Genomic DNA, 57,671 nt, shown 5'->3' on the forward strand with positions numbered 1-57,671 from the left:
CTAAAAATATACGAGCAGTACAGTTACTACTTGGCCACGTTAAGTTAGATAATACCATCCGCTATTTGGGTGTAGAGTTAGAAGACGCTTTAAATATTTCAGAGGATACTGATTCATAAAAGTAACTTGTGTAAATTTGTAAAAACAAGTATTTTAATTTCGTAAAAACAAGTTTTTAATGTATCAAATAAAACTATTTATAAGAAGTATTCAGGCATGGCAAAGACTGGTAATGAAAAATTAGTGGATGCACTTAGAGAAGCGGCGACGATAAGAGCTGGAAATATCGTCAATAGTCGGAACCTTAAACCAACGTCGCGAACGCTTTTGGTCAGCGAAGGTTATCTAAAACCAATTATTCGTGGATGGTACCTGTTCGACGCCGACGTCTCAGTGGTGAAAACAGGAGAATCCGCTTTATGGTATCAATCAATTTGGCAGTTTATTGGACAATATTTAAATGAGTCATACGGTGATGACTACTGGCTAAATCCCGAGGCTTCTATAGATATCCACACTGCCAACAATTCTTTGCCAAGACAATTGGTCGTGTTTACTAGTCAAGGAAAGACAAGGAACATTCTTTTACCGAATGATATGAGTTTGATGGTCATTAAAACCTCAGAAAAGCCGACTGAAATTATGGAACTTAATGGCGTGCAGGTTCTAAAGCTAGAGTTTGCACTCGCAGGTCTAGCACCAAGTATATATCGTTCAAACCCGCTGGCCGTACAAATTGCACTCGGTCAATCTGATGTTAATACTGTGGCAAGTAGTTTGCTTATTACTAAAAATGTTCAATCGGCTAACCGCTTGGTTGGAGCCTACCTAGAAATTGGGCGTAAAGCTGATTCTCGAAATCTGACAAGTATGATTGATGCTGTTGGTTTAGGTCCGCTTAAAGGTGAGAATCCATTTGAAATACCAGTGGTTAAGATTGGTAATAAACGTCAAGAATCAGCGGCAGCAGTACGTGTAAAATTACTTTGGCAAAAGCTCCGTGGCGATGTTGAAGCAATATTTAACGACCATGTTGTTTTTGATTTTTTTCAACGATCACTTGATGATTTACTTGATTCTGTGGATAAGGTATACGTTTCTGATGCTTATCACTCTCTATCAATTGAAGGGTATGTTGTTACGGAAGATCTGATTAATCGTGTCGCGAGCGGAAAGTGGGATGTCAATCAAATTGAATCGGACAAACAACAAAAGGACGCACTGGCAGCAAGAGGCTACTATGAAGCGTTTCAAGCGCTACGTGGGTTGATTAAAGAGGCGCATAATGAAGGTGCCACTAATTTGGATCTTGCCTATTTGCTTGATGTCAGCATCACGCAGATATATACATCGTTATTTAAGCCTTGTGTTAGTGCCGGTATCATTAAAGATCAAGATTTAGCTGGCTATCGTAAAGGCCCAATCATGATCAGAACATCAAGGCATATGCCACCACAGAGCGAGCAGCTTATGGACTGCATGGCAGCCTTAAAAGATCTCATTGTGAATGAACCTAATTTTGCAATTAAAGCTGTACTTGGGCATTTCTTTTTGGGTTATATTCATCCCTTCCCGGATGGAAATGGCAGGACGAGTCGATTTTTGATGAATTTTATGTTTCTGCTAGGTGGTTATAATTGGGTAGTAGTACCCGTTACAGAACGCACAACCTACCTTGATGGATTAGAACAAGCATCGATTGATGGAAACGTTATTCCATTTGCTAAGTTCATACATAAAATCATGCCAGTTTAAGCATATTTAAATTAGAGTCGGTAAAGAATAACAGGCTCGGCGCTGTCCACCGTTAAGTCAGTTGTTCATAATTGGCTCAACGTTGCCCCAAACGTTTTTAGAGTAATGGCATCGCAACAATCTTAATGCTTATTGTTTGCCTTAATTTTTCTTCTACCTCGTAAGGTATTTCGATGTATAAGTAAGTGCGAGCAGTATTGGGGCGTCAAGTTCGTAGCAAGATCACTTGCTAGTCGGGTGTAATCCATGCGTTAAGTGGGAGGACACTTGCCATCACGCCAAACGCATAGCTCTCTTGGTGGTAATATGCTCCTTGATAAAGAATAAAATCACAGGACTTAACAAGTTCTTTATAAATGTCATTTCCAGTAGCACATGTATAGAGCAAAGAGATTTTAATCTCACGATCGCCTTTAGATGCTTTTACTGTAATGTATTCACCTTCCTTGACTGGGTCAGTGAACGAATGGCACTGCCACCCCTTGTCTCTTAAGTTAGGGATGATTTCTAAATTCATTTTTTCCGATAACTTAGAAGCACGTAGTAGCCAACCATCATCCGATGCCGTTGGATTGAATGGGAGATTATTGTCGATCTGCAATTGGTTAAGGATACGCTTCTTAAATAGTTGGGTGTTCATGCAAGCGAAAACTTCAAGTCTGAAAGATTCTGCTCTTTCATCAGGTTCTGGAGGAAATATACTGACCTTGCTTTCCGCTACAGCAAAACATTCGATGAAAGCCAGTGCTTGAATCAATCCCATTGCACGAAAAAAATTGTGTTCATTTTGCCAAATGTCGGATTTAGCATGAGCGAAAAAGTGACGATTGAAACCTGAGTGTTTGTCATAGTTATCAGTTTTTTCATAAAAACTGTTAAGCAACCAATAACGAATTGTTTCTAAAGTAAAAATTTTTGTATTCATTACCTTTAGCACTGAATTTTCAATGTACTCAGGGGGAATCCAGTCGCTATGGTTAATATGTAGTTTTGTAACGCCATCACAAGCTAGGTCAATGCTCTTGTTGACCTTAGTCATTATATCAAGACCAGAACTATCTTCTCCGATAATTGAGCCTAGAATATCTTCAATAATTGGTATTAGAGCTGCAACAGCCACTACTTTCATTCCACTATAGAAAGCTAGAATTGACTCTTTAATTATTGGTAAGTGTTTCGATATAGCCTCTGACTCGGTAAGGGTTTGTACTGTGATAGGGATAATATTACCAAGTGTATAAATCGAAGATAGGTGCGGCTCAAATCGACTCTGTAACCCCCTTTTATTCCAGTGACTATGCTCTCGTGCATTTATACCGGCATTATTGATTGCATCGCTAATTGCTCCATTCGTTATATAAGGTGGACTAAACCAATCAACCGACTTCCAAAAGTTTGCGTAGTTTTGGTTTGGCTCTATGTTGTGATTGTAAATTTCAATTTCATTGAGTTTTTTTCGAGGGTAGAGCGCTGTACCTAAATCCGTCTTTAATTGAATCGCTTTAATCCGAGGATTCGAACCAAATTCGACCTCTTCAACACTTTCGATAACCAATCCACGTTGTTCCGCAAAATTTTTTACTTCGTCAATGGTTACGGTCGACATCTGACCTGAACCATTGAATCGATCCCACGTCGCACGGATATGTTTATTTGTTCTCGTTTCTACAGACATTCAGTTGCCTTGTTGACTTGATGTTCATTCTTCGAATACTGGTAACATATGGGATCATTTTGAAAACTAATTGTCATTATGCTGGCTAACCCGAGCATTATAACTTAAAAGTCAATGACCTAGCCCACATTCTGTGCGTTTATAGTTTATATTAAAGTTTGATCATTTATATAATGGTTTGATATTTTGGCGTTTTTGGTGAAGAAACGGGCTAAGGGCTAGTGCGTTTCTGCCCCAAAGTAGCTTAGAGTAGCAGCTCAATAACAATATGCTCATCTCGGTTTGCCATATATTTTCTCAAGTGATGAAAGGGATATACACCAAGATAGTGCAAGAGTATCTTGGTGCGACGTGGAGTATTTAAGAGATTAAACTGTAAAAAATATTTGAATTAACACGCTTAATCAGACTTAATGACAAGTAAATTCTGTTTCATAAAATCAATAAAAACGCGGTTTTTATTCGGCATGTATTTACTTTGCACATACTGCAAACAAATATCACCGTGATAATTACCCTGTAACTGCCAATCTTCCAATAGCGGAATGAGTGTCCCCGCTTCAATACCCTGCTGTGCGATATAATCCGGCAAACCACCAACACCAAAACCCTGTTCAATGGCATCACAACGCATTTCACTGTGATTAATCAAGTATGCTCCAGTTACGTGCACAGTCGCTTGTTGATTTTCATTGCTAAATCGCCAACGGTTGTCGGCCGTGTTTTCGCCTAAACAAAGGCATGATAGATATTTTAAGTCATCGGGGTGTGTTGGCAAATCATGGTTGGCGAGGAAATCAGGGCTGGCACATAATACCTGTTCAACGCGACCAATTTTAACATTGACCAATGCTTCAATGGGATTGTCATTAATATGAATCAAAAAATCAACACCATCATGAATGGGATCTAAAACACGGTCGGTCACTTTTAAATGCAACTGAATATCTGGATAGCATTTTAAAAATTCAATAAAGAGCGGTCGTAATACTCTACTCGCTAGCGATTTTGGTGCTGCGACTCTCAATAATCCACTCACCGTCGATGTTGTAGAGGTACTGGCATTAACCGCTTGCTCTGCAGACTCAACCATCTGTTTACAATAATCAAAAGTGATTTTCCCTGACTCCGTCAAAGCCAGTTGTCGCGTAGTGCGCTGTAATAGTTTGATGCCTAATGCATCTTCTAACCTGCTTATCTGACGGCTCACAGCTGAGGGTGTCACCCCCAGTTTTCTGGCTGCTTTACTAAAGTTCCCCTGCTCAACCACAGTGACAAAAATCGCCATGTCGGGCAACAAAGGGATTATTTTATTTGTGTCCACTAAGCACAAGTCCTTTTACAAATTGGTGTATTGTTTTAAATCTCTCACAAATTAACATGACTGCAGAGTAATAAATACGTTGCTGTAAGCATATTTTAAATAATGAGAGGTAAATATGGAGCTGTTAATAAATACTTATATGGCAGAAATTATTACGGTGAGCACCATTGCTATTTTTATGGCGGTGTTACCCGGGGCTGATTTTGTGATGGTGACCCGTACGAGTATTTACAATGGTCGTTTGGCAGGTTTATATACTAGTTTAGGTATGGCTTTATCTGTTTGTATACACGCCAGTTATTCAATTGCAGGATTAGCCGTCGTGATTGCAAATTCGGCATGGTTATTCAATTTAATTAAATACTTAGGAGCCGCTTATCTTATTTATATTGCTTGGCAGTTATTAACAACACGCGCGCTTTTAAATGCAGATCAAAACAATAAAACGGTTAATATTTCACCCTTTGCAGCGGTACGTTTAGGCTTTACCTGCAATATATTAAACCCTAAAACATCGATCTTTTTCTTAAGTATTTTTACTCAAGTGGTGTCACTAGATACTCCACTAATAATGCAGATAGGTTATGGCTTGATCATTATGTTGGCACATTTTATCTGGTACATCGGGGTTGTTTTACTGTTATCACACCCAAATATACTGCCTCTATTCAATCAGCATAAACAAAAAATTGATAAAGTTGCAGGATTTATATTGATGCTTATTGCGATAAAACTCATCTTAGTGAGTTCTATTTAAGTATGATTAGCTTTACCCGATGAGTGGTGATCGGGCGTTTTAGGCACTTCCCCAAATAGGCTGAGGGTCAGTTCTTTCTTTTTGCCTTTCTCAATAATTAGCGCCTGTTCTAAGGCGATATATGGACTCTGTAGAGATATACTGAATTTAACCACAGACTTAGAGGTTAATATAACTGCGCATAACGCATGTTATGCGCAATAGGGTGAGGGTATCAGCTAGATCCCTTCACTACCCCTAAACAATCTAATGTGTATTACTATCGACTAAAACAATAACCCTATCAAGGATCTGTCCATAAATGAGTTAGATGTCTTGATTAAAAATGCCTAAATGCAACTCTGAACTTGAGAACGTTGAAGAAAATAGCGTGAAGCTCACATGGATGTGAGCTTAGCTTTCGCGGTACAGGATGTACCATCGAAAGCGTTAGCATTTTCGAGTAAGGCCGAGGCAGGTTTTATACGCGGTTAAAGGCTAGAACAATTTCCGTTGCTACCTTTTCGCTTCTCAGAAAATGTTGCCGGAACGGCAGGGGTGATCCAAGAGGGGATTGCTGTTGATCCCCTTTTGGCCCGTGCAGGGCGGAGCCTTGCGATCTTAATTCAAACGAAGTTTGACAATCTGGTTTGGGTGAAGCGCCACGACGTTAGTGGCCGCAGGCCATATTTGTAAAAGGATGCATATAAGCAACATAGTTTACACATCAATCCATTCAGGCCGTTTACAGTTAGTAATGATTACTGAACAACACTTACCTACACAACACCGAAAAACCTTAAACCGTTTTATATCCAACGATTTGGACAACAGCACTATCACCTTGATGATACTTTCCTTCGGAAATATGCCTTTCTATTTCATGACCAATAACAAACTCTAACCCTTTCAATTCAGTTTCTAACTCTTGCAGCGACATAAATAATGCTTTGTTAGACGGTGGCGGCCCGCCAATGCCAGTCATATGAATATGACGTTCAGTAAATGCTTCTAAAATAAACACCCCATCATGTTTCAAAGCACTAACAGCTTGTCGATGGAGATCTTTACGTAATAAAGGGGGAACATGCGCAGATATTGATACTATGCCATCCCAAACGTTTTCACCTAAATCATAATGACTCAAATCTGCTACAACAGTTGAAATTTCTACACCACATTCAGCAGCGAGGCTTTCCGCCTTTTTAAGGCCCACAGATGACTGATCGACAGCGGTAACTTTGTATCCTTGTTTAGCCAAAAATACAGCATTACGCCCTTCACCTTCCGCCAAACAAAGGACTCGACCGCCCTTTGGTATTCGAAAAAACTCAGACTTTAAGAAATCATTAGGCTCGATTCCATATACAAAGCCTGCTTCGTTATATCTTTGATCCCACATCAAGACTCCTAATGCTTTAACTGGTTAACAAAATTGCTAAATGTCTAATAATTAACTTACTGTCCATACATGCATTAAAAAATTCGCATCAATACTTAATTAATAAACTTCACTCCCAACAATGTCTAAGTACTTAATAATAAACTTCACTCCCAACAATGTCTAAGTACTTAATAATAAACTTCACTCCCAACAATGTCTAAGTACTTAATAATAAAAAGGAAAATATAATGGATAATATTGGATATCGATAAATAAATATGGGGACGCGAACCCTAATATTCCAGCGACACGTCCCTCAGTAATCCTTAGCTAAACCAGATTACTTCTTAGTTTGACAACTTGATATACCAAAAGGCACGTAAGCAGGACACCATCCAATTGCGGCGGTAAGGAGTGGAATAACCCCCACGGCGCCCCACCAAGACTGATAGTAAACGCCAACTGCAATAATACATGCTCCGAGTATTACCCTAATGATTTTATCTGTTTTACCTATATTACATTTCATATCAACCTCCATTTCACAGTTCATGATTGTTACTAAAAATAATCCACGTAATTAACTGCCTTATTTCAACAACTCAGTTTCAATAATTCCTTGTTAATAATTCTTTACTGATAAGCCTTTACTAATATTTTTATTGATAAACCCTTGTTAATAATAAAGATTCATACTGCAACGTTAACCATGCCATCCATTTATCTCGATAACGGATTTAATCATCGACTAATGGCTTTAAGTGCCTCAAGTAAATATTTAGGGTTGTGGGTCGACTCGTACATTGGATGCACTTCCATGACGGTATCAAACAAGCCATAAACTGCCATTTGAGCAGTTCTGACAGAATATTCAACGGTAAAAACACAATCTTTAGGGGCTTCTGCAAATTGGCCTAAAAAGGCAAAGTTTGTAGCCCCTTTGGGTATCACATCTGGTCTGTCACCCACATTTCTCGGCATAAACAAACTATCGACAAACGGCATAGCAACAGGGATACAATTTACCTTTCTGGCGTTTGTTACTGGCTTCATCAACTCTTGAATATTCAAATGATAATAAAGCTCTTCTAACATTTCTGCGCCAGTACACTCCGCCATTGTTTTATTAATATAATTGCCTTTTCTATCAGGATAGAGCCCATAGCCCCAAAATATCTTCACATCATCAGGTTGATTTGGAAAGTGAGGCTGGCGTGCTATTACAATTGACATCAGCCAGTTAGAATCAGTCATGGTAACCAGTCCACCGGTTCCATCTACATTACCCGAGAAGTTCTCCATGTAATCGAGAAAGGTGCTGTCTTTCATTGTTGCCGTAAATGAGTACCATTTTTGCAAATCAATGTTGTCGCAAAATGGGCTTGGATTACCAAAAGATGGATCTTTTTTGGCTATTTTTTTCCACAACATCCAAGAACCAGACTCTTCCAAGCCCTTCAATTTTGCGGGAGCATCCCAGCTGCCATTATCGGTACTTTCTGTTATTGACCCATTGGTGAAAAACACAAAATCATTTTCTCCAAGAACAATTTGAGTATTGTCTTTAAAATGAAGCAACGTAGCCGTTTTTTTGTCTGCAGATAAGTCGAAATCAATATCTACGACCTCTTTGCCCATTTCAAATTTGATCCCTTTTGCTTCGAGGTATGTTTTCATCGGCCTAACCACTGAGTCATATTGGTTATATTTAGTCCGCATTACCCCACCCAAACGTGGCAAGCCATCCACAAGGTGCATGAAGCGTTTCATATAACGCCTCATTTCAGCAAGACTGCTCCATTTTTGGAATGCAAACATGGAAGACCAGATAAACCAAAATGTAGTATCGAAGAAGCTTTGATCAAACCAATCTTCTATTCGTTTATCTCCTAAGGAGTTTTCTGAAACATAGGTTAGCTTGATAAAATCCATTTGTTGCTCAAAGGACAATCCATATGATGACACATCCAATTTTTTGCCTTGTTTTAATAAACGGGCTTGTCCATTTGACACAAACCGTTGATTAAACTCATACGACTCATCTCTTACTGAAACATTTGGGTCTTCCAGCGAAGGGATATACGAAAGCAGTTCCCAATAGCACTCATAATGCATTTCGTGCATTCTGCCACCACGAACGACATATCCGCGTTCAGGATCGCCAGCACCATCTGTAGCGCCACCAGCAATGGAGTCTTTTTCTAAAATATGAATATTCTCGCCAGCAATACCAGCATCTTTTTCTAGGTATACTGCACTCGCGAGTCCCGCTATTCCACTACCAATAATGTACACTTTTGCATCTTTTTGGTTTTGCCAATTGTGCTCGTTCATGTCTTTACCCCTTTCGAATATTTCTTTGAAAACAGCCTCTATATTCACGTTAAGTAATTTTTAGTGGTGGGACATTGCGGGATATCAGAGTCAATTTAAGTCGTTGGTAGGCAGCGATTTAAGCTACACGTATCAAATATACCAACAGCACTTCAAATCCTGCTATCAACTATCAGCGATTCTCTGGTTAATAAACATAATGTTTCCCTACTTAGTTAACTTTATGCCCTTATGATTAAAAAAACAGCAAAAATATTCGCTTCGAGCAATAAAAGTTCACCCTAGGTTGAACCGTGGATATAAGGCAATAGAAAGCTACGATATCAACTAGGTAGAAGATGAATGAACAGAGGAAGGACAGCGAATAATATTCGATTTTGAATGATATCTAAGTGCGTACGGTGGAACGTTACCATTTAATATACCCTCCGATCTTGCTCAATACCCAAAACACATTAGCGACGGCAAAAATCAGAAACAAAAAAGCGGATCCGAAGATCTAATGCTATTCGGATAAGCACTATTGTTTATATCTAAGTGGATAGCGACTGGGTATGTAGAGCACTGAGCGTGGATACGTTCGGTGCTTTCTTTTATCTGGCAGGATAAAGTGTTTTATATCGGCTCGCATTTGCTTCAGTTTCGCTGGCAGCTTTCCATCTGGTGATAAAGCAAGCCACCTTAATTGTGTATCTATCAAGCTTATTGCAGCGGTAAAACTGATACGGGTTGGCGCGACCTTAGCTTCCTTTGCTATCGCTGTCATTTCTAAACGAACCAGATTATAAGCGATAAGCACTCCCCACAATTCTTGCTTAACACCTTCAACAAATTTGCTCCGTAACGTCACCTTGCTTTGCAGCTGGGTTTGCTTAAGTTCGCCATATCCTTCTTCTATTTCCCAGCGTTGCCAGTAGATATTTAGCAGCTTGTCCAGCGGATACTGAACAGGGTCAATCAATGAGGTGACAAATCCTTTTATTTCACCTTTTGGCTCTTGATAAGCGATAAAACGGGCGCGCCATGTTTCAGGGAGCTCCGGATTTTTCTTTCTCGCCTGTGGGGAGACGGGCATATCAATGAGCAAGTCATTATTCGCAAACTCTTCGACTACCTCGTAGCGCATCTTTGACTTTACGGGTGTCAGCCAATGTCGCTGTACTCCAGAGCTTTGCCAGTTTACTAATAAGTCAGCAGAGAAATAACAACGGTCAAATAGGGTTAAGGAATTATCAGGGGTATCTTGAACTAAACGCTGTGCGAGCGTGACCTCTCCTACGTGGCAGCCATCAAAGGCAGCACCTAATACCATTCTGGTTTCAGTCGATATAAGGCTGACTAATCGAAGTTGAGGATAGGGTTTGTGTGTGTTTGAAATAAAACCAAACTCATTGGCATTTTCTTCAGAATCTTGGCAACGAAACACGGTTCCATCAACGGCAAGGGTGGTAAGCCCTAGCGCGTTATTCTCCCCCAACGCTTGCTCAAGCCAAGCTGAGACAGTGGATTTAAATAAGTACGACATAGGCGCTTCACCTAAGCGTCGTCGGCAATCCGTCAATACACTCGGCGCTACGCGAGACCAAGTTGAGTCTCCAGATTGAAGTGCAATATCCATCGAGCTACAGACTTCTTTGATGGACTGGTTACGAATTAACCCCATCCAGAGTACTAGCCAGACTGCCTGCTGGGCAGGCAGACGGCGATTACGGATACTCGCCTTGTTAGCTGAAAGGAGTGATTGTTCGATCCAATCTGAATCAATCGCCTCCATTACAGAACCGTAAGACCCGCTTTCTTCAACAGACTCATGAACTAACTCAAGCTCTTGCACAAACATAAAAAATCCCCACCAGAATACTGGTAGGGATTATCTTTCATCTGCAGGATCGGTCAAGTGCTCTTAAACGATCGGCATTGGATCCGAAGATCCGCTTTTGTTAGCCAATACCACTGAATTACTTGTGGTATTTACCAGACAACTCATGCACAGAATTGATAAATGCACCGGCATGATCTGGATCGACATGCTGGTGAATACCATGGCCTAAGTTAAATACATGGCCATTACCTTCGCCGTAGCTGGCTAGAATTTGGTCCACTTCTTGGTGAATACGTTCAGGTGTGGCATATAACATCGATGGATCCATGTTGCCTTGTAGTGCCACTTTATGGCCAACACGACGACGGGCATCACCAATATCAACAGTCCAATCTAAACCTAATGCATCACAACCTGTTTCAGCCATAGACTCTAACCATAATCCGCCACCTTTAGTAAATAAGGTAACAGGTACTTTACGGCCGTCAGCAAAGCGAGTTAAGCCATCAATGATTTTTTGCATGTAACGCAATGAGAACTCGCGATAAGCATGGTGAGATAATGCGCCACCCCAAGAATCGAAAATCATTAACGATTGTGCACCGTTTGCAACTTGCGCATTAAGGTATAACACCACTGAGTCTGCCAACTTGTCTAATAACATGTGCAATGCAGCGGGCTCGGCATAGGCCATACGCTTAATTTTTTCGAATGTTTTGCTTGAACCGCCTTCAACCATGTAAGTGGCCAGTGTCCAAGGCGATCCCGAAAAACCAATTAACGGCACTGAGCCATTTAGTTCGCGACGAATAGTGCTTACGGCACGCATCACGTAGCCTAATTCATCTTCAGGATCAGGAATACATAACTTTTTAATCGCATCTATGGTGTCAGTCGGACGCTCAAAACGTGGACCTTCACCGGCTTCAAAATACAAACCTAGGCCCATAGCATCTGGCACAGTCAGGATATCTGAGAATAAAATCGCAGCATCTAAATCATAACGACGTAATGGTTGTAAAGTGACTTCGCAAGCCAATTCAGCATTACGGCATAAAGACATAAAGTCACCTGCTTGAGCACGAACTTCTTTATACTCAGGTAAATAACGTCCCGCTTGACGCATCATCCATACTGGAGTGACATCAACAGGTTGCTTCAGTAACGCACGTAAATAACGATCATTCTTTAATTCTGCCATGTGGGCTTTCTTCCTAGACTGTTATGATTTCTATGATTTCTGCTGGGCGCTAGTTTAGCACTTACCTGATTAATGTAACCACCCATGCAGAATTTATGTGAGCTATTCCTAAATCTAGTGTCGATTTTATTAACATAACCGCCTTATCCGCTCACAAAACACACAATACTGATGTGTAAATCGCAATTTATAGGATTAAAAGTTGCGCCAAGGAATGGGGTTTGGTATAAAAAGTATGCGCTAGCAAGAACAATCAAGAAGCACGACAAATCGAGCCTTTGAAAACTTAGTTACCCCGTGATGGCATGCCTATCATGGGGTTTTTTATTATCCACGTTATGCCGTTTCTTTTTTCATCCTAAAGGGTCGGTCCACTGCAAATATAAATAAAACAGTTGATCATAATACACGTTGTCCAATACATTAGTGGTTACATAAAGACTGCCAATTAGAGAGAAGACATGCTAACAAAACTAGAAAAAGCAGAAAGACGCTGGGGCGGTGCTCATAATTTAATCGATCAATGGATAAGTAATCGCCGCAAATTATTGATCCAATATTTTATTGTTGCAGGATTAGCACCCTATTCTCGCAGCGAAAAATCACTTCCAAAAATGGATCAAGTGAAACAGTTTTGTGCCCAATTAGTTGATTATGTTTCTGAAGGCCACTTTGAGGTATACAACAACGTTGTTAAAGCTTGTGAAAGGTTTGGTGAGTCGAGCATAGAAACAGCCAATGGCTTATTACCGCGCATTAGTGAAAGCACAGATACTGCGTTGGATTTTTATGATAAATATACCGATGCATCTGACGAACAAGTGCTGTATCAGCTCGACAACGATTTATCTCATTTAGCACAAGCCATGGAGTCGCGTTTCGAATTAGAAGATGAGCTTCTAGAACTCCTTTACCAACGTCTTCCTTAATTGAGGCAGCCCATTAAAAGTGCGATTTGTTACGCACTTTTTAATGCGGATCCCTTGATTACACCTAAGGTTATTGCCGTTTATGCCAGTTTTCAGGCAGCTCAACTTGTGACCATAAATGTTGACATAAATCTTGCGGCTGATGCCAATCGCCCATTTTTAACCAGGCCACCAATGCATCGCCCACCTGTGGATACGCAATCGGCTTAGGTGATGGGCTTTTTAACCAACGCTTAAGCACGGTTGGATCTAAAGTTTGCATACTCTCTGCCACCGCAAGTAATTGTAACGCAGCAAGGTTAGCCGATTGTTCAAATTGCCCCAGTAAAGGTTTCACCAATAATTTTTTACCTAAGGTCATCGCCTCACTGGCTAACTCAAAGCCAGCATTGCCGATCACCCCACCACATTGGGCCATGTGTTGTTTAAAACCCTCACGATCAAAGCCATGCCAATGAATATGCTCGGCTAATTCTTGCAAAGGTTGCATGCTGTGGTAAACAAAAAAGTGATATTGATCAAATGGAGCTAAAAATGCCGCAATACGATCGGCATCTTCAAACGGTAAATACACTAAAATTTGATGGCTATGATCACCACCATTGGGCGACACCTCAACAAAAGGAGGTAAAATAGGAAAACCAAAGTGATGCCAATGACAACCTAAAGCAATATCGACAGGCGCAAAATGATTCAGTAAAAACTCGTTAAACCAATTGTTACCCTGTTTAGGCACAGGATATTGTAATGCAGCCTGATGACTAATGGCTATCGAAGGCACATGTTGTTGTTTCGCAGCCCAGGCGCTCACGGGTTCAAAATCATTTAACACTAAATCGTAACCCGTTAAATCTAAGTGCTTAATCTCAGAAAAAATGGCCGTCGTTAAATTGCATCTGGCAGTTTTCATTGTATTAACGCGACCATTTTCGGTCACGAATGTCATGCCATTACGGGTCTGATAATCGCCAAAACATTGCATATCAAAGTAATATTGCGGTGTACGGCCTGAAAATAGAAAATCGACATCGATATTATGTTGCTTAAGCGCTTTAGACATCACGCGCGCGCGGCTGATATGACCATTCCCGGTGCCTTGAACTCCATACAAAATTTTCATTTCGGCTTACAATCCTCAACGGCTGAATTATCAAGATGGAAACATGCTGCACTCATTACTGCATGAGCGATGAAAACATGAGTTATCAAAACATGAGTTGCTCAACAAGTAATACGGATCCCATACCCAGCCCTGCGCCAGCAATAATATCCAAAGGATAATGTACCCCTAGGGCGATTCGCGATGAGCCGACAAAACAAGCCCAAGCAAACGCTATTGGTGCTAAGGCAGGAAACACCAGCTCCACCACGCTAGCCAATACAAAGGCACCAGCAGTGTGCCCTGAAGGTAAGCTAAATTTATCCGACGGCTCAAAACCTGACTCAAAGCCCACTAAAGCGTGACAAGGACGATGACGCCGAATACTGTTTTTTAGCAGTAAATACAACGGAAACTCAACCACAAAACTGCCCAACACTAAATTAAAGAAGTACTGACCGTTAGGATGAAAAAACAATAGCGCAACAGATAAGTAAACATAATAGTGGCCATCACCTGTTGCAGATACGCGCTTAGCGGCCTGATTTAGGCCGTTATCTCGGCTAAATTGCACGATCCAATAAAACCAATATTTATCTAACTGGCTGATATTCATCTTCATGCTTAACTCCATGCCAAACGTCAGGAATATCAATTACTCTATCTTTACCCGGTCATAATTGCCCGACTAACGTTATTAATTTGTTAACAGTTTAGATAATAGACAGGGATAATGAACACGAGGTGACAGTTAGTCTAAAGTTTTATGACAGCTAAGTGAGTCGAGAAGTGATGATATAAACCAAGTGTATTGCGAAGACGCGGATGGGTGATATAAAAAATGCCCCCTCTTATTCATATTAAGAGGAGACATAAACAGCATTTGTTTATCGTAAACGATACAGAAACACTTTCTGTGCCATTTATGCAGTTTGCGACTTTGCGCTTTTATTACGATAAATCTTAATTAAGTGAAAAATGTTAATACATGCTACAAAAGCATTCATGCCCGCAACTGGCCAAGCTTCGATTGCATATCCGTAGGCGACAAAAAAAGAACAACCGACAAAATTTAACCATCTGAGTAAAACGATGTCTTTCATCATTAGTGAAATGGCCACCATAACGGATGCAGCATAACCTAAGATTTCAATAATATTGATATTTTCCATAAGAACCTCTATTTCAGGCCCTCTGCCTTCCGTAAGCGTAACGAGGATTCCGTGCCCCTAAAGCTAGCATTATTTTGTAAACTTACATTAATTAATTTATCAATATGCTAACAAACTGGCGAGCATAAATGTAATTAAAAAACGTATTATGATGACTTATATCAACATATATCGGCTAATCTGTTCAATTTGAAAGAAAATTACTTCCAAATCTGATCCCCGTTCTCTATTTAGGTCAATGTGTCATCTGCGCATAAGTAACACCATAAGTTGATTTATAACAATCCAGTGATTAATAAGACTTTTATTTTCATAAAAAGCTCATATAATTCATTTAACTTTGCTTTACCCAGCAATTTACCTTTGCTGTCTTACAGGAGTGAAATATGGAATACAACACCTCAGAACTCTGCGACACGTATATAGATGTAGTCGATGTCGTCGAACCAATGTTCAGTAACTATGGTGGTTGCAGCTCCTTCGGTGGCTCAATCAGTACGATTAAGTGTTTTGAAGACAATGGCCTTATTGCTGATGCTCTACAAGATGACGGTGAAGGTAAAGTATTATTAGTTGATGGTGGTGGCTCATTACGACGCGCGCTCCTTGACGCTAGAATTGCTGAAATAGCGGTTGCCAATAACTGGGAAGGTATTCTCATTTACGGTTCAGTGCGTAATGTTGACGCCCTTGAAGAACTTGATATTGGTATTCAAGCGCTTGCTTCGATCCCTGTCGGTGCTGAAAGTAACGGTGTGGGTGAAATCGAAATTCCAGTTAATTTTGGTGGAGTGACCTTCTTACCTGGTGACCATATTTACGCTGATAATACCGGTGTTATTCTATCTCCAGAACCATTAGATATTGAATAACAACGTCATAGCCAACTTCGCTTTGTAAAAGCTGGCAGACTATTTCTTTAAAAACCAGCTATGCTGGTTTTTTTATGGCTGTAATTTGGAAAACAATCATGTTTAGCGCATTTACTCAACAGCACTGCGATACATTATTAAACTTACGCCCTAATGAAACAAAAATAGGCCAACAGGTTTATCTGGCATCCGCAGAACTGTCATTAGGGCAAAATGCGCTCGATGCTAAGTCTTCTGGCGCACAGTTTGCCATTATTGCCATTGCAGAAGATGTAGGACCACGGGCCAATCTAGGCCGAGGTGGAGCAGATGATGCCTTTGTCACCAGCATGAAGCAGTTGCTTAATTTACAGTCCAATCGATTTCTTAATGGCAACGAATGTGCCATTTTGGGCCAAATCAGTCTCGACACGCCATTGCCTGCAACAGCGACTATCGAACAATTACGTCAAGCAACAGCGCAATTAGATAGCATCGTCATTGCTGCGATCAGTCAAATCATGCAAGCAGGGTTAGAACCCATCGTCATTGGCGGCGGGCATAATAACGCTTACGGTTTATTAATGGCCACAAAAGCCACCACAGGGTTACCTGTCGCAGCGGTCAATCTGGATCCGCACAGTGACTTTAGACCACGAGAAGGTCGCCACAGCGGTAATGGATTTAGTTATGCAGCCGCCAATGGCGCCCTCGATCATTATCATATTCTCGGATTACATGAATTAAAAAACAGCGAAGTCACCCTTGAACAACTAAGTCTTTTTGGCGCCACATGGCATAGCTTTCAACAAATTTGGGTTCGTCGTGAACTGCCGCTCGAGACGGTATTAAAGCAAATAGCGATATCGTTAAATCAAACACAACTGCCAGTGGCACTAGAACTCGATGTCGATGTCATCACCAATATGCCCAGCAGCGCGGCCACATTTGCCGGTATTCCACTACTCGATGCATGCCATTATGTGCATTATATTGCTAGGCATTGTCCATGCTATTACGCTCATTTTGCAGAAACCGCCCCAGCATGCCATCACGCGGGGGTAGAAGCGGGTTATCGTGATGCAGGTCAAGCTCTTAGTGAGCTAATTTATGCTTATATTCAGGGAAGATTAACTTATTTGAATTAGGATCTGTGGACGCTATTCATTAAATGCTAATTATATGCTCTAATGCAGGGCAATTTTTTAGCCTTAACTGCTGATGTATACTGGGGCTAATCGACACGAAGATCATTGCTGCGTTCAAGTTGATGTGAAATGTACATCGGGTGTAAAGTGAGACCGCTAATTGATAGTTGTCACACTATCACACTAGAGCATTTCAGCAATCATTAGCAATGGCATACACTTACTATTAATTATCGCTCATTATAGGAATATACCGATGTCTGAAGGCGAACCAAAAAATACTCATTTTGGATATAAAACTGTCGAAGCCGATAAAAAAGCAGAGTTAGTCGCTGACGTGTTTCATTCCGTCGCGGCAAAATACGACATTATGAATGACGTGATGTCTTTTGGTATTCACCGTTTTTGGAAACGTCACACCATTGAAGTCGCTGCTGCTCGACCAGGTATGAAAGTACTTGATTTAGCCGGTGGAACGGGTGACCTTACTGCTAAGTTTTCCCATTTAGTAGGCGATCGAGGTCAAGTCGTTCTTGCCGATATTAATGATTCTATGCTCAAAGTCGGTCGAACCAAATTACGTGACAAAGGCATCGTCAACAACGTCAGTTATGTGCAAGCAAATGCTGAAGCATTACCGTTTCCAGATAACCATTTTGATATTATTACTATCGCTTTTGGTTTACGTAATGTAACCGATAAAGATGCCGCATTACGCTCCATGCAACGAGTATTAAAGCCTGGCGGAAAACTATTAGTGCTTGAATTCTCTACGCCTAAACATGAATTAATGCGTAAAGTTTATGACATGTATAGCTTTAAGGTATTGCCAAAAATGGGCGCTCTAATCACTAAAGATGCCGACAGCTACGAATACCTTGCCGAATCCATCCGTATGCACCCTGATCAAGAAACACTTAAACAAATGATGATAGATGCTGGGTTTGAACAAGTTGACTACACCAATATGACAGACGGTGTTGTCGCATTACATAGAGGTTATAAGTTTTAATGATGCCTAATCACTTTGCTTTGTTAACTTGTGCAGCCATTGAAACCGCTTTTAACCAGCTGCCAGCACAGGCTAAAAATGACTATGCTCGCCAGAAATCATTGCACGGCAAAGTTTTTTGTATCCAGTTGAGCCAGCTAGATTGGCCGCTTTATTTAGTATTTGCTAAGCAAATTCAAGTCCTCAACCATTATGAAGGTGACGTAGCCGTGACGGTGCGGGCTGATGTATCCACCTTATATCAGCTCACTGAAGGCGCTAACTTAACTGAGCTCATCAAACAAGATAAACTCAGTTTAGAAGGTGATATTCAATTACTTCAATCGTTAAGCCACTATTTACAGAACATTCATATTGATTTTGCCGAACCATTATCACGCTACATAGGTGATGCTCCGACCCATAGAATTGTCACTAGCGCCAAACAATTTAGCCATGATATAAAGCAGGTTATACAAAAAACACGGTCGCACATCAGCCAGTTAACAACCGAAGAATATCGTCTGGCACCGCATAAAATTGAATGGCTGCATTTTCGTGATAATCTGGATGAACTGGTAAGCCAAACCGAACGTATCGAAGCAAAGATAGCCAAATTAAGAGATCAAATCATTCAATGACAACTGCAAGTATCAGGCGTGGTTACCATGTCATTAAGACCATTCTGCATTTTGGCTTAGATGATTTAATTCCTCGACACAAAAAGCCATGGTATTTCTCAATGCTGCGCAACGGTTTATTTTGGATCCGTAATAAACATAAAAATAAATCACCTGCCGAACGCTTAAAGCTGGCGATGCAAGATTTAGGTCCGGTATACATCAAACTAGGGCAAATGCTGTCGACTCGCCGTGATTTGCTTGACGACGAATGGGCTTACCAATTGGCCATGTTGCAAGACCGAGTGCCACCATTTGATTCAGCGTTAGCACGTCAAGCCATCGAAGCGGAGCTTGGAGCACCAATAAGCACTTATTTTGATGATTTTGACGACACACCATTGGCGTCAGCCTCTATTTCACAAGTCCATACCGCGACGTTAAAATCCAACGGCAAAGACGTAGTGCTTAAAGTCTTACGTCCAAATGTTGAGCAGCAAATTCTAGCTGACTTACAGTTAATGATCCAAACAGCTAACATACTGGAGACATTACTAGGTGATGGTAATCGCTTACGTCCTGCTGAAGTGATTGAAGATTACCGCACCACCATTTTAGGCGAGCTTAATCTTAAACTCGAAGCTCTTAACGCCATAAAACTGCGCAATAATTTCATTGATTCAAACTCCTTATACGTGCCTTTTGTTTACGAAGAACATAGCTACAAACGATTAATGGTCATGGAACGTATTTACGGTATTCCTGTCTCTGACACAGAAGCGCTACGCGCCCAAGGCACCAACTTTAAACTGCTAGCCGAGCGCGGTGTTGAATTGTTTTTCACTCAAGTGTTTCGGGATAATTTTTTCCATGCCGATATGCACCCTGGTAATATATTTATCAGCCGCGAACATCCTGACGACCCATTTTATATTGGTCTAGATTGCGGCATTATGGGCACCTTAACCGAGGTTGATAAACGCTACCTTGCGGAAAACTTTTTAGCCTTTTTTAATCGCGATTATCACCGTATTGCCCAGTTGTATATTGAATCCGGATGGGTCTCTGAACACACAGACATCATCGCCTTCGAACAAGCTGTTAAAGTGGTATGCGAACCTATGTTCAACAAGCCACTAGATGAAATATCATTTGGCCATGTATTGCTGGAACTTTTTAAAACCGCGCGCCACTTTGACATTGTAGTGCAACCACAACTGGTGTTGCTGGAAAAAACCTTACTTTATATTGAAGGCTTAGGCCGTCAGTTATATCCACAATTAGATTTATGGCAAACCGCAAAACCGTTCCTCGAAAACTGGATGTCTGAACAGGTTGGTCCTAAAGCTCTGTTCAACAAAGTAAAATCAAATGCACCGTTTTGGGCGGACAAACTCCCCGAGTTTCCTGAATTGATTTACGACAACTTAAAGTTAGGTCGTAAATTACTCGGAACTCAGCAACAAATGCTAGATAAATACCTGAAATACCAGCATAAATCACACAAAAGCAACTACCTGTTAATCACGTCCGCAGTTTTGTTGATCTGCGGCACAATATTATTTACTCAAAACGCTACACTGTGGCTAGCATACACCTGCATTGCTTCTGGCTGCCTATTTTGGGCGATAGGATGGCGATCTATGCCAAAGAATCGTAAATTTTAGCTAGCACTATATAATTAGAGGTTCATAATACTTAAAGAATTGGGTGGTATTGTGAACCTTGAAATAACTTTTATACAAAAACTATTTTTTATTTAAAGAGGATAATCTTCATGGGCGGCATCAGTATTTGGCAGCTTCTAATTGTAGCGTTAATTGTCATTTTATTATTTGGTACTAAGAAATTGCGTTCTTTGGGCGGTGATTTAGGTGGAGCAGTAAAAGGCTTTAAAAACGCCATGACTCCAGAAGATGAAAATAAATCATTAGACGATGATAAGAAATCATTAGAAGATGAAAATAAATCATTAGAAGGCAATGATCAGACTGCAGCGACTTCGCAACAGGCTGCAGAAAAGCAACCTGAATCTAAAGATAAACAGGCGTAATTTATTATGTTTGACGGTATCGGCTTTATGGAGCTGCTGCTGATCGGTATTTTGGGGCTAGTAGTACTTGGCCCCGAAAGACTCCCGGTTGCAGTACGTTCAATAACAGGTTGGATCCGCGCGCTTAAGCGCATGGCTAACTCTGTCAAAGATGAACTTGAACAAGAGCTTAAAATTGATCAGTTACATGCTGATTTAAAAAAAGCTGAAAGCAAAGGTTTAGCCAATTTGTCTCCCGAGTTACAAGAGTCAATTGATCAGTTGAAGAAAGCCGCTGAGTCTGTGAATCGACCGTACAAAGTTGAAGACACATCCCCTGTGGCGCCAAAATCATCACCTGACAAGTCTCCTTCTGTCGCAGAAGCTAAGTCATCCGAAATGACCAGCGAAAGCAGTTCAACTCCTAAATCTAACGGGTAATTCATGTCGCAACAGAAACCGCTTATTAGCCATTTGCTTGAATTACGCAACAAATTGCTCAAAGCCATTGGCAGTGTGTTAATCGTCTTTATTACTATGGTTTATTGGGCTAATGATATTTATCACTATATCGCCCTACCATTGATGCGATCTCTACCTGAAACGGGCAGTATGATTGCAACTGATGTTGCAGCTCCCTTTTTTGCACCGTTCAAGCTAACACTCGTGTTGGCATTCTTCATTGCAATTCCCTATGTACTTTACCAAGTGTGGTCTTTTGTTGCACCTGGGTTATACAAACATGAAAAACGTTTGGTTTTTCCCTTATTAGCCAGCAGTACCCTGCTGTTTTATCTTGGAATTGCCTTCGCATACTATATTGTTTTCCCTGTTGTTTTTGGGTTTTTTACCAGCGTAGTCCCTGACGGTGTTGAAGTCGCTACTGATATCAGCAGTTATTTAAGTTTTATTCTAAAACTGTTTTTTGCTTTTGGTTTAGCCTTTGAAATCCCCGTAGCCGTGGTTTTACTCTGCTGGGCGGGTGTCACCACACCAGATGAGTTACGCCAGAAACGTCCGTATATTGTTGTAGGAGCTTTTGTTGTTGGCATGATACTGACGCCACCCGATATCATCTCGCAAACTATGCTAGCAATACCAATGTTGTTATTGTTTGAAGGTGGCCTAATAGCCGCACGTTTTTACAGCAAAAAAGAAGACGAGCAAGAAGACGAGCAAGAAAATGAAAAAGCTGATGATTAAGCGCTAAAGGAAGCCTCTACGGGCTAAGAAGCAAATAATAAGGAAGAATAAATGCGTTTAAGTTTAATTGTTGCTGGGATCATATTGATGTCGGCTAATGCATATGCCAATACTAATCTTGGTCAGCAATTGTCTAACTGTGCCGCTAAAACGGACAAGCTCGAGCGGCTAATTTGTTATGACGAGTTAGCCGCTAATGCTAAACCTAGCGCTCATATAATGACGACGACAAATACAACTAAGGTTGCTCCATCAGAGGTACCAAAACCGCCAGCTACACCTAATGTTGTAGCACCATTAGTTGCAAGCCCTCAAGTACTCAGTGTTGATGATTTTGGCTTAAAAACGAAAGTGGTAGAAGATGAAGTCGATAAAGTTTATTTTGAAGTATCTGCAGTTAAAAAAGCGCCATATGGCGAATTAATCATCACCTTTACTAATGGTCAAGTTTGGAAACAAAGTAGTCCTGAGCGTTATAAAGTCGATAAAGGTCAACGCATCTTTATTGAAACCGGTGCCTTGAATTCATTTCTACTAGGCACTGATGATCGTAATGCGACGACCCGAGTTAGACGATTAAAGTAACTACAGCACTTTGATCTCATGACTCAATACATCGATATTGCAGTTAATCTGCTTAGTGACAGACTTAAGCACGACATTGACACTATTATCAATGACGCGGCGAAACACCATGTTTCGCCGTTAATTGTTATTGGCAGCGATCTCGATGAAAGTGCCGAAGCAATAACCACCTGCCAACAATATCCACAACAGCTCTACTGCACCACAGGTATTCATCCACACCATGCATCGTCTTGGAACGAACACAGCAAAACGCGTTTAACACAACTCGCTCGGCAAGACACTGTGGTTGCTATTGGTGAATGTGGGCTTGATTATAATCGCGATTTTTCACCGCGTCCGGCCCAAAGAAAAGTATTTGCAGCGCAATTAGAGCTGGCTTGTGAACTCAATATGCCAGTGCTGATGCATTGTCGTGAAGCACATGCGGACTTCATTGCCATTGTAAATGAGTACAGAGCTCTACTCCCTAATGCCTTATTACACTGTTTTACTGGCAGTAAAGATGAGTTAATCGAATGCTTAGCGGCTGATTTGCATATCGGTATTACAGGGTGGGTTTGCGATGAGCGCCGAGGACAAGAACTAGCACGACTAGTACCATTGATCCCCGACCACCGTATAATGGTAGAGACAGATAGTCCCTATTTACTACCGCGCAGTATGCGACCAAAACCTAAATCGAGTAAAAACTTACCTCAATACTTACCTTATATTGTTGAGTATATGGCAAATTTACGCCAGCAATCGCCTACATCATTAGCGCAAGCATGCTATAAAAATAGTCGTGATTTTTTCCAATTACCCGCAAATAAACACCTGAGCAGCCATTTATGAACACCATAATAGCTGAGGTTTTGCGCAAACTTAATCGATATAAGCCAAGGGTATTAATTGGGATGTGTTTAATCTTGATTAGCCACAGCAATTGGGCTGATACATTAACCACTATGCCACTGAGGCTCACGTCGGATTCGATTAGCAAAATTGAACTGCAAGACTGGGTTTACGCCAACAAAAGTGATGATATTGAAACGTTAGCCAGATTATTACAACAACCTGGAAATACCTGGCAAAAACTCAACCCTAAACAACCATACAAGATAGGCATTGAAAATTATTGGCTGAGTTTTAGTATATTTAACCCCAATGACCATTTGTCACGCATTATTGCTTTAGACAACCCTTTGCTCGACAGTATCAAAATATACCATATGATTGATGGTGATCTCGTCAGCACAGAAATAATGGGTGACACACTTGCGTTTAAACACCGTCCATTACAAAGTAATATTTTTTTATATCCTGTCCAGTTTAAGCCAGGTGAAACCCACACTTTTTACATCAAAATAGACAGTAAAGGCAGTATTAGGCTACCTCTGGTATTGTGGTCATCCAATGACCTGACTCAAATTACTGAAACTAAAAACTTATTTAATGGCATGCAAATAGGATTATTACTCGCTATTTGTCTGTTCAGTTTATTTATCGCACTTGCATCTACATCATATAGTTACAGTTATTACAGCGGTTATGTACTGGGGTTAACATTATTGACGGCGTCTCTGTATGGCGTCTCCTTTCGGTATTTGTGGCCTCAATGGCCCTTTATGCAACAATATATTTTTATCATTGTGATCCCACTTACACTGGGATGTTCATTGATGTTTACTGAAAAAGTATTGCAGCTCAAATATCATAATTTAAAAATGCTATACCTTTGTCGTATCATGGCTGTACTTTGTTTCAGTTTAACGGTCATTATGCCGTTTATTAATTACAGCTCTGCGTTATACATATTGGCTTTTGTGGTGTTAACTATCTGTACCATTTTAATGGCTTTCTCATTAATTCAAGCCTTTGGTGGCCAACGAAATGCACCTTTATATGCCATAGGTCGTATGGGATTAATGATTGGTTGCATTATTACCGGATTAATTTATATCGGCTTATTCACCCCCGATATGTCGCCACAAACGCCCATCATGATAGGACTCACCTTTGAAGTGCTCACCATGGCTGCAGTGCTCGCCTTGCGCTACAATGACGAACGTAAGGCCAAATTTAAAATCCAACAACAGGCATTAGCACAAGCTCAACGACTTCGTGAAACTCGCGAAGAAGCCCTGCGAAGTGAAGCCGAAAATAATGAAAAACTTGAGCAGATGGTACAAGAGCGCACCTTGGAATTAGAGATGACCTTACGTGAGCTCAATGAGGCCAACCAAAAGTTGACGGAACAAAATACCATTGATGGCCTGACAGGTGTAAAAAACCGCAGTGCTTTTGACCGACGCTTAATCGCCGAAGGTCGTATTAGTCGTCGTCAGCAGTCACCAATGTCCTTGTTAATGATTGATATCGATAAATTTAAGGATATTAATGATCAATATGGTCATCTTACCGGTGACTTCACAATACAAGCGATTGCGAATACACTGAGTGAATATTTAAAGCGTCCAACGGATCTCGTATCACGTTTTGGCGGTGAAGAGTTTGCTATTATTTTACCTTGCACTGATAAAGAAGGCGCCTTACTCGTTGCAGAGAAAATTCGCCGTTCCATTAGCGAACTCGCCGTTGTCCATAATGGGCACACGATATCAATGACGGTCAGTATTGGTGTGAGCGAGGCGATTATAGACAGTGATCAACATCCATTATTATTACTAGAACAAGCAGATAAAGCCCTGTACCAAGCTAAACGCAGCGGCCGAAATAAAGTCTGCTCTTACCAGCTCGAAACAGACCAGATCTAAACCAGGAGTCGAAAGTGAATATTATTACCAGTGCCTTCCCACAGCGCAGAATGCGCCGCATGCGTAAACATGAATTTAGCCGTCGTTTAATGTCTGAAAATACCTTAACGGTTAACGATCTTATTTATCCGATGTTTGTCTTAGAAGGTTTTCAACGCTCAGAAAAAATCGCCTCAATGCCAGGTATTGAGCGTTTCTCGGTTGATTTATTGATAAAAGAAGCCGCCGAACTTGTTGAACTAGGCATTCCGCTTATCGCACTATTTCCCGTTACACCTGTCGATAAGAAAAGCTTACTTGCTGAAGAGTCTTATAATCCCGATGGCTTGGTACAGCGTGCTGTACGCGAATTAAAGCAAGCATTCCCGCAGCTTGGTATCATGACTGATGTAGCCTTAGATCCATATACCACTCACGGCCAAGACGGTATCATCGATGATACTGGCTATATCCTAAATGACATCACCACTGAGGTTTTAGTTAAACAGGCCCTATCACATGCTGCTGCGGGTGCAGATATTGTCGCGCCATCAGACATGATGGACGGTCGTATTGGTGCAATTCGCCAAGCCCTTGAAGAAAATGGCTTTGTTAATACCCAGATTATGGCTTACTCGGCTAAATATTCATCAAACTATTATGGTCCTTTCCGTGATGCAGTCGGCTCAACTAGCAATTTAAAAGGCGGCAATAAACACAGCTACCAAATGGATCCCGCTAATAGCGACGAAGCATTGCATGAAGTCGCATTAGACATCCAAGAAGGAGCTGACATGGTGATGGTTAAGCCTGGTATGCCTTATTTAGACATAGTACACCGGGTCAAAACAGAATTAGCCGTACCCACATTTGCTTATCAAGTCAGCGGTGAATACGCCATGCACATGGCCGCTATTCAAAACGGTTGGTTAGCCGAAAAAGCCATCGTGATGGAATCATTACTTTGCTTTAAACGCGCTGGGGCAGACGGTATTCTGACCTACTTTGCTAAACGTGCAGCACAGTGGCTGAAAGAGCAAAAGTAATTCAACCGTTTAAGTTCTGCTAAAGCCAATCTCTATCGGATTGGCTTTTTCATCTTGTACCACTATCGGCTCATTAACGTGATCTAGTTTGCATCATCAAACATGTCCCCTTAACACTCAGGTTTAAGCATGCTTGAATACTTAACCTCAAATTGGGTTACGGGGTGGAGTAAGCAAGCTAAAATCACAATATTTGACCTATTTCATATCAAACTTGTCATTCGTTTTGCTAACAAGGCAAAATGACCCGACAACAGGTCAATGGATTGCGCAAAAGAGATGCAAATAGCTGTTTTAAAAGTAATTATTACTCCATACTGAGTATGCCTTACAGTACAGTCTTCACTTCTTAAATGAGACATTATCATGAACAATAGCGTTAGAACTTTATTGGCAACAACCGCACTCTTTTTCAGTACTCAAATGTTACCTATGGTCGTATCTGCAAATGCAGGTTGCGCGTTTGAAAAAGATCAACAAGGCTTTATTGCCACATGCAGCGAGGAGAAACAAGAAGTGATTTTAACCGGCGTGATCCAATCACAAACGATAGCGAGTGAATTGCCAGGCTATGCTGAAGGCTTTGCTAACTATCAAGTTGATGCAAGTGCAATTGATGTACTTAAGGCAATCAAAGAACCGACAAAAATTGTGGTTATCATTGGCACTTGGTGTCCTGATTGCCATCGAGAAACACCGCACTTTATGCGAATTATTGAAACCGTAGCCAATCCCAACATTGAAGTTGAATACATTGGCGTCGATCGCAATAAGCAGGATCCTGAAGGGCTTGCGGCAAAATATGCATTCAGCCGAATTCCAACCTTTATTGTGCATCAACAAGGCAAAGAAATGGGCCGTATTGTTGAACGACCTACGGTCAGTTTAGAAGCCGATTTAGTCAAAATATTACAGTAATGGTTAATCGTTTAAGCATAAAAAAGGTCGCATAAGTGCGACCTTTTTTTATTCAATTACGGCCATTATATTATCTTGCATTCAACCTCTGGCTGATGCAGCAATACGATCGGCTAGCAGTTGCAACACGCCTTCGCGAAGTGCACCACCAGCAAGATGTAAGCGACTAATCGATAAACTTTCAAACAACGCAATTAATATCGCCACTCCCGCGGAAAAAGTGGGCGCTTGTTCGGCATTTAAGCCTTTAATCCCTCGAAGTCTGGCATCCGATTGCGATAATACTTCATCTCGAAAAGCATACAAAACATCTAGAGTCATCACCTCGGAGAGCTGTCGATGCTGTAACACCGACACCACTGACTGAACGGCTCCAGAAGCCCCCACAACACTTTGCCAACCTAAGTCGAGCAATTGAGGACGATGTGGTGCCAACATGGTATTAACGTAATCTATAGCCTGTTCAAAGTCGCGGATGTTAACTGGCACTTGACTAAAAAATCGTTGATTAAATAGCACGCAGCCCATTGGCAAACTGGTTTTAAACAGCACCTGGCTCCCATCACCGATAATAAACTCGGTACTCGCGCCGCCAATATCAATAACTAAACGGCGTCCCTTACCTTTAGTCGTGGCAACCATACCTTGATAAATAAGCTCAGCTTCTCGCAACCCCGAAATGACCTCAATTTGATGCTGAAAAATAGGCATCGCTCTTTGGTGAAATTCATCGGCATTACGGATAACCCGCAAGGTAGCTGTAGCAAATACAGCCACATTATCACTATTAATATGATGTTGCGCCAGCATGTCAGCAAACATAGCCAAACACGCTAAGCCACGCTGCATAGCATGCTCAGACAAAATGCCATCATCACCAATACCTTCGGCAAGGCGAACTTTACGTTTATATTTAGCGATAACAATCGGTTTATTACCTACCGAATTAGCCACCAACATATTAAAACTGTTAGAGCCTAGCGTTATCGCCGCATAGGGTTGAGATACAGTTAGCAATGGCATTGACTATGGTCTACGAGTCCTATGACGTGGTGGACGCGAAGTATTACCACCACTTCGATGCGCACCTTTACTTCCGCCATCACGCGTACGAGATGTAGGAGGCTTACGATGAATACGTGCCGGAGGCGGAATATCATCTAATAGTGCATCACGATCATAATTAGAAACGGGAATCGAATGGTTAATGAAGGTTTCAATTTCAGGTAAATTCATTGCGTATTCTTCACAAGCAAAACTAATTGAAACGCCTTTTTGTCCCACCCGACCTGTTCGACCAATACGATGAACATAATCTTCACAATCATCTGGTAAATCATAGTTATACACGTGTGAAACGTCAGAAATATGTAACCCGCGCGCGGCGACATCTGTTGCCACTAAAACGTCGATAGCACCAGAGGTGAATTGCTCAAGAATACGAATACGCTTCTTTTGTGGTACATCGCCAGTTAATAAACCGACTCGATGACCGTCACCTTCTAAATAAGACCACAATTTGTCACAGCTGTGTTTTGTGTTCGAAAACACAATTGCTTTATCAGGCCAATCTTCTTCGATTAAGCTCAATAATAATCGCATCTTATCTTCCATCGACGGATAGAAAATCTCCTCTTTAATATTTTTAGAGGTTTTTTCTAACGGTTCGATTTCAACTTTCTCAGGATCATTCATATGATCATAAGCTAATTCCTGCACTTTCATCGACAGCGTGGCAGAAAACAGCATATTCAAGCGTGACTTAGCATCAGGCATTCTGCGGAATAAAAAGCGAATGTCTTTAATAAAGCCCAGATCGAACATACGGTCAGCTTCATCAAGCACCACGGCTTGAATGTGGCTTAAACTGATGACACCTTGACGCACGTAATCGATAATACGTCCAGTGGTACCAATTAAAATATCAACACCCTTATCCAATACAGCGCGTTGAGTTTCATAGCTTTCGCCACCGTAAACAATACCGACTCTTAAGCCTGTATGTGCCGCTAATAAGTTGGCATCTTTAGCAATCTGTATTGCTAACTCGCGTGTTGGCGCCATAATAATAGCGCGAGGTTCGGTTGCTTTGCGCCCCTCAGGTGCAGCAACGGTTAATAAATGGTTAAATGTGGCCACTAAAAAGGCCATGGTTTTACCGGTACCTGTTTGGGCTTGTCCGGCAATATCCTTTGCATTAAGTAAAATAGGTAAAGATAACGCCTGTATTGGCGTACAAAACTCAAAGCCGTTCTCGTTTAACGCCGCTAGTACTTCGGGCTTTAAAGGGAAGTCGGCGAATTTCTGGGTCGATAAATGTGTTTGGCTCATAGCACAAGCATACCTGTAGGGGTTGCAAAAAAAGATTCGATCGTTTGAAATAGCTACATTACTAAAACGGTCTCTTGAAAAGCTATTTAACTGACCCAATATACATCGTAAGCCATTAATAAACTAGCAATGGAACCAAATCCGGAGAACAACATGAGCGATAAAATTATATACCTAAGCGATGACAGCTTTGAAAACGACGTATTAAAGTCTGAAACACCCGTATTAGTCGACTTCTGGGCGGAATGGTGTGGTCCTTGTAAAATGATTGCCCCAATCCTAAACGACGTTGCTGAAGAGTATGCAGGCAAACTGACCGTGGCAAAACTAAACGTAGACCAAAACAGCGTTTCACCAGCGAAATACGGCGTCCGCGGTATTCCAACATTGTTAATGTTCAAAGGTGGCGAACTAGTGGCAACCAAGGTTGGCGCACTTTCAAAGACACAACTGAAAGAGTTTATCGACACTAAAATCTAAGTAGAAATAGCCTAAAAATGTTAATCGGCACAAGTTTTAAACAGTTTGTGCCGCTTTAAAATAATATTTAGCCTAAATTTGTGGACGCCCAACGTATATAGTGCTAATTTATTCATCAGATCTTTTCAACTTAACCTCTTCTCGCTTATCAATCATAAAATATCTTTTCAATCCTACTGATTGATTGCGGTTAGCTTCGTCGCGCAACACAAGACTCCCATACATGAATTTAACAGAATTAAAAGACACGCCAATTTCGGATCTAGTTTCTCTTGCTGAAAGCATGAATCTGGAAAATATGGCTCGTACCCGTAAACAAGATATCATCTTCTCTATTTTGAAAGCTCACGCCAAAAGCGGAGAAGACATTTTCGGTGGCGGTGTATTAGAAATCCTCCAAGACGGATTTGGATTTTTAAGAAGTTCAGATGGCTCATACCTTGCGGGTCCTGACGATATTTATGTTTCACCAAGCCAAATTCGCCGTTTTAACATGCGTACTGGTGACAGTATTTTTGGTAAAATCAGACCGCCGAAAGAAGGCGAAAGATACTTTGCACTTTTAAAAGTCAGTGAAGTCAACTTTGATAAACCAGAAAGCTCTCGCCACAAAATCCTGTTTGAAAACTTAACCCCACTTCATGCTGAAGAACGTCTTCGTATGGAACGTGGTAATGGTTCAACAGAAGACATCACCTCGCGTATCCTTGATCTTTGTTCACCGATAGGCAAAGGCCAACGTGGTTTGATTGTTGCGCCGCCAAAAGCCGGTAAAACATTATTACTGCAAAGCATTGCTCAAAGTATTACTTACAACAACCCGGATGTGGTGTTGATGGTATTACTGATTGACGAACGTCCTGAAGAAGTGACCGAAATGCAGCGCATGGTTAAAGGTGAAGTTATTGCTTCAACCTTTGATGAGCCAGCAAGTCGTCACGTTCAAGTTGCTGAAATGGTTATTGAAAAAGCCAAGCGCTTAGTTGAGCACAAAAAAGACGTAGTCATTTTATTAGACTCTATCACCCGTCTAGCTCGTGCATACAACACCGTTATCCCATCATCAGGTAAAGTCCTTACCGGTGGTGTTGATGCCAACGCACTTCACCGTCCAAAGCGTTTCTTCGGTGCTGCACGTAACATTGAACACGGTGGCAGTTTAACTATTATCGCTACCGCACTTGTTGATACCGGTTCGAAAATGGACGAAGTCATTTACGAAGAATTTAAAGGTACAGGTAATCAAGAGTTACACCTTTCTCGTAAGGCGGCAGAAAAGCGTGTGTTCCCAGCGATTGATTTCAATCGTTCAGGTACACGTCGTGAAGAAAAATTAACCACAGCTGAAGAACTTCAGAAAATGTGGATTTTACGCAAAATTCTTCATCCAATGGATGAGGTATCTGCAATGGAATTCTTAATCGATAAGTTGGCTATGACCAAAACGAACGAAGAATTCTTTACCGCAATGAAACGCGCGAAGTAATTATTTACTGAATCGCCAAATCATTACAAAAATGCCGCTACTTTAGCGGCATTTTTTTGTTTAAATAATAATAAGCTGTAGCTAGAAACTGCAGCGGACTACGTCCTACTAGTACGCTTGCAGCGATTAAATCAATCTGCATCTCGTTTTTTCAGTAAACGAAGCGATCGCTATCATCGCTTGATATCGATTTTCAGCTTTAGCTTTTAGCTCGTAAGCACCTAGCTCTTAGTCTCTTAGTCTCTTTACCGTTTGCTATCGCTATTCATCGCTTTGACCGCTTGATATCGTATTCTACCGCTAGCTACCATTTACCTGCTTTAGCTCCTATAGCATCTAGTAGCGAAGCGATCTAGCACCTAGCTCTTATTCGCTATTGATTCGCTTTACCGCTTGCTACCGTGTACCAGCTTTCGCTCTTATTCGCGCTTGTGCCTGACTGAATGACGATATGAATAATCTTCATTGCCTATAACGTCGACACATATGGCACCTCAGGTAACCCCAGAGAACGGCCGAGAATAATATAAACTAGCATACTTGCCATCCCTAACAGCATTAAATAGCCAAACAGCATCTTAGCAAACTTGAGCGTGGCAAAACGGTGCGCAACCAAACCCCATTTCACCACTACTCGATATAAACCAAACACCGCATGAATCGTGACGATGGGCAATAACAACACATATGACGCCCATGTATTAAAGTGATATACCCGCTCAGCAGAAAGATACGGGCCAGTCTCAGGGGGGGTCATCATGGTAAAAAAGTGGATCGGGACGAGAAAGAACAACAAAAAGCCAGTGATCATTTGCCAAAACCAGATTTTAGTTTCTTCATGGGGTAAAAAACGCATTTGATTACGTAAAGCTCGCCATTGTCCAATTTGAGTAGGGAAACGACACAAGGCTGGGACCGCATGGATCGAGACGACTAATGATATAAAGCAGAAAAATATTTGCGTCAACAGAGAGTAGCCATGATCGGTTTCACTGAACACGCCACCTTCTATAAATTGTGCCACTTGATAAAAAGCTTCTTTACCGAGTAAAAGACTCGACTCAAACTGCAGATGCATCACTAAAAAAAGCCCAAGCACCACTCCAGATAGACTTTGCAGTTTATCTATTAGATCAGCCCAAACGGGATTAGCAAACCCTTTAGCAGTATTGGCACCACTGCCGGCTTTAGTTTGCAAAGAATTCGCAGCCATAAATCATCACTTCCAGTCAGGCACAATAGCAAGCATTGACCATATCAAGAGTTGTTGCATAGCTGCAAATAACGACAATCAAACCGTGATAATGCTCACCTACTATTAGGCTGGAGTTAGAAGCCGATCACACAAAGAATCAAATAAACAGTCAAATAATACTGACACTTAACTAACTATAGTCACTAGCATTCAGCAGTTGAAATAATCGAAAGAATAATTCTGAAATGTGATCCAAGTAAAAGCGACCACTCTTTAGCTTAAAAATTTACGGGCTAGATGCTTTTGCATCAATTGCCATTTTTTGCTCCATAAACTTAACCGTAAAGTGCCCCTTTGCGCCGAGCTAAAAACCAATAAACGCTCATGGACACGAGCATCTTAAAATAACTTGCGTATAATGAGCGCCAATTTGATATTACTTTTACCACAGTTAGGAAAATCCCATGGCTTGGATCCAATTACGCATTCACACTCATCGCGATAACGCCGACATGCTTGGCGACTTATTAATGGATCAAGGTTCTATTTGTATCACTTACGAAGATGGCCAAGACGAACCTATTTTTGAACCCAAGCTAGGAGAAACTCCGCTGTGGCAAGATACTGTAATGATTGCATTATTTGATGCAGGTACAGATTTATCGCCGACAATCGAATTTTTAGAATCTATGCCATTTCTAGGAAAAGGTTTTCAGCATAAAATTGAACAAGTAGAAGACAAAGACTGGATACGCGAATGGATGGACAGCTTCCACCCTATCCAATTTGGTGAACGCTTATGGATATGTCCTAGCTGGCGTAAAATTCCAGATCCGACGGCCGTTAACGTCATTCTCGACCCCGGTTTAGCGTTTGGTACTGGCACTCACCCCACAACGGCCTTATGTTTAGAATGGTTAGATAGCCTTGATTTATCAAACCAAGAAGTCATCGACTTTGGTTGCGGCTCAGGCATTTTAGCCATTGCAGCCATTAAACTCGGTGCCAAGAAAGTCACTGGTGTTGATATTGATTATCAAGCCATTGACGCCTCAAAAGCCAATGCTGAACGTAACGACGTAGTCGATAAACTGGCACTGTATTTACCAGAAGATCAACCCGCTAACCTACAGGCCGATGTCTTAGTCGCTAATATACTTGCCGGCCCATTAAAAGAACTCGCGCCATTGATAGCCGAAAAAGTGAGAGTGGGTGGCAAACTAGCACTCTCGGGTTTATTACAAGAACAAGCCCAAGATGTATCCGACTTCTACAGCCAATGGTTCATCATGGATCCCGTTAGCAACAAGGAAGACTGGAGCCGCTTAACTGGGGTACGTAAGTAGCCAACACGCAGAAAAATCGCACTCAATTAACCATAATTGAGTGCGTCAGTCCTCGTTTACAGGTCATTAACATCAATTATTGACACTTAGATACAGAAAAAGTCTCTCTGCAACTCGCACCAGTGCTCAAAAATAGTCGAAAAACCTCATTTATTAGTCAAAGATGTGACGGCTAATGAAAGTCAAGCAAAAAAGTTGCATTTAGGTCATTTATTGACCTTTTCACAGCCGTGAAAAAGGGCTACTATAGCGCCCCTTTGGAGAGCAAGGTGAAGTACATAATGCAAATTGGCCCGTATCAACTGTCTAATCAGCTGATTGCCGCACCAATGGCAGGTGTCACCGATCAAGCCTTCCGAAATCTCTGTTTACGCTATGGCGCAGCTTTGGCCGTATCAGAAATGCTTTCGTCGAATCCCGATGTTTGGGACAGCGATAAAAGCCGTCAGCGCATGATGCATTCTGGCGAAGAAGGGATACGCTCGGTACAAATAGCAGGTGCAGATCCTGATTTAATGGCCAATGCCGCTAAGTTCAACGTTGAACAAGGTGCGCACATCATTGATATCAATATGGGCTGCCCAGCAAAGAAAGTGAATAAAAAATTTGCGGGTTCGGCGCTAATGCAAAGCCCCAGCTTAGTAAAAGAGATTTTACAAGCCGTGGTCGCAGCAGTGGATGTACCAGTAACGTTAAAGATCCGCACAGGTTGGGAGCCTGAACATCGTAATGGTGTTGAAATAGCCCAAATTGCTGAAGATTGTGGTATTGCCTCGCTCGCCGTTCACGGCCGAACAAGACAATGCATGTACAAAGGCTTTGCCGAGTACGACACTATCAAAGCAATTAAACAGACTGTCTCAATTCCTGTTATCGCCAACGGGGACATCGACACACCGGAGAAGGCCAAGTTTGTACTTGACTACACTGGCGCCGATGCCCTGATGATAGGAAGAGGTGCACAAGGAAGGCCATGGATTTTTAAAGAAATCCTACATTACCTGGAAACAGGTAAAAAGTTAGCGCCAATTAAGGCAGAAGAGCAACGCACAGTAATGCTTGAACACCTTAAGAAACTTTGTGACTTATATGGCGAATACAAAGGTGTCCGATTTGCTAGAAAGCATGTCGGGTGGTACCTAAACCATGAGGAACAGCGTCAATTTCGTGCTGACTTCAATAGGCTTGAAACCGCTGCCCAGCAACATTCCTTCGTAGAATGTTATTTTGATGAATTAGTTTAGAATTTAATAAAGAGCAGAATAGAATGTTTGATCAGACAACTAACACAGAAGTTCACCAGCTTACCGTAGGCAAAATCGAAACAGCAAACGGCACTATCAAGCCGCAGTTATTACGTGACGCAGTTAAACGTGCCGTAACTAACTTCTTCTCACAGTTAGACGGTCAGGAAGCTTCTGAAGTATATGAAATGGTATTGTGCGAAGTTGAAGCGCCTTTACTAGACATCATCATGCAACACACTCGTGGCAACCAAACGCGCGCTGCTAATATGTTAGGTATCAACCGTGGTACTTTACGTAAGAAATTAAAGAAATATGGCATGAACTAAGACCTAGCGTCTAAGTGATTGTAATGAAACGGGCTTTCCAGCAATGGAAAGCCCGTTTTGTTTTATCCGTTACCCCCATAATGACACACCACTTATCACCACGCGTTAAAGACGATGAGAAACATCCCTTTTTAATGACTAATGTGCCTGTAGCCGAGTGATTTTCTCTGTAGCAATGGTATGGCTACAGCTGAGCCCACTATTACCTCGATAATTTTTACAGCCCCAAAAAGCCCCACGGGCACTTTCTCTTAAGGTCATATCAGCGCCACATATGTTGCACAATGGTGCCATGTGACCACAATTATCGTTTAAGCAAATAGTGAAACCTTTAGCGCGTTTGCGAGTCATTGGGCTGCCACAGAGATCACAGCCTGCTTGTTTGTGATCGCATAATGGAGAATGTGAGCAGGAGAAAAATGACTTAAACTTGCCGGTTCCCGGTATTAGCGTGCCCGTAGTACATTGAGCACATTTGATCTGCTCAAACAGTGTTTGTACCAAAGACCTACTGAATTCATTCTGTTCAATGGCATAGTGCTGCTGAATAAGTTCGACCAAAAATGGGCTGGCATTGGTCATATCGGCTAACACGTAAACCCGATGCTTTGCTCGAGTCAGTGCGACATAAAATAATCGCCGTTCTTCGGCAAATTCAAAATCTTCAGCTTGAGGCAAGAAAGCGTCGAGTATTGGTGGGGTCATTTTTTTTGACGGAAACCCATGTATGCCTTGTGTCAGCCCCATGATCACCACATAGTCAGCCTCTTTACCTTTGGATGCATGAAACGATAAACACTCAATCACTAACATGGGGTAGTTAACCGTTAACTGACGCAGCAGATCTTTATCTGGCAGCTGAAACCAAAAGCGTGCCAGTAAGTATACTGTCGGTTTAGTTGTGGGCTTATCAGTGGCTTTAGCTACGCGGACAGACAGCGCATTCAAGGCTTGCTCTAATGCATTGCTACTCGGTTCATCTTTGGTTGCGCCCTCATTGGCGCCGCGGCGAAGTATTGATATCGCAGGATCGACAACCTGTACTAACGAATGAATATTTTTGTTGATTTGATTAGGGTTTTTGCTCACAAAGGCACTGGCTACTTCGCCGATACGGTTATTAAATCTAAATGTAAGGTCTAAATATGTTTCGGTAGTATTGCCAAAATACCGCGAAAATTGAGTCGTTAAGCTGACATCCGCACCACTGAAGCGATAGATGGCCTGCCAATCATCTCCAACACAAAATAGTGAGGTATCAGTGTTGCTCGTATTCGCTCTCGAATCTCGCAGGGCACGCACTAAACGCGCTCTAGGTTCTGAAATATCCTGAAACTCATCGACCATAATATATCGCCACGGGCTAACATATTGGCCGCTTTGCAGATAACCGAGCGCTTTAGCGATCATATCTTCAAAGTCGATATCACCGCTCGCAGATAAATGCTGCTGATATTGCTGTAAAATGGGCTGCAACAATTCAAACGCTTTACGGGTTTGTTGAGGATCGCCAGCATTGGCAAATACCTGCTCTAAGCCTTTTTCATCAACACAAGCCGCTTTGTATAAGCCGATTAACTGACTGAACAGTTTAGCCAACTCAGTCACTCGTCCTAGCTTATGAAGGGTTGCCAATATGGCGTCGTCAGGCAATGGCGAATAGTTAACTTTAAATACCGTTAAGGCCTGCTCGAGCCTGTTGATTAACTGATTTTTTTTGTGCTGATAATAAAATAATTCAATGCAGTTAGTTTGATGTTTTTTATGTAACTGACGTTGCCACTCCATTGATGCAAAATACGCAGCGTTATCGATATAAGGCGCAGTATTATTGGCGCCATCGATAGCGTAATACTCAATGTAAACGTGATGTTGTGGAAGATAAAAATCAGCTTGATACTGACGAAAATCAACTGTACTGACGTCATATTCATATTTGGCTTCATACTGATATTCAATGCCATTAATAAATAACCAATTGGCGATATACAGCTCAGCAAAGCTTTTCACTCTTTCGCCTTTTAATGAGCGGATGTCGTTATCATTTAGATATTCAAAGTAATCACCTTCGGTGGTAAATTCGAACGGGTTTTTCTCCACGTAATAAAAATGACTAAAATAGTCAAAAACTTGTTTACGATAAGGCTCATCTTCAATCAAGGTTTGTAAGCTATTGTGCACCCATTTATCTTTAGCCTGCTCATCGTTTACCCAAGGTGACAAGCTGGGGTTAACACCTTCAACCTCGGCAATGATTTTCAATCCTAAACTATGAAACGTACTCGCCTTAATATCATCGGTGCCAAGCTGGTGTTTAATTCGCTGGTCCATTTCTTTGGCGGCTTTTTTACCATAAGCCAATAATAAAATATCATCCGCTTGAGCTTGGCCACTGGCAACTAAATACCCCGCGCGGCCAACCATTACACTGGTTTTACCGGTTCCCGCACCCGCTAACAGCAGATTGTTATCGTCGTCAATAATACATGCACGGCGCTGTTTATCGGTTAATGGGTTTGATTCTACATGATCGAAAAAGTCAGCAAACGCGAGTAATTGAGATTGAATATAATGCTCACGAATATGCTCCACATCCGCATTATTCCAGTGGTAAAAATCGCGCAATTGAGTTAACGCCGCGCGTGTTTTTGTGGGCAATTCGACGCGGTCACTCCAGGGAAACCAGCGGCGGTATTCTCGCTCAATTCTCGGGCGTATTTTGTCAACCAATGACCGGCGTAAATAGCGGCTCGATATTGCTTTTTCAATTCGAGAGATCAAATCACATAACTGGTTTTCATGGGATAAGGCCCAGAGTAATTCGACTTGTTGTTTAAATTGAGACTTAGCGAAATAGCTCAGAAATGGAATTTGATAACAAGTACCGGCGGCATTCACACTTAGCAAGCTACCGAGTAAACTGGCACTAAAAACTGGCGGGTGATCTAACTGCTGCCACGATAGGTGGCCAGCATTGAGCAATTGATGAGTCTGTCTAAATCGTGCTAAAAACTGCCCTTGAGTTGAAATAAAGGTGATGCCCTCTGTCGTTAACTCAAGCGCATTGGCACTGCGCTGATACAAATGTCCAAACCAACTGTGAGGGATATGCTTAACTGAATATTCTGCTGACAATGTAAAACCTACGACTAAATGGTTTCAGGGGTTAACCGACTAATATTGAAGATAACTTTACAGCAAATAATTAGCCATTACGGATTTAAAGCAATAATACACCTCGTCGGTGATTAAGTGAATGTGCTAAGCAACTCACAGGCTTAACGAAGAGCCCCCCGAAATGTTGTCAATAACCTATAGCGCGATATCGCCTTTAGTGTAACGCGGCGATCGACGGCCTATTGAACACCCGATAAATTATCGAAAAATGCTCATCTACATCCGCATTGTTGACATGCTGGTCGCCGTTGATGACATAACTGCAGCCACATACCAACAAGGGTTTGTTGGTATGGTGAAGTGGACCCAAACAATTATTTACATATCAATTAGCCATAATTATCGCCTTGTTCCGTTGTCGTTAAACTAAAACAAGCCAAATCAATCTAGAGCAACTAGATTAAATAGCGCTGAATCGTCTACTCAATAATGTATAAATTGGCACCGAATATGTGAACCAGCTAACAAAACCATTGCGAGTAAATTGAAGCCATTAAAAGATGCATATAATATACATGTAAATTATGTGCATCTTTGGAGTGGCTCATGTCAACACCGCAAACAACTGAACAGTTATCACTATTATCGCTGGTTGATTTAATCGATCATATTGAAGCGACTCACCATAGGTATATCCGTGAAACAGCGCCATTATTGATTGAGTACACCGAAAAAATGCTTCGTGCTCATGGTGATGATCATGATGAGATCAACCCATTGGCGCAATGTGTACGCGAGTTAATTGACGAATTAATGCCCCACTTGATGAAAGAAGAACAGATCCTGTTTCCAGCGATTAAATCCCTCAGCTTAGGTCAGCCTGTCAATGGCTGTTTTGGCCATATTGGCAACCCGATTAACATGATGTTGCACGAGCATGATAATGCCGACCTCATGCTTCATACTATTCGACGCTTAACCAATGACTACACTATTCCTGCAGGCGTTTGCCACACATGGCAAGCATGTTATCGCACCTTGGCTGAATTTGATGCCGACTTACAAACTCATATTGACGTTGAAAACACCCTATTGTTCCCCAAAACATTAGCGCTATAATTTACTCAAATCCCCTTCTTGAGAAGCAACGCCGACTTAACCCAAGCGGATTTGCTTCCTTTTTTTAGCGAAACTTCATACAGTAACATTGCCAGCAATATTATGGAGTCAGTATGTCCCCTCATCATTACCCAACATTTGCCCTAGACGACATCGCCAATTTACATGAGTCTGCCCAAGTAGAGTTTAAGTTAGCGGGTGGACGAGACGGCAAGGGTACTTTGCCCGAAGGCATGTGGGAAAGCTACAGCGCTTTTGCCAATACCTTAGGCGGTGAAATTATTTTAGGCGTAAAAGAACTGCATGGTGATTTTACGATTGAAGGGATTGTTAATCCGATGCCGATGCTCAGTGAAATTTGGACAATTCTACAAAATCCGAAAAAAATCAGTCACAATATTTTAGCGCCGACTGATGTGCAAATTATCGAAATTATGTCTAAAAAGCTTATTCGCATCCATGTACGCTGCGTCGACGTAAAAATAAGACCTATCTACGTCGGCACCGATCCTTATAGCGGCACCTACTTTCGTGTAGGTGATGCTGATATGCATGCTAGCCGCGAGCAAGTGGAACAAATGAGCCTTAAAGCAGGTATCGACCTAAAAGGCTAAATCCGCGCTAAAGCAACTCGAGCAGTAAATCCAATTGGTTGATTTCAATATGCGGTAATACCGGTTGTGCTTTTTTATGCCGTTGCTGCATACATGGATTTAACCAGACACTTTGGCAGCCCGCCATTTTCGCCCCAGCAATATCGGACAGCGGATGATCGCCCACATGCAATAACGCCGACGGCCTAATATCTAACTGGCGGCAAGCGAGGGTAAACATGTCGGCTGCAGGTTTCATTTTAACGCCATGACCTGGGTGTAATACAAATTGCATCACCTTATCTAACCCAATACGTTGGGTGTCGACATTACCATTGGTGATACCGATAAGTCGGTAGCGTTGACTGAGACGTTCTAGCAACTGCATCACATTATTATCAATGGTAAAATTACTACGATGATGATGAAAACAGGTCATCCCATCTTGTGCCCCTTTACTGGCTTCAACTTCGCTATAATTAAAGTGTAAAAGACCTTGGTGCAACATGGCATAGCGGGCGGCACTGGTATCATGAGCTAACTCTGGGTGTCGCGTAAACAGCGCATGTTTGAGTTGCTGCCATTGATCGACATTCCACGCTGTTGTAGCGGGATAGGTTTGATTAATGAACCAAAACAGTTGCTCACTGGCATGCATTACATAAGGAAGGTTATTGTACAGCGTGTCGTCTAAGTCAAAACTAATCGCGCTAAACGTTTGTAGACGCTGATATTGGATTATTGAAGCTTTAGGCAATGGCGATATCATTATTTCCCCCTGTCTTTTTTTGCTCTTGGATGCGCGTTATCGTACACTTTGGCAAGGTGTTGAAAGTCTAAACTGGTATAAATTTGTGTCGTCGATAAGTTAGCATGACCGAGTAATTCTTGTACGGCACGTAAATCTTGGCTTGATTCAAGCATATGGGTTGCAAACGAATGGCGCAACTTATGCGGATGAACTTTGACCGCCATGGCTTGCTCTTGCCCCCACTTAGCCATACGCGCTTGAATACTACGATGAGACAATCGTTTGCCTTGACTGCTGACAAATAACGCCTCTCCGGCTTCAGCGCAAGGTAGTTGATTACGGCAATTCAGCCAAGCGGTCAATGCCTGTAAGGCTAGCTTACCAATAGGCACAACACGCTGTTTACTGCCCTTACCCATGACTTTAACTTCACGTTGATCAAACTTGATGTCAGCGCAATCTAAGCTGGCTAGCTCGGCTAAACGTAAACCACTTGAATAAAATAATTCCATAATGGCTTTGTCACGCAAACTCAAAGGATCATCGCCCGCTATGGACAATAAATGACTAACGGCATCCACATCCATATTTTTTGGTAAGGGTTTATTTTGTTTTGGTGCACTTAATGTCTGTGCAGGGTTTACCGTTACGGCACCTTCGCGCAATAAAAAATCAAAGAACTGTTTTAAGGCAGACAAACACAAAGACAAAGATCGAGGACTCAATCCTTTACGATGTAACCTTGCCAGTACAGATTGCAGTTGTTCACGAGTGGCATCTATGAGCTTGGTTGGTTCCGTTAAGATGGCTTCAACTCGACGCAGTTCAAACATATAGTTACGCACGGTATAGGCTGAAAGCTGTCTTTCTGAGGTCAAATGTTGGCTAAATATCGTTTGCCAGTCTGTTGGCTTCATCAAGGTACTCCCAGATTGTAACTACTCAGGCCGTCGCCATTTAAGCCTATTTCATTGTTGAAAAATACTCATTTAACACACTAAACTACGCTTTTTGCCTTGAACTAAGCATAAATGACTTAGTCCTGAGCATTTAGATTACATTTTGATACCAACATCTCAAATGAGAATGGCGACTAAGTGGTTACAAACGATTGACCTAATCCGTGTATCCTAAACAATACACTTGGCATTAACGATTACAGTTGCGGCAACATATGGTCCAGCAAACGACGCAATTGGCTAAATAACAACGAATCCATGTCGGGATGAAAATGGGTTGGATTTTTACTTGCGATGGCAAATATCACCTGACCATTTTCATCAGATAATTTAGTTAATGCCACAGAGCCGACTTCGCTACCAAACAAACGTTTAGATTCTGACTGGGTTAACCGGCCAAAGTAATAACCGTTTTGGACTCGATGACGCCAAATCTTAGCTAATTCACTGTCGATATCGTGCACAGTAATCAACCTGACATGACTAAAGCCAAACTCGGTTTTTAACCCCTCTGACAGCACTAGACGCAGCTCACCCAAGTCTTGGCTCGCAAGCATTTTAAACGATAACTCAGTATTAAATTTAAATATTCTCTCGTTATGAGTCGCAATATTCATTAGCGAAGTAATTTCTTCTTCGAGCTGACCCACTCGTTGACGCAATAGCTCTTGTCGGCGTTCAACTAATGATACCGCGCCGCGTTCAGTATGCGGTATACGCATGGCGACTAACAGCTCAGGATAGCGATTAAAAAAGTCAGGATTATCCAATAAGTATTCGCGGATCAACATTTCATCAAACGGCGCTTGCTGCATACTCACCATCATATCGGCACCAAGATCTTGGCCAATTGAATTAATATCTTTTGCTTGAGCGCTGCTAACAGTATCGTCAGTGGCCTCATTGGTTAAACTGGCTTCAGTGGTAATGTCACTCATAATTGTATTTGTCCGTCATATACGTGTTCAGCCGGTCCAGTCATCCACAGAGGTTTACCCTCACCGTCCCAATTGATCACTAAACTACCACCAGGTAAGTCAACTCTCACCTGCTTATCAAGCTTACCTTGTAATTGCCCAACCGCTGCAGCGGCACAGGCTCCTGTACCACAAGCTAACGTCTCTGCCACACCACGCTCATATACCCGTAATTTAATATGTCCAGGGGTAATGACTTGCATAAAGCCCACATTCACGCCTTTAGGAAAGCGCTCATGACGGGTTAACATACTACCAATTTCATCAACGGCCACGGTTTGCACATCCTCGACGTCGATGACACAGTGTGGATTACCAATTGAAATAGCGCCACATAGGTAAGTTTGCATTGAGGTTTGTAGTAAGTATGTTTTTTCGCTTTTTTTGGCTTTAAACGGAATTTGGCTTGGCTCGATAACAGGTACACCCATATTGACTGTCACGTTACCATCACGCTCAATCCGTAAAGTGATTTTGCCTGAATTAGTACTCACGCGAATTTTATTTTTTTGGGTTAAGCCTTTATTTCGAACAAAACGAGCAAAACAGCGAGCACCGTTGCCACACTGTTCAACTTCACTGCCATCGGCATTAAAGATGCGATAATGGAAATCTAAATCAGGATCATAGGGCGGCTCGACCAACAGTAGTTGATCAAAACCAATCCCAAAATTGCGATCTGCAAGACGGCGAATTTGCTCAGGCGAAAAAAACACATTTTGTGTTACGCCATCAACAACCATAAAGTCATTACCCAGTCCGTGCATCTTAGTGAAATGGATCACAAAAGTTTCCTTATAAAACGTTATGCCGCTAGCTTACTGCCTATGGCAATAAATGTTCGCCTTGCCAAAGTTGTTGTAGCGTTTCGCGCTGACGAACAACAAAATCATCACCACCATCAACCATAATTTCAGCGACTCTTGGGCGAGAATTATAATTTGAGGCCATCGCAAAACCATAAGCGCCACTAGAGCGAACCGCTAAGAAGTCACCCGCTTTTACCGCTAACTGCCTGTCTTTACCCAAAAAGTCACCGGTCTCACACACTGGGCCTACGATATCATAAGCAAACGTTGGCGCATCATTTTGTTGTACCGGAATAATATTTTGCCATGCGCTGTAAAGTGATGGACGAATAAGATCATTCATTGCCCCATCGACAATCGCAAAACGCTTATCGCTGTTTTCTTTTAAATAAAGCACTTGAGTGACGAAAATACCTGCGTTAGCCGCAATCGCACGACCCGGTTCAAAAATTAACGTTAACTTACGTCCATTTAATCGTTCAAGTAATGCTGCAGCATAAGCATCGGGATGTGGCGGGGTTTCAGCGTTATAAGTCACGCCTAAGCCGCCACCTACATCAAAATGTTTTATCTCAATACCTAGCTCACCTAAACGGTCTATCAACGCAAGCATGCGATCCATCGCATCTAAGAAAGGTTTTATTTCAGTGAGCTGAGAACCAATATGACAATCAACCCCTTTAACATGTAAATGAGCTAATTGAGCCGCACGGGCAAAAACCACTTCGGCTTCATCCATTGCGATGCCAAATTTATTTTCTTTAAGACCTGTCGAAATGTAAGGATGAGTACCGGCATCAACATCAGGATTAATTCGCAACGAAACAGGTGCCACTTTCCCTAATCGCCCGGCAACATCATTGAGCTGTTCAAGTTCGGCACTCGACTCAACATTAAAACAGTAAATCCCGATGTTGAGAGCTTGCTCCATTTCGGCAACGGTTTTGCCCACACCAGAAAAAACCACTTTGTTAGGATCGCCGCCCGCTTGCAGCACACGCGAGAGCTCACCGCCAGAGACAATATCAAAACCACTGCCTAAACGGGCCAATACATTTAATACCGCAAGGTTTGAATTGGCTTTCACTGCATAGCAAATAAGATGAGGATGATCAGCAACGGCATTATTAAAGGCATGCCAATGACGCTCTAATGTGGCACGAGAATATATGTACAGCGGCGTGCCATGAGTCTTGGCCAATTTTGCTACATCGCAGTCTTCTGCGAATAGTGAATTATTTTGATAAGAAAAGTAATCCAAAATACGGTCCCTTATAAATGCTATTCTTGTTGTGAAATTGAGGATTGAGAGTCGAGTTCCTCTGTTTGCTTTAGCACATCTGTGCTGGCAGATTTTGGGGCGACTTTATTGACCACTGGCTCAGGTGTTTTGTACAAAACCCCTTTTTGACCACATGCGGTTACGAATAGGCTAGCAAGCATAATAAATAAAAGCAGTCTCATTTTTCTCAACATCTGTGCATCTAGTTAATAATGGACTTATAATCGCATTCATAACGCAGAAAGCAAAGGATAGAAATACATGGCTATTACAGATACTGAATTTCATCGATTAGCCGATGAAATGTTTGCCGAGATAGAAAACGCGGTAGAAAAAGCAATTGACGAGCAAGATGCCGATGTCGATATCAATGCAAGCGGCAATGTTTTGCAGTTGGCTTTTGAAGATGGTTCGCAAATCGTCATCAATAAACAAGAACCGCTTCATGAAATTTGGCTAGCCACGAAATCTGGTGGCTATCACTTTAATTATAATGACGAAAAATGGTTAGATACCCGTAATGGGTTGGAATTTATGCCTTTCGTGATTGATGCAATTAACAAGCAAAGCGGTATTGTGCTCAAGATAAACCCATAAATGTCCCATTGTTTGAGTTTGTGATAGCGATTGAGTGAGTTATTAAATAGTGATTGATATTGGGCTTATGCTTAAAATGCTGAGCCCATCTCATCTTTTGACAAACCAAAGGGCATAACGGTTAATTCACCTTCTATGCGTACAAGTTGGAAAAACTGCGGCATATTAAAAACAGGATGTCGTTGTTTTTTCTCGTCAAATACGTATAAGTGACTTTCTTGGGCAACAAAATCATTGATGTTAGTATGTTGATATTGTAAATGCTCAAGCTGATTAATTTCATCCGCGATATACACATCCAGCATTTGATTACGTTTATGTAAAAAGTACTGTTTCGCACCCATCACTGTATATTGGTAGATCACCGATGGCGCACTCGAATGAGGATCATCCGCTAAATCAGGCCGCGGCAACACATAAGTTTCATCACTCTTTTTATGAGCCATCGAGTCACGTTTACGATACATCATCCCTAAAGAATTAAAATACAGACGGTATCGTTGATCACCAATCGTTATTGAATGCATCAATGTATTCGTCTGATCCGCCTTCTTCATTAAACCATAACAACGTAACAGCAGTGTTTTGAGCTGATTGAAAATCTGTTGCTTTAACTTGGCTGAGCAACTAATAATCGATAAATCAACTTGTTCATTCGAACGCTTTAATCCCAATATAATAAATGAAATCGCTTCAAGTAATGCGGTGTGACCGTTAAAACGATGACATTGCCATTCACCCCAACTGTCTAAGCAAACGATTGCAACTGATGACAACATATTCTGTTTAGTTTGACCTAGGGATAAAACAGTGGCATTTGCATGATCCAGCATCGATTCAGGTCCAAACCATTGAGTCGTCGGATCACCATCCATATTCGCAATAAACACAATTTTTTGATAAAACCATGGCTCACATAAATCGCGCTTAGACACCGTGGGCACATGATGCATGATAGGGATCAATTTACGCGAAAGGTAGCCTAGCTTGTCGGCGCGCATTTTATTGCGCCCAACTTGAAACCAATGAGTCTCTGAAGTTGCCAGACCATTCATCACTGACCACGCAACTAGGCTGCATATGTTGTCAGCATCGTGTATAGCATGATTATCAAAGGCGTTTTGTTGATAACGAGTATCGACTTGAAATTGATCCAGTTCGTCATAAGGTTGACGATATAAATAAAATCGTGATGTCTTTAAGCAATGGCGGATCGTTAACGACTTTTCCGCGGTCGATAAACTCCATAAACGATTTAGAGGCTGCAACAAATGGTCATCATGACTAAAATAAGTGTGTAATTTACGCGCCAACAAGCCGAGTTCTTCAACCCGCATACGTTCACTTAGCGTTTGTTTCGAGGCAAATTTTAATAGATTCTTGTAACTGACTAATAGCAGTTCACTGAGCTGCTGATTGAACCATTTTAACTGGCCGGCATGCCAATAAGGGCTATTATCCAATGTGGCAACTAACTCATGGCTCCACCCCCATTGCTTAACGAGACTGTTAATTTTTTCAACCCGCCAGTCTGTCGCACTATGAGGTGATACACACGATAACGTAACGCCAGACTTTAAGTAAAAACAACGTCTGACAATTTCTAAACGATTATGCTCTCCCTGAGCAATCAAGTAAGCTTCTATACGTTGATAAAGCAGTAAATAAGCATCGTTATCAACACTAAAATCTTGTTGTTGACAATATTGCCAAATTTGCTGGGTTATCATCTGGGTATGTGGGTATTCAGAAGCATATGTTTCAAGCAGTAACACTTTTAATAAAGCTTTATGAGGTTTATTTAAGCCCTTATAAAGCTGCCATAATGAGGCACCAAAATACTCTCCTGCTGGCAATGAATTGACATCACCAAGATACAGTAAGTTAGGATCAGATTCAGTATCTTGACTATCGGCATCGGGCCACCAAGCAACAATTTTGCCTGCGAGTCGAATGTGAGAGCGGTAAAACTCTTCTAACAATAGCCAATGTTGGCTACTACCACTGTGTTCTATGCCTACTGACTGGCAATTATCAAATGCGCTGCATTCTCTAAATTGCATGGGATGCACAAGATAAAAGTTAACTTCAAACTCAAAACCGGCAAACCAGTCAGTAATGAGTTTGTTCTTATATTCGATTAAGTTAAGCTGGTCTTGGGTAAGATTACTGTTGTAAATCAACCAGATATCTATATCACTTTGCGGGTTTTGTCCAAAACTGGCAGTGCTACCCATGGCATATATGCCTTCAAAAGCCGTAGCACTTGAATCAATAGCCTCCGAAATAGGTAAACTCAAGGCATCACATGCTGAAATCATCGCGTCTGACAATATAAAATTGTGTATTCCACACGGCGTCTTAGGATCAATAATGTCAGAAACATCTATTTGATTATATTGAATTAAAAATGGGATGAGATGAAATAAATGTTGCTGTAAATCAGGCAACACATTAAGCACTCTAGTCAATCTGATGCTATTTAGTTTCTCAGCTAGATCCTTTTGATAATATGCCGTTTTATCGGTCAAGACTCACATCCTTTATACTTTGGCTAATACAAACGCTTAAAAACAAACCGTTAATAACAAATAATTATAAGAAACTAATTTATTATTACAATTACCACCAATAAAGCCAACCAACCTCACGTTTTCGCCAAAACAGTGATAATGGTAGCACTTTTTTTGGTTTCGCCAGAAGTTAATCGAGGATCTAGGCCCAGAATAAGCTCTACAGACTTCAAACAATTGCCATCGATTTGTTACATCATCGCTTGAGCAATGATAGCATTACCTCAATGAGGCTATCTGATGGATCTACTACAATGTCTGAAAATATAATTCGTATCGCAACACGTAAAAGTCCACTGGCAATGTGGCAAGCTGAATTTGTCAAAGCTGAACTTGAACGCATTCACACTGGATTAACCGTTGAACTATTGCCGATGAGCACCAAAGGTGATGTCATTTTAGATACTCCGTTGGCTAAAATCGGTGGCAAAGGACTGTTTGTTAAAGAGCTTGAAGTTGCCATGCTTGAGAATCGTGCCGATATTGCAGTGCATTCAATGAAAGACTTGCCGGTAGACTTTCCAGAAGGGTTAGGGCTTCAAGTTATTTGCGAACGTGAAGATCCACGCGATGCTTTTGTATCAAATAATTATAAATCTATCAGCGAATTGCCTCAGGGCGCGGTGGTAGGCACATCAAGTTTACGCCGACAGTGCCAAATTAGAGCCGCTCGCCCTGATTTAGTGATCAAAGATTTACGCGGTAATGTTGGCACCCGTTTAGCCAAGCTCGACAGCGGTGATTACGCAGCCATTATCTTGGCAGCTGCAGGATTAATACGCTTAAAATTGAATGACCGTATTGCAGGTTTTATCTCTGCCGAAGAGTCACTTCCAGCTAATGGCCAAGGTGCGGTGGGTATTGAGTGCCGTACCGATGATGAGCGCGTTAAGGCATTATTAGCGCCACTTGAACATTTAGAAACCCGTTATAGAGTGCTTGCTGAAAGAGCAATGAATTCCCGTTTAGAAGGCGGATGCCAAGTCCCTATTGGTGCTTTTGCTGAAATTAACGGTGATACCTTAACCTTACGAGGTTTAGTCGGTAATCCTGATGGTAGCCAAATAGTCCATGGCACAGTATCGGGCGCTAAGCAGGATGGTATAGCGCTTGGTAAATCTCTTGCGGAAGATTTAATCAGTCGCGGCGCTAAAACTATTTTAGATGCTGTGTATGCCCGTTAATATTTTGTCATCAAGATAACAGACGATGAAAGTCTTGTTAACGCGCCCACTCGGGCGCAATCAAGCAATGGAGGAGCAACTCTCACGTCGAGATGTTGCTTATCTTGTTACTCCACTTTTAGCGATCATTGATACAAACGAATCGATTACTAACGCCGTACTAGACCAAACTGATAATTTATTATTTATTAGTACCAATGCCGTCGATTTTGCGGCAAAAAAACTCCACAACAATTTCCCCTCATATTGCCGTTATTTTGCTGTCGGTCAAGCAACGGCAGATAGCCTAGCCCAATATAATATCCATGCCGTTAGCTCGCCAGAAGACAGTCAAGATAGCGAAGGCTTATTGTCACTGCCCCAATTACAGCATGTCGAAAAACAATCATTTATTATTGTTCGAGGCTTAGGCGGACGAGAAACACTCGCTGAACAGTTACAACTACGTGGCGCCAATGTGAGCTACTGGCAGGTCTACCAACGCGCGCTACCAAAACTTGACGGCAAAGAGATAACTCAACACTGGAAATCGTTTGGGATAGATACCATTGTGATTACCAGTGGTGAAACATTATCCAATTTAATCGAGCTTGTACCAAAAGAATTATTTGCATGGTTACGTGCATGTCATATCATAGTCCCCAGTAATCGCGTCGAGTTACAAGCTAAAGCAATGGGATTGAGCCATATTACCAATGCAAATGGAGCCAATACTCAAGCTATACTAACGAGTCTTGCTTTATAATTTGTTATTGTATTGTTATGTTGCATCGACACGCATTTATTAATATTGCTTTTATTGGTTGTATTTTTGCTTTCAAGGACTGTTCATGGAAAACAATAAAAAAGATCCAAACTCGCCAGCACACAAGGATGAGAACGTTATGTCTCCTGCGCCAAGTCCAACGGACAATCCGGCACAGGCCAAAAAAGGCAATGCGACCAGCCAGCAGTCTGCTGACAAAACCAATAATAATCAGTCCAATCCCTCTGCAAAATCCTCTGTGAATTCTCCTGTAAATTCTCCTGTAAATAAGAGCCGACGCAAAGCTAAACCTAGCTCTTGGTGGATCCGCCTTGGAGTCTTGTTCAGTTTAATCGTGGCAATTATTGCTATCGCAGCTTGTTATTGGCTCTATTTGCAGCTTGATCAACAAGGCAATGACCAAGCTCAGTTGGAACAAAGTCTCACTGAGCAAGTAACACAAAATAAATCGTTAAAAGATGAATTACAACAAACGACAATGGCAACCAATAAGCGCATTGGTACACTAGATCAACAACAGTCAAACGATACCAAAGCTTATGCGAAGTTGGCCGATCTGCAGCAATCAACTAAACAATTGCAAGAACGCGTCGCCATTATTGCCCAGCGCAGTCCTAACCATTGGATGGCATCAGAAGCGGAATACCTAGTGCGCATGGCGGGCCGAAAGCTGTGGTTAGAAAATGATCCACAAACTGCAATTGGTTTATTACAGTCAGCAGATGAGCGCATCAGCGCCATGAAAGATCCTGCATTAACATCTCTGCGTAAGGCCTTAGCTGATGACATCACCAACGTTAAAGCATTAAAAACCACAGACGTAACCAATACTATTTTTGACCTAGATATCCTTATCGATGGCTTAACACAATTAACGTTAAATCGTGTTGATGAAAATTTTGCTGCAACCAAAAATACCCCTCCAGTAACGGACTCAATTGACGACTGGCAACAGAACCTGGCCCGTACTTGGCATGATTTAACTGATGGCTTCATCACTATCCGTAAACGTACTACTGATTTAGAACCGCTATTGTCACCGGATCAACAGTGGTATTTGGTCGAAAACATTCGCAACAAATTACTGCAAGCACAATTAGCATTGTACCGTTTTGATCAAGTGAATTATCAACAGTCTATTTCTTTAGCAGACAAGTGGTTACAACAGTACTTTGATTTAAGGGATCCAAAGACCAAAGCAACGATTAAGTCTTTAGATAAACTTGCCAAGGTTAAGATTGACAAAATTACACTCAATAAATTTCAAGCATCGCCACTACTGCAGCAACTCGTTATCTATGGTGAGATTATGCCTACTGAGGAGCCTGCACAATGATTAAGACGCTAGTTTATGTGGTGCTCATTTTAATTGGACTGTGTCTCAGTCCACTTATTGTTGGGCAAAGTGGTTACGTGTATATCGCGATTGGCGACTACCAAGTCGAAACCAGTTTAGTAGTAGGAGTGATTGGATTAATTGTATTTTATTTTGCGCTGCAATTACTCGAGTGGTTAATCGTCCTTCTATTAAATATCGTACTAAGCAGCCGATATCTTCCAGAAGAATGGCGAAGAAAAGCGGCTAAAAAACATACTTTAATCGGCGCTTTAGCACTGGCAGAAGAAGATTGGCCAGCGGCAGAACGAGCCATGGCTAAAGGTGCTGAAAAAGGTGAAATTCCAGTATTAAACTTATTTGCAGCGGCCAGAGCAGCACACTATCAAGGTGATATCACCGCGCGGGATCATTATTTAACTCAAGCAGAGGTCCACCCTATCGCAAAAACGGCGGTATATACTTCGCGTACTCGTTATTTAATCAAGCAGGGTGAATTCGTTAAAGCCCGTGCAATACTAGATACACTCAGCCCCACAAGTAAAAGCAGTGCCCCAGTGTTGAAACTGGCTCAAGAATTATATCTACAGCAACAGGATTGGCAGGCATTAAAGTTGCTGTTACCTATTTTGAAAAAGCGCCAATTGTTAGCTGAAACGGAGTGGAGTCAATTAAACACTAAAACGAACAATATTTTAATGTTGAATGCAGCAAAAACCTCTGAAGCAGAGTTGAATAAATGTTGGCATTGGTTAAATAAGTCAGAACGTAAACAAGATGAATTAATATTAGCTTATGCTCATGGCCTTATTCAGTATGGTCACAAAGAACAAGCGATAAAGTTAATTCATAAACAAGTTAACGCTTCGCCATCGGCGGCTTTATTTTCGGCAATACCAGATTTAATTAGTGCACAAGATCAAGATATACGAAAATTACTCGGCCGATTAGAAACCTCTCATGAAAATGATGCTGACTATCAAATGTGCCTAGCAAAACTTGCCATTCAAAGTCGTGACACTAAACAAGCCAAAATTCATTGGCAAAACGTATGTCGCATAGCACCCACTCATCAATCATGGCTCGCGTTGGCGCAAGCACAAGAACAGTTGGGTGAAAACTCTACTGCGGCCCATAGCTATCGCAACGCGGCTAATATCATGTAAACAGTGATTTTATTATTTGGTACACACTTAAAGCCTGCAATTTGCAGGCTTTTTTTGTTAAATTTGTTAACTTTTTGTTTATTAGGCCGATATATAGACAGAAGAGTTAATCCAAAATAGTGAACTTATCGTGACTTAAAACGTACAACATGGTTAGAATAGACATCATAATAATATCTTTATATATCAAATTCAACACCTTAGTTAACAATCTATTAAACGTCAAAAAATTGACTATTTTAGCAACCAATGATATTATTCTTAGTAGATTGTTTCTAAATTTATTTTAATGTTAATACTATTTATTTTAATGTTAATACTGATAGGTTAATACGCAGATACTTTGCATATTAACCTATTAATATCTTAAGTGTATCAAAGCTGTTGGGAGCTTCAAATGGGATCGATGACTACATCAAAGAATGGAATACTTTCTGCTTCAGAAGGTTCGGTGACAATAACTATTAACAATGAAACCAAGGAACTACAACTTGGTCAGACAGCTCCGGCAGGCGCAATAGTCGCTAGCAGTGATGAGCTTGGTTTTGTTATAACTTTTGATGACGGTACTATTTTTAATAGTGCTAATACTCCTAATGATGAATCACTCATAACACCAGCTGATACTAATAATGATGCGATTGTTGGACAAGCAGCAGATCAACAATCTTTGGATGAAATAGAAGCCTTACAGGCATTGATTGCATCTGGCGAAGACCCAACTGAAGATTTACCAGAAACTGCCGCTGGCACCCCAACTGTCAACCAAGGTGATTCTGGTTATGTTGCTGTAACACGAGATGCTGGCGAGACAATTGCAAATGCAGGCTACGACACGACAGGACAAACTGCTGCCCCAACAGCAGTGACTCAAGAAGAAATTGTTATTGAAAATGATTCCCCATCGATTTTATTAAATGACGTCATTACAGTTAACGAAGATCAAGTTGCTTCTGGCAATGTACTCGATAACGACAGCGATGTTGATTCAGATTTAAGCGTAGTCAGTTTTGAAGTAGATGGTCAAACCTATCCTGCAGGTACAGAAATCGAGCTTGAAGGTGGCGTGCTCGTTATCAATCCTGATGGTTCTTTTACTTTTGCTCCTAATGAAGATTGGAATGGTCAAGTTCCGGTTATTACCTATACCACCAATACTGGCATTACCGCGACACTAACGATTGAAGTTACGCCTGTTGATGATGCGTCTGTACTTGTTAATGACAGCAATAGCGTTGCAGAAGATACTGCCGCCACCGGAAACGTATTAGATAACGACAGCGATGTTGATTCAGATTTAAGCGTAGTGAGCTTTGAAGTTGACGGCCAGACTTATTCTGCCGGTACCGAAGTGACTCTGGATGACGGTGTTTTAGTTCTTAACGCTGATGGCTCGTACACGTTCACGCAAAATGAAAATTGGAATGGCCAAGTCCCTGTCATCACCTATACCACCAATACTGGTGTTACCGCGACACTAACGATTGAAGTTACGCCTGTTGATGATGCGTCTGTACTTGTTAATGACAGCAATAGCGTTGCAGAAGATACTGCCGCCACCGGAAACGTATTAGATAACGACAGCGATGTTGATTCAGATTTAAGCGTAGTGAGCTTTGAAGTTGACGGCCAGACTTATTCTGCCGGTACCGAAGTGACTCTGGATGACGGTGTTTTAGTTCTTAACGCTGATGGCTCGTACACTTTTACACCAAATGAAAACTGGAATGGCCAAGTCCCTGTCATCACCTATACCACTAACACTGGTGAAACCGCGACGCTAACAATTCAAGTCACGCCTGTTAATGATGCGTCTGTACTTGTTAATGACAGCAATAGCGTTGCAGAAGATACTGCCGCCACCGGCAATGTATTAGATAACGACAGCGATGTTGATTCAGATTTAAGCGTAGTGAGCTTTGAAGTTGACGGCCAGACTTATTCTGCCGGTACCGAAGTGACTCTGGATGACGGTGTTTTAGTTCTTAACGCTGATGGCTCGTACACGTTCACGCCAAATGAAAATTGGAATGGCCAAGTCCCTGTCATCACCTATACCATCAATACTGGTGTTACCGCGACACTAACGATTGAAGTTACGCCTGTTGATGATGCGTCTGTACTTGTTAATGACAGCAATAGCGTTGCAGAAGATACTGCCGCCACCGGAAACGTATTAGATAACGACAGCGATGTTGATTCAGATTTAAGCGTAGTGAGCTTTGAAGTTGACGGCCAGACTTATTCTGCCGGTACCGAAGTGACTCTGGATGACGGTGTTTTAGTTCTTAACGCTGATGGCTCGTACACTTTTACACCAAATGAAAACTGGAATGGCCAAGTCCCTGTCATCACCTATACCACTAACACTGGTGAAACCGCGACGCTAACAATTCAAGTCACGCCAACTAACGACGCGCCAACCATTGACGTGGTTGCCAATGACTTTACTGAAAACAGCGCCGTCGATGGCGATGTGGCCGCAACCTACACCACCTTTGATGAAGACGGTGATCTACTGACCGTGGACTTTACCCCAGGCAGCAATGACGACGGTTACTACGCGTTGGTCAACGGCGAAGTGGTATTAACCCAAGCCGGTGCTGACTTCGTTAACAACGGCGGCACGCTGCCTGCGGTTGATTTAACCGTGTCCGATGGCAGCTTAACAGGTCAAGACAGTGACACTCCGGTGATCACTCCTACGAACGATGCGCCCACCATTGACGTGGTAGCCAATGACTTTACTGAAAACAGCGCCGTTGATGGCGATGTTGCTGCAACCTACACTACCTTTGATGAAGACGGTGATCTACTGACTGTTGACTTTACCCCTGGCAGCAATGACGACGGTTACTACGCGTTGGTCAACGGCGAAGTGGTATTAACCCAAGCCGGTGCTGACTTCGTTAACAACGGCGGCACGCTGCCTGCAATTGATTTAACCGTGTCCGATGGCAGCTTAACAGGTCAAGACAGTGACACTCCGGTGATCACTCCTACGAATGATGCGCCTACCATTGATGTTGTCGCCAATGACTTTACTGAAAACAGCGCCGTTGATGGCGATGTTGCTGCAACCTACACCACCTTTGATGAAGACGGTGATCTACTGACTGTTGACTTTACCCCTGGCAGCAATGACGACGGTTACTACGCGTTGGTCAACGGCGAAGTGGTATTAACCCAAGCCGGTGCTGACTTCGTTAACAACGGCGGCACGCTGCCTGCAATTGATTTAACCGTGTCAGATGGCAGCTTAACCGGCCAAGACAGTGACACTCCGGTGATCACTCCTACGAACGATGCGCCTACCATTGATGTTGTCGCCAATGACTTTACTGAAAACAGCGCCGTCGATGGCGATGTGGCCGCGACCTACAACACCTTTGATGAAGACGGTGATTCACTGACGGTGGACTTTACTCCAGGCACCAATGACGACGGTTACTATGCGTTGGTCAACGGCGAAGTGGTGTTGACCCCAGCCGGAGCTGAGTTAGTCAACAGCGGAGGCACCTTACCGCCCGTTGATTTAACCGTGTCCGATGGCAGCCTAACCGGACAAGACAGTGATACCCCAGCGATCACGGCAATGAATGATGACTTCACTGATGCCAACGAAACTCGCAGCATCACAGAAGACAGCCCTGAAGTGACCGGTAATGTGATTGATGGCACCAGTGACGATGGCCCTATTTCAGTCACCACCTTTACTGTCGCGGGCGATGCAACCGTGCATACCGCAGATGGAACCGATGTGGTTATTGCCGGTGTCGGTACCTTTAGCTTAACGGATGCGGGTGTATATACGTTTACCCCAGTCGCCAACTACAACGGCACGGTGCCGGTGATCACTTACACCTTAACCGATGGCTCTGGCGCCAATGACACCTCAACATTGAGCTTAACGGTCACGCCGGTGAACGATGATTTCACTGATAACAATGAAACGCGCACCATTGCAGAAGACAGCCCTCAAGTGACCGGTAATGTGATTGACGGCACCAGTGTGGATGGCCCTATTTCAGTCACCACCTATACTGTCGCGGGCGATACAACCGTGCATACCGCAGATGGAACCGATGTGGTTATTGCCGGTGTCGGTACCTTTAGCTTAACGGATACGGGTGTATATACGTTTACCCCAGTGGCTAATTACAACGGCCCCGTGCCGGTGATCACCTATGTGTTAACCGACGGCTCTGGCGCCAATGACACCTCAACATTGAGCTTAACGGTCACGCCAGTGAACGATGATTTCACTGATAACAATGAAACGCGCACCATTGCAGAAGACAGCCCTCAAGTGACCGGTAATGTGATTGACGGCACCAGTGTGGACGGCCCTATTTCAGTCACCACCTTTACTGTCGCGGGCGATGCAACCGTGCATACCGCAGATGGAACCGATGTGGTTATTGCCGGTGTCGGTACCTTTAGCTTAACGGATACGGGTGTATATACG

Annotated in this window: 51 protein-coding genes (2 of these 51 running past the window's edge); 30 read left to right on the plus strand and 21 right to left on the minus strand. The window is 42.0% G+C overall.

What is annotated here, in order from left to right:
* Together EGC80_RS01900 and EGC80_RS01905 are read left to right on the plus strand one after the other, a co-directional pair.
* On the plus strand, positions 1-119 hold the 3' portion of the coding sequence (locus EGC80_RS01900) for a tyrosine-type recombinase/integrase (RefSeq protein ID WP_124014335.1). Its footprint begins 475 nt before the window's first position; the window shows 119 of its 594 coding nt (coding positions 476-594); its start codon lies beyond the left edge, outside the window; its stop codon occupies positions 117-119.
* Positions 120-216: 97 nt separating this feature from the next.
* Positions 217-1,755: a Fic family protein gene (locus tag EGC80_RS01905; RefSeq protein WP_082707404.1), complete on the plus strand. Its 1,539-nt coding sequence runs from the start codon at positions 217-219 to the stop codon at positions 1,753-1,755.
* Between the two features lie 229 nt (positions 1,756-1,984).
* Here EGC80_RS01905 and EGC80_RS01910 read toward each other — a convergent pair whose 3' ends face one another.
* Together EGC80_RS01910 and EGC80_RS01915 are read right to left on the minus strand one after the other, a co-directional pair.
* Complete coding sequence (locus EGC80_RS01910) at positions 1,985-3,430, minus strand: hypothetical protein (RefSeq protein WP_124014334.1); 1,446 nt, start codon at positions 3,428-3,430, stop codon at positions 1,985-1,987.
* A 400-nt stretch (positions 3,431-3,830) separates the two neighbouring features.
* On the minus strand, positions 3,831-4,754 hold the full coding sequence (locus EGC80_RS01915) for a LysR family transcriptional regulator (protein ID WP_124014290.1): 924 nt from the start codon (positions 4,752-4,754) through the stop codon (positions 3,831-3,833).
* Positions 4,755-4,869: 115 nt separating this feature from the next.
* Here EGC80_RS01915 and EGC80_RS01920 point away from each other — a divergent pair, with 115 nt between their 5' ends.
* On the plus strand, positions 4,870-5,511 hold the full coding sequence (locus EGC80_RS01920) for a LysE family translocator (RefSeq protein ID WP_124014289.1): 642 nt from the start codon (positions 4,870-4,872) through the stop codon (positions 5,509-5,511).
* 778 nt (positions 5,512-6,289) lie between these two features.
* Here the strand turns inward: EGC80_RS01920 and EGC80_RS01925 are convergent.
* The 5 genes from EGC80_RS01925 to hemE form a co-directional block, all read right to left on the minus strand.
* Positions 6,290-6,892 carry a class I SAM-dependent methyltransferase gene (locus EGC80_RS01925; protein WP_124014338.1) on the minus strand — a complete coding sequence of 201 codons (603 nt, stop codon included), beginning with the start codon at positions 6,890-6,892 and terminating at the stop codon, positions 6,290-6,292.
* Positions 6,893-7,214: 322 nt separating this feature from the next.
* A complete protein-coding gene (locus EGC80_RS01930) occupies positions 7,215-7,403 on the minus strand; it encodes a YgaP family membrane protein (RefSeq protein ID WP_124014337.1) in 189 nt (62 codons plus the stop codon).
* A 212-nt stretch (positions 7,404-7,615) separates the two neighbouring features.
* Entirely contained in the window at positions 7,616-9,208 is a 1,593-nt protein-coding gene (locus tag EGC80_RS01935; protein ID WP_124014336.1) for an oleate hydratase, read from the minus strand.
* Between the two features lie 520 nt (positions 9,209-9,728).
* Positions 9,729-11,048 carry an IS4 family transposase gene (locus tag EGC80_RS01940; RefSeq protein ID WP_124012472.1) on the minus strand — a complete coding sequence of 440 codons (1,320 nt, stop codon included), beginning with the start codon at positions 11,046-11,048 and terminating at the stop codon, positions 9,729-9,731.
* A 118-nt stretch (positions 11,049-11,166) separates the two neighbouring features.
* Complete coding sequence (hemE, locus tag EGC80_RS01945; protein ID WP_124014066.1) at positions 11,167-12,231, minus strand: uroporphyrinogen decarboxylase; 1,065 nt, start codon at positions 12,229-12,231, stop codon at positions 11,167-11,169.
* A 461-nt stretch (positions 12,232-12,692) separates the two neighbouring features.
* On the opposite strand from hemE, the gene rsd reads away from it, so the two are divergent.
* Positions 12,693-13,160 (plus strand): sigma D regulator, encoded by a 468-nt coding sequence (rsd, locus tag EGC80_RS01950; RefSeq protein WP_101032951.1) that lies wholly within the window; start codon positions 12,693-12,695, stop codon positions 13,158-13,160.
* 70 nt (positions 13,161-13,230) lie between these two features.
* Here the strand turns inward: rsd and EGC80_RS01955 are convergent, their stop codons facing one another.
* The 3 genes from EGC80_RS01955 to EGC80_RS01965 form a co-directional block, all read right to left on the minus strand.
* On the minus strand, positions 13,231-14,280 hold the full coding sequence (locus EGC80_RS01955) for an MJ1255/VC2487 family glycosyltransferase (RefSeq protein WP_124014065.1): 1,050 nt from the start codon (positions 14,278-14,280) through the stop codon (positions 13,231-13,233).
* An 85-nt stretch (positions 14,281-14,365) separates the two neighbouring features.
* Positions 14,366-14,881, minus strand: a complete 516-nt coding sequence (locus EGC80_RS01960; RefSeq protein WP_101032953.1) for a phosphatase PAP2 family protein — start codon at positions 14,879-14,881, stop codon at positions 14,366-14,368.
* Between the two features lie 301 nt (positions 14,882-15,182).
* Positions 15,183-15,431, minus strand: coding sequence for a YgjV family protein (locus EGC80_RS01965; protein ID WP_101032954.1), 249 nt, complete (start codon positions 15,429-15,431; stop codon positions 15,183-15,185).
* Positions 15,432-15,817: 386 nt separating this feature from the next.
* Here EGC80_RS01965 and rraA point away from each other — a divergent pair, with 386 nt between their 5' ends.
* From rraA to EGC80_RS02030, 13 genes are all read left to right on the plus strand, one after another.
* Complete coding sequence (rraA, locus tag EGC80_RS01970; RefSeq protein WP_124014064.1) at positions 15,818-16,303, plus strand: ribonuclease E activity regulator RraA; 486 nt, start codon at positions 15,818-15,820, stop codon at positions 16,301-16,303.
* A gap of 98 nt (positions 16,304-16,401) precedes the next feature.
* Positions 16,402-17,430, plus strand: a complete 1,029-nt coding sequence (locus EGC80_RS01975; protein WP_124014063.1) for a formimidoylglutamase — start codon at positions 16,402-16,404, stop codon at positions 17,428-17,430.
* Positions 17,431-17,686: 256 nt separating this feature from the next.
* Entirely contained in the window at positions 17,687-18,442 is a 756-nt protein-coding gene (ubiE, locus tag EGC80_RS01980; protein WP_101032957.1) for a bifunctional demethylmenaquinone methyltransferase/2-methoxy-6-polyprenyl-1,4-benzoquinol methylase UbiE, read from the plus strand.
* Positions 18,442-19,062 carry a ubiquinone biosynthesis accessory factor UbiJ gene (locus tag EGC80_RS01985; RefSeq protein WP_101032958.1) on the plus strand — a complete coding sequence of 207 codons (621 nt, stop codon included), beginning with the start codon at positions 18,442-18,444 and terminating at the stop codon, positions 19,060-19,062. Before ubiE ends, EGC80_RS01985 begins: the two co-directional genes overlap by 1 nt.
* The gene (ubiB, locus tag EGC80_RS01990) at positions 19,059-20,708 is read left to right on the plus strand and encodes a ubiquinone biosynthesis regulatory protein kinase UbiB (protein ID WP_124014062.1); all 1,650 of its coding nucleotides are present in this window, start codon (positions 19,059-19,061) and stop codon (positions 20,706-20,708) included. Before EGC80_RS01985 ends, ubiB begins: the two co-directional genes overlap by 4 nt.
* Before the next feature lie 110 nt (positions 20,709-20,818).
* A complete protein-coding gene (gene tatA / locus EGC80_RS01995; protein ID WP_101032960.1) occupies positions 20,819-21,094 on the plus strand; it encodes a twin-arginine translocase TatA/TatE family subunit in 276 nt (91 codons plus the stop codon).
* A gap of 6 nt (positions 21,095-21,100) precedes the next feature.
* Positions 21,101-21,514, plus strand: a complete 414-nt coding sequence (gene tatB, locus EGC80_RS02000; RefSeq protein ID WP_124014061.1) for a Sec-independent protein translocase protein TatB — start codon at positions 21,101-21,103, stop codon at positions 21,512-21,514.
* A 3-nt stretch (positions 21,515-21,517) separates the two neighbouring features.
* Positions 21,518-22,276, plus strand: coding sequence for a twin-arginine translocase subunit TatC (tatC, locus tag EGC80_RS02005; protein ID WP_101032962.1), 759 nt, complete (start codon positions 21,518-21,520; stop codon positions 22,274-22,276).
* 51 nt (positions 22,277-22,327) lie between these two features.
* On the plus strand, positions 22,328-22,861 hold the full coding sequence (locus tag EGC80_RS02010; protein WP_101032963.1) for a hypothetical protein: 534 nt from the start codon (positions 22,328-22,330) through the stop codon (positions 22,859-22,861).
* An 18-nt stretch (positions 22,862-22,879) separates the two neighbouring features.
* Positions 22,880-23,698, plus strand: coding sequence for a TatD family hydrolase (locus tag EGC80_RS02015; protein WP_124014060.1), 819 nt, complete (start codon positions 22,880-22,882; stop codon positions 23,696-23,698).
* Entirely contained in the window at positions 23,695-25,620 is a 1,926-nt protein-coding gene (locus tag EGC80_RS02020; RefSeq protein ID WP_101032965.1) for a sensor domain-containing diguanylate cyclase, read from the plus strand. Before EGC80_RS02015 ends, EGC80_RS02020 begins: the two co-directional genes overlap by 4 nt.
* 14 nt (positions 25,621-25,634) lie before the next feature.
* On the plus strand, positions 25,635-26,645 hold the full coding sequence (gene hemB, locus EGC80_RS02025) for a porphobilinogen synthase (protein ID WP_101032966.1): 1,011 nt from the start codon (positions 25,635-25,637) through the stop codon (positions 26,643-26,645).
* A gap of 366 nt (positions 26,646-27,011) precedes the next feature.
* Positions 27,012-27,563 (plus strand): thioredoxin family protein, encoded by a 552-nt coding sequence (locus tag EGC80_RS02030; protein WP_101032967.1) that lies wholly within the window; start codon positions 27,012-27,014, stop codon positions 27,561-27,563.
* Between the two features lie 81 nt (positions 27,564-27,644).
* Here the strand turns inward: EGC80_RS02030 and EGC80_RS02035 are convergent, their stop codons facing one another.
* Complete coding sequence (locus tag EGC80_RS02035; RefSeq protein ID WP_124014059.1) at positions 27,645-28,586, minus strand: Ppx/GppA phosphatase family protein; 942 nt, start codon at positions 28,584-28,586, stop codon at positions 27,645-27,647.
* A 3-nt stretch (positions 28,587-28,589) separates the two neighbouring features.
* The gene (gene rhlB, locus EGC80_RS02040) at positions 28,590-29,894 is read right to left on the minus strand and encodes an ATP-dependent RNA helicase RhlB (protein ID WP_101032969.1); all 1,305 of its coding nucleotides are present in this window, start codon (positions 29,892-29,894) and stop codon (positions 28,590-28,592) included.
* Positions 29,895-30,047: 153 nt separating this feature from the next.
* Here rhlB and trxA point away from each other — a divergent pair, with 153 nt between their 5' ends.
* Both trxA and rho read left to right on the plus strand, forming a co-directional pair.
* Positions 30,048-30,374: a thioredoxin TrxA gene (gene trxA / locus EGC80_RS02045; RefSeq protein ID WP_101032970.1), complete on the plus strand. Its 327-nt coding sequence runs from the start codon at positions 30,048-30,050 to the stop codon at positions 30,372-30,374.
* Positions 30,375-30,597: 223 nt separating this feature from the next.
* Positions 30,598-31,860, plus strand: a complete 1,263-nt coding sequence (gene rho, locus EGC80_RS02050) for a transcription termination factor Rho (RefSeq protein ID WP_101032971.1) — start codon at positions 30,598-30,600, stop codon at positions 31,858-31,860.
* A gap of 469 nt (positions 31,861-32,329) precedes the next feature.
* Here the strand turns inward: rho and EGC80_RS02055 are convergent, their stop codons facing one another.
* Positions 32,330-33,073, minus strand: a complete 744-nt coding sequence (locus tag EGC80_RS02055) for a fumarate reductase cytochrome b-556 subunit (protein WP_124014058.1) — start codon at positions 33,071-33,073, stop codon at positions 32,330-32,332.
* Between the two features lie 446 nt (positions 33,074-33,519).
* On the opposite strand from EGC80_RS02055, the gene prmA reads away from it, so the two are divergent.
* The 3 genes from prmA to fis all read left to right on the plus strand — a co-directional run bounded on the left by prmA (position 33,520) and on the right by fis (position 35,974).
* Positions 33,520-34,401, plus strand: a complete 882-nt coding sequence (prmA, locus tag EGC80_RS02060; protein ID WP_124014057.1) for a 50S ribosomal protein L11 methyltransferase — start codon at positions 33,520-33,522, stop codon at positions 34,399-34,401.
* Between the two features lie 281 nt (positions 34,402-34,682).
* Positions 34,683-35,645 carry a tRNA dihydrouridine synthase DusB gene (gene dusB, locus EGC80_RS02065; RefSeq protein ID WP_124014067.1) on the plus strand — a complete coding sequence of 321 codons (963 nt, stop codon included), beginning with the start codon at positions 34,683-34,685 and terminating at the stop codon, positions 35,643-35,645.
* 23 nt (positions 35,646-35,668) lie between these two features.
* On the plus strand, positions 35,669-35,974 hold the full coding sequence (gene fis / locus EGC80_RS02070; RefSeq protein WP_011635942.1) for a DNA-binding transcriptional regulator Fis: 306 nt from the start codon (positions 35,669-35,671) through the stop codon (positions 35,972-35,974).
* 138 nt (positions 35,975-36,112) lie between these two features.
* On the opposite strand, the gene EGC80_RS02075 is transcribed toward fis, so the two are convergent.
* Entirely contained in the window at positions 36,113-39,109 is a 2,997-nt protein-coding gene (locus EGC80_RS02075; RefSeq protein ID WP_124014056.1) for a UvrD-helicase domain-containing protein, read from the minus strand.
* Positions 39,110-39,697: 588 nt separating this feature from the next.
* Between EGC80_RS02075 and EGC80_RS02080 the strand changes: the two genes are divergently transcribed.
* Together EGC80_RS02080 and EGC80_RS02085 are read left to right on the plus strand one after the other, a co-directional pair.
* Positions 39,698-40,210, plus strand: coding sequence for a hemerythrin domain-containing protein (locus EGC80_RS02080; protein WP_124014055.1), 513 nt, complete (start codon positions 39,698-39,700; stop codon positions 40,208-40,210).
* 113 nt (positions 40,211-40,323) lie between these two features.
* Entirely contained in the window at positions 40,324-40,824 is a 501-nt protein-coding gene (locus EGC80_RS02085) for an AlbA family DNA-binding domain-containing protein (RefSeq protein ID WP_124014054.1), read from the plus strand.
* 7 nt (positions 40,825-40,831) lie between these two features.
* On the opposite strand, the gene EGC80_RS02090 is transcribed toward EGC80_RS02085, so the two are convergent.
* The 6 genes from EGC80_RS02090 to lptM all read right to left on the minus strand — a co-directional run bounded on the left by EGC80_RS02090 (position 40,832) and on the right by lptM (position 45,763).
* On the minus strand, positions 40,832-41,572 hold the full coding sequence (locus tag EGC80_RS02090; protein ID WP_124014053.1) for an HAD-IA family hydrolase: 741 nt from the start codon (positions 41,570-41,572) through the stop codon (positions 40,832-40,834).
* Positions 41,572-42,471 carry a tyrosine recombinase XerC gene (gene xerC, locus EGC80_RS02095; protein ID WP_124014052.1) on the minus strand — a complete coding sequence of 300 codons (900 nt, stop codon included), beginning with the start codon at positions 42,469-42,471 and terminating at the stop codon, positions 41,572-41,574. The genes EGC80_RS02090 and xerC overlap by 1 nt, the downstream gene beginning before the upstream one ends.
* A 239-nt stretch (positions 42,472-42,710) precedes the next feature.
* On the minus strand, positions 42,711-43,340 hold the full coding sequence (locus EGC80_RS02100) for a DUF484 family protein (RefSeq protein WP_101034757.1): 630 nt from the start codon (positions 43,338-43,340) through the stop codon (positions 42,711-42,713).
* A 107-nt stretch (positions 43,341-43,447) separates the two neighbouring features.
* Positions 43,448-44,275 carry a diaminopimelate epimerase gene (dapF, locus tag EGC80_RS02105; RefSeq protein WP_101032980.1) on the minus strand — a complete coding sequence of 276 codons (828 nt, stop codon included), beginning with the start codon at positions 44,273-44,275 and terminating at the stop codon, positions 43,448-43,450.
* Between the two features lie 40 nt (positions 44,276-44,315).
* Entirely contained in the window at positions 44,316-45,560 is a 1,245-nt protein-coding gene (gene lysA, locus EGC80_RS02110; RefSeq protein WP_124014051.1) for a diaminopimelate decarboxylase, read from the minus strand.
* A 20-nt stretch (positions 45,561-45,580) separates the two neighbouring features.
* On the minus strand, positions 45,581-45,763 hold the full coding sequence (gene lptM / locus EGC80_RS22515; RefSeq protein ID WP_198554847.1) for an LPS translocon maturation chaperone LptM: 183 nt from the start codon (positions 45,761-45,763) through the stop codon (positions 45,581-45,583).
* A 79-nt stretch (positions 45,764-45,842) separates the two neighbouring features.
* On the opposite strand from lptM, the gene cyaY reads away from it, so the two are divergent.
* Positions 45,843-46,178 (plus strand): iron donor protein CyaY, encoded by a 336-nt coding sequence (cyaY, locus tag EGC80_RS02120; RefSeq protein ID WP_101032983.1) that lies wholly within the window; start codon positions 45,843-45,845, stop codon positions 46,176-46,178.
* Between the two features lie 71 nt (positions 46,179-46,249).
* On the opposite strand, the gene EGC80_RS02125 is transcribed toward cyaY, so the two are convergent.
* Positions 46,250-48,709, minus strand: a complete 2,460-nt coding sequence (locus EGC80_RS02125; protein ID WP_124014050.1) for a class I adenylate cyclase — start codon at positions 48,707-48,709, stop codon at positions 46,250-46,252.
* Between the two features lie 296 nt (positions 48,710-49,005).
* Between EGC80_RS02125 and hemC the strand changes: the two genes are divergently transcribed.
* From hemC to EGC80_RS02150, 5 genes are all read left to right on the plus strand, one after another.
* A complete protein-coding gene (gene hemC, locus EGC80_RS02130) occupies positions 49,006-49,935 on the plus strand; it encodes a hydroxymethylbilane synthase (RefSeq protein WP_101032985.1) in 930 nt (309 codons plus the stop codon).
* A 25-nt stretch (positions 49,936-49,960) separates the two neighbouring features.
* Positions 49,961-50,680 carry a uroporphyrinogen-III synthase gene (locus EGC80_RS02135; RefSeq protein WP_101032986.1) on the plus strand — a complete coding sequence of 240 codons (720 nt, stop codon included), beginning with the start codon at positions 49,961-49,963 and terminating at the stop codon, positions 50,678-50,680.
* An 85-nt stretch (positions 50,681-50,765) separates the two neighbouring features.
* Positions 50,766-52,037 (plus strand): uroporphyrinogen-III C-methyltransferase, encoded by a 1,272-nt coding sequence (locus EGC80_RS02140; RefSeq protein ID WP_124014049.1) that lies wholly within the window; start codon positions 50,766-50,768, stop codon positions 52,035-52,037.
* Positions 52,034-53,203: a heme biosynthesis HemY N-terminal domain-containing protein gene (locus EGC80_RS02145; protein WP_101032988.1), complete on the plus strand. Its 1,170-nt coding sequence runs from the start codon at positions 52,034-52,036 to the stop codon at positions 53,201-53,203. The genes EGC80_RS02140 and EGC80_RS02145 overlap by 4 nt, the downstream gene beginning before the upstream one ends.
* 397 nt (positions 53,204-53,600) lie before the next feature.
* On the plus strand, positions 53,601-57,671 hold the start of the coding sequence (locus EGC80_RS02150) for a retention module-containing protein (protein WP_124693451.1). Its footprint extends 5,610 nt past the window's final position; 4,071 of the gene's 9,681 nt are visible here — the first part of the coding sequence; its start codon is at positions 53,601-53,603; the stop codon falls past the right edge of the window.

This window comes from Shewanella psychromarinicola (genome assembly GCF_003855155.1).
Classification (GTDB): Bacteria; Pseudomonadota; Gammaproteobacteria; order Enterobacterales; family Shewanellaceae; genus Shewanella; species Shewanella psychromarinicola.

Bases quoted from the DNA above. Each gene is read 5' to 3' on its own strand.
- cyaY (WP_101032983.1), top strand. From the start codon at position 45,843: ATGGCTATTACAGATACTGAATTTCATCGATTAGCCGATGAAATGTTT.
- fis (WP_011635942.1), top strand. From the start codon at position 35,669: ATGTTTGATCAGACAACTAACACAGAAGTTCACCAGCTTACCGTAGGC.
- EGC80_RS02035 (WP_124014059.1), bottom strand. From the start codon at position 28,586: ATGCCATTGCTAACTGTATCTCAACCCTATGCGGCGATAACGCTAGGC.
- ubiB (WP_124014062.1), top strand. From the start codon at position 19,059: ATGACAACTGCAAGTATCAGGCGTGGTTACCATGTCATTAAGACCATT.
- EGC80_RS02085 (WP_124014054.1), top strand. From the start codon at position 40,324: ATGTCCCCTCATCATTACCCAACATTTGCCCTAGACGACATCGCCAAT.
- prmA (WP_124014057.1), top strand. From the start codon at position 33,520: ATGGCTTGGATCCAATTACGCATTCACACTCATCGCGATAACGCCGAC.
- tatA (WP_101032960.1), top strand. From the start codon at position 20,819: ATGGGCGGCATCAGTATTTGGCAGCTTCTAATTGTAGCGTTAATTGTC.
- EGC80_RS02055 (WP_124014058.1), bottom strand. From the start codon at position 33,073: ATGGCTGCGAATTCTTTGCAAACTAAAGCCGGCAGTGGTGCCAATACT.
- EGC80_RS01910 (WP_124014334.1), bottom strand. From the start codon at position 3,430: ATGTCTGTAGAAACGAGAACAAATAAACATATCCGTGCGACGTGGGAT.
- rraA (WP_124014064.1), top strand. From the start codon at position 15,818: ATGGAATACAACACCTCAGAACTCTGCGACACGTATATAGATGTAGTC.
- EGC80_RS02090 (WP_124014053.1), bottom strand. From the start codon at position 41,572: ATGATATCGCCATTGCCTAAAGCTTCAATAATCCAATATCAGCGTCTA.
- EGC80_RS01985 (WP_101032958.1), top strand. From the start codon at position 18,442: ATGATGCCTAATCACTTTGCTTTGTTAACTTGTGCAGCCATTGAAACC.
- EGC80_RS02080 (WP_124014055.1), top strand. From the start codon at position 39,698: ATGTCAACACCGCAAACAACTGAACAGTTATCACTATTATCGCTGGTT.
- EGC80_RS02100 (WP_101034757.1), bottom strand. From the start codon at position 43,340: ATGATGGTGAGTATGCAGCAAGCGCCGTTTGATGAAATGTTGATCCGC.
- EGC80_RS01925 (WP_124014338.1), bottom strand. From the start codon at position 6,892: ATGTGGGATCAAAGATATAACGAAGCAGGCTTTGTATATGGAATCGAG.
- trxA (WP_101032970.1), top strand. From the start codon at position 30,048: ATGAGCGATAAAATTATATACCTAAGCGATGACAGCTTTGAAAACGAC.
- EGC80_RS02015 (WP_124014060.1), top strand. From the start codon at position 22,880: ATGACTCAATACATCGATATTGCAGTTAATCTGCTTAGTGACAGACTT.
- EGC80_RS02030 (WP_101032967.1), top strand. From the start codon at position 27,012: ATGAACAATAGCGTTAGAACTTTATTGGCAACAACCGCACTCTTTTTC.
- EGC80_RS01930 (WP_124014337.1), bottom strand. From the start codon at position 7,403: ATGAAATGTAATATAGGTAAAACAGATAAAATCATTAGGGTAATACTC.
- hemE (WP_124014066.1), bottom strand. From the start codon at position 12,231: ATGGCAGAATTAAAGAATGATCGTTATTTACGTGCGTTACTGAAGCAA.
- tatC (WP_101032962.1), top strand. From the start codon at position 21,518: ATGTCGCAACAGAAACCGCTTATTAGCCATTTGCTTGAATTACGCAAC.
- hemC (WP_101032985.1), top strand. From the start codon at position 49,006: ATGTCTGAAAATATAATTCGTATCGCAACACGTAAAAGTCCACTGGCA.
- xerC (WP_124014052.1), bottom strand. From the start codon at position 42,471: ATGAAGCCAACAGACTGGCAAACGATATTTAGCCAACATTTGACCTCA.
- lptM (WP_198554847.1), bottom strand. From the start codon at position 45,763: ATGAGACTGCTTTTATTTATTATGCTTGCTAGCCTATTCGTAACCGCA.
- EGC80_RS01905 (WP_082707404.1), top strand. From the start codon at position 217: ATGGCAAAGACTGGTAATGAAAAATTAGTGGATGCACTTAGAGAAGCG.
- rhlB (WP_101032969.1), bottom strand. From the start codon at position 29,894: ATGAGCCAAACACATTTATCGACCCAGAAATTCGCCGACTTCCCTTTA.
- EGC80_RS01960 (WP_101032953.1), bottom strand. From the start codon at position 14,881: ATGAAGATGAATATCAGCCAGTTAGATAAATATTGGTTTTATTGGATC.
- EGC80_RS02145 (WP_101032988.1), top strand. From the start codon at position 52,034: ATGATTAAGACGCTAGTTTATGTGGTGCTCATTTTAATTGGACTGTGT.
- EGC80_RS01935 (WP_124014336.1), bottom strand. From the start codon at position 9,208: ATGAACGAGCACAATTGGCAAAACCAAAAAGATGCAAAAGTGTACATT.
- EGC80_RS01955 (WP_124014065.1), bottom strand. From the start codon at position 14,280: ATGAAAATTTTGTATGGAGTTCAAGGCACCGGGAATGGTCATATCAGC.
- EGC80_RS01975 (WP_124014063.1), top strand. From the start codon at position 16,402: ATGTTTAGCGCATTTACTCAACAGCACTGCGATACATTATTAAACTTA.
- EGC80_RS02020 (WP_101032965.1), top strand. From the start codon at position 23,695: ATGAACACCATAATAGCTGAGGTTTTGCGCAAACTTAATCGATATAAG.
- dusB (WP_124014067.1), top strand. From the start codon at position 34,683: ATGCAAATTGGCCCGTATCAACTGTCTAATCAGCTGATTGCCGCACCA.
- rho (WP_101032971.1), top strand. From the start codon at position 30,598: ATGAATTTAACAGAATTAAAAGACACGCCAATTTCGGATCTAGTTTCT.
- ubiE (WP_101032957.1), top strand. From the start codon at position 17,687: ATGTCTGAAGGCGAACCAAAAAATACTCATTTTGGATATAAAACTGTC.
- tatB (WP_124014061.1), top strand. From the start codon at position 21,101: ATGTTTGACGGTATCGGCTTTATGGAGCTGCTGCTGATCGGTATTTTG.
- EGC80_RS01965 (WP_101032954.1), bottom strand. From the start codon at position 15,431: ATGGAAAATATCAATATTATTGAAATCTTAGGTTATGCTGCATCCGTT.
- EGC80_RS01920 (WP_124014289.1), top strand. From the start codon at position 4,870: ATGGAGCTGTTAATAAATACTTATATGGCAGAAATTATTACGGTGAGC.
- EGC80_RS02135 (WP_101032986.1), top strand. From the start codon at position 49,961: ATGAAAGTCTTGTTAACGCGCCCACTCGGGCGCAATCAAGCAATGGAG.
- rsd (WP_101032951.1), top strand. From the start codon at position 12,693: ATGCTAACAAAACTAGAAAAAGCAGAAAGACGCTGGGGCGGTGCTCAT.
- EGC80_RS02010 (WP_101032963.1), top strand. From the start codon at position 22,328: ATGCGTTTAAGTTTAATTGTTGCTGGGATCATATTGATGTCGGCTAAT.
- EGC80_RS01940 (WP_124012472.1), bottom strand. From the start codon at position 11,048: ATGTTTGTGCAAGAGCTTGAGTTAGTTCATGAGTCTGTTGAAGAAAGC.
- EGC80_RS02140 (WP_124014049.1), top strand. From the start codon at position 50,766: ATGGAAAACAATAAAAAAGATCCAAACTCGCCAGCACACAAGGATGAG.